The organism is Frigoribacterium sp. PhB116, from assembly GCF_004364285.1.
Lineage (GTDB): Bacteria > Actinomycetota > Actinomycetes > Actinomycetales > Microbacteriaceae > Frigoribacterium.
In genome coordinates this window covers 170,909-227,404 of the sequence record NZ_SOBE01000004.1, presented here as the reverse complement: position 1 = coordinate 227,404, position 56,496 = coordinate 170,909, and the positions used below count along the sequence as shown (strand labels likewise).

General features: G+C 74.2%; 45 protein-coding genes (1 of these 45 running past the window's edge). 12 read left to right on the top strand and 33 right to left on the bottom strand.

Annotation, left to right across the window (positions count from 1 at the left end; genetic code table 11):
- Nucleotides 1–297 precede the first annotated feature (297 nt).
- The 4 genes from aztD to aztB all read right to left on the bottom strand — a co-directional run bounded on the left by aztD (nucleotide 298) and on the right by aztB (nucleotide 5,090).
- Complete coding sequence (gene aztD / locus EDF20_RS13655) at nucleotides 298–1,566, bottom strand: zinc metallochaperone AztD (RefSeq protein WP_133739038.1); 1,269 nt, start codon at nucleotides 1,564–1,566, stop codon at nucleotides 298–300.
- Between the two features lie 43 nt (nucleotides 1,567–1,609).
- Nucleotides 1,610–2,584: a zinc ABC transporter substrate-binding protein AztC gene (gene aztC / locus EDF20_RS13650; protein ID WP_243833497.1), complete on the bottom strand. Its 975-nt coding sequence runs from the start codon at nucleotides 2,582–2,584 to the stop codon at nucleotides 1,610–1,612.
- A gap of 107 nt (nucleotides 2,585–2,691) precedes the next feature.
- Nucleotides 2,692–4,092, bottom strand: a complete 1,401-nt coding sequence (locus tag EDF20_RS13645) for an ABC transporter (RefSeq protein ID WP_133739037.1) — start codon at nucleotides 4,090–4,092, stop codon at nucleotides 2,692–2,694.
- Nucleotides 4,089–5,090, bottom strand: coding sequence for a zinc ABC transporter permease AztB (gene aztB, locus EDF20_RS13640; protein WP_133739036.1), 1,002 nt, complete (start codon nucleotides 5,088–5,090; stop codon nucleotides 4,089–4,091). The genes EDF20_RS13645 and aztB overlap by 4 nt, the downstream gene beginning before the upstream one ends.
- A gap of 44 nt (nucleotides 5,091–5,134) precedes the next feature.
- Here aztB and aztA point away from each other — a divergent pair, with 44 nt between their 5' ends.
- On the top strand, nucleotides 5,135–5,857 hold the full coding sequence (gene aztA, locus EDF20_RS13635) for a zinc ABC transporter ATP-binding protein AztA (RefSeq protein ID WP_133739035.1): 723 nt from the start codon (nucleotides 5,135–5,137) through the stop codon (nucleotides 5,855–5,857).
- Between the two features lie 319 nt (nucleotides 5,858–6,176).
- Nucleotides 6,177–6,764 carry a class I SAM-dependent methyltransferase gene (locus EDF20_RS13630; RefSeq protein WP_243833496.1) on the top strand — a complete coding sequence of 196 codons (588 nt, stop codon included), beginning with the start codon at nucleotides 6,177–6,179 and terminating at the stop codon, nucleotides 6,762–6,764.
- Between the two features lie 209 nt (nucleotides 6,765–6,973).
- Here the strand turns inward: EDF20_RS13630 and deoC are convergent, their stop codons facing one another.
- The 7 genes from deoC to EDF20_RS13595 form a co-directional block, all read right to left on the bottom strand.
- A complete protein-coding gene (gene deoC / locus EDF20_RS13625; RefSeq protein WP_123546959.1) occupies nucleotides 6,974–7,672 on the bottom strand; it encodes a deoxyribose-phosphate aldolase in 699 nt (232 codons plus the stop codon).
- Entirely contained in the window at nucleotides 7,669–9,306 is a 1,638-nt protein-coding gene (locus tag EDF20_RS13620; protein ID WP_208292659.1) for a GMC family oxidoreductase, read from the bottom strand. The genes deoC and EDF20_RS13620 overlap by 4 nt, the downstream gene beginning before the upstream one ends.
- Nucleotides 9,303–10,715 (bottom strand): alpha/beta hydrolase, encoded by a 1,413-nt coding sequence (locus tag EDF20_RS13615; RefSeq protein ID WP_133739034.1) that lies wholly within the window; start codon nucleotides 10,713–10,715, stop codon nucleotides 9,303–9,305. Before EDF20_RS13615 ends, EDF20_RS13620 begins: the two co-directional genes overlap by 4 nt.
- Nucleotides 10,716–11,050: 335 nt before the next feature.
- Nucleotides 11,051–12,274, bottom strand: a complete 1,224-nt coding sequence (locus EDF20_RS13610) for a DUF2254 domain-containing protein (RefSeq protein ID WP_166644834.1) — start codon at nucleotides 12,272–12,274, stop codon at nucleotides 11,051–11,053.
- A 178-nt stretch (nucleotides 12,275–12,452) separates the two neighbouring features.
- Nucleotides 12,453–15,074, bottom strand: a complete 2,622-nt coding sequence (locus EDF20_RS13605; protein WP_133739032.1) for an MMPL family transporter — start codon at nucleotides 15,072–15,074, stop codon at nucleotides 12,453–12,455.
- Between the two features lie 130 nt (nucleotides 15,075–15,204).
- Nucleotides 15,205–15,855: a TetR/AcrR family transcriptional regulator gene (locus EDF20_RS13600; RefSeq protein ID WP_133739031.1), complete on the bottom strand. Its 651-nt coding sequence runs from the start codon at nucleotides 15,853–15,855 to the stop codon at nucleotides 15,205–15,207.
- Nucleotides 15,856–15,932: 77 nt separating this feature from the next.
- On the bottom strand, nucleotides 15,933–18,506 hold the full coding sequence (locus EDF20_RS13595) for an excinuclease ABC subunit UvrA (protein ID WP_133739030.1): 2,574 nt from the start codon (nucleotides 18,504–18,506) through the stop codon (nucleotides 15,933–15,935).
- Between the two features lie 209 nt (nucleotides 18,507–18,715).
- Here EDF20_RS13595 and EDF20_RS13590 point away from each other — a divergent pair, with 209 nt between their 5' ends.
- Together EDF20_RS13590 and EDF20_RS13585 are read left to right on the top strand one after the other, a co-directional pair.
- The gene (locus EDF20_RS13590) at nucleotides 18,716–20,029 is read left to right on the top strand and encodes a GDSL-type esterase/lipase family protein (protein WP_133739029.1); all 1,314 of its coding nucleotides are present in this window, start codon (nucleotides 18,716–18,718) and stop codon (nucleotides 20,027–20,029) included.
- Nucleotides 20,030–20,059: 30 nt separating this feature from the next.
- A complete protein-coding gene (locus EDF20_RS13585) occupies nucleotides 20,060–20,812 on the top strand; it encodes a L,D-transpeptidase (RefSeq protein ID WP_243833495.1) in 753 nt (250 codons plus the stop codon).
- A gap of 24 nt (nucleotides 20,813–20,836) precedes the next feature.
- Here EDF20_RS13585 and EDF20_RS13580 read toward each other — a convergent pair whose 3' ends face one another.
- The 6 genes from EDF20_RS13580 to EDF20_RS13555 form a co-directional block, all read right to left on the bottom strand.
- Nucleotides 20,837–22,111: a HipA domain-containing protein gene (locus EDF20_RS13580; RefSeq protein ID WP_133739028.1), complete on the bottom strand. Its 1,275-nt coding sequence runs from the start codon at nucleotides 22,109–22,111 to the stop codon at nucleotides 20,837–20,839.
- Nucleotides 22,105–22,320 (bottom strand): helix-turn-helix domain-containing protein, encoded by a 216-nt coding sequence (locus EDF20_RS13575; RefSeq protein ID WP_123547354.1) that lies wholly within the window; start codon nucleotides 22,318–22,320, stop codon nucleotides 22,105–22,107. The genes EDF20_RS13580 and EDF20_RS13575 overlap by 7 nt, the downstream gene beginning before the upstream one ends.
- Before the next feature lie 146 nt (nucleotides 22,321–22,466).
- Nucleotides 22,467–22,832: a hypothetical protein gene (locus tag EDF20_RS13570; RefSeq protein ID WP_133739027.1), complete on the bottom strand. Its 366-nt coding sequence runs from the start codon at nucleotides 22,830–22,832 to the stop codon at nucleotides 22,467–22,469.
- Nucleotides 22,829–23,959, bottom strand: a complete 1,131-nt coding sequence (locus EDF20_RS13565; RefSeq protein ID WP_166644832.1) for a serine hydrolase domain-containing protein — start codon at nucleotides 23,957–23,959, stop codon at nucleotides 22,829–22,831. Before EDF20_RS13565 ends, EDF20_RS13570 begins: the two co-directional genes overlap by 4 nt.
- Nucleotides 23,956–24,537 (bottom strand): winged helix-turn-helix domain-containing protein, encoded by a 582-nt coding sequence (locus EDF20_RS13560; protein ID WP_208292658.1) that lies wholly within the window; start codon nucleotides 24,535–24,537, stop codon nucleotides 23,956–23,958. The genes EDF20_RS13565 and EDF20_RS13560 overlap by 4 nt, the downstream gene beginning before the upstream one ends.
- Before the next feature lie 79 nt (nucleotides 24,538–24,616).
- Complete coding sequence (locus tag EDF20_RS13555; RefSeq protein WP_166644831.1) at nucleotides 24,617–25,795, bottom strand: ROK family protein; 1,179 nt, start codon at nucleotides 25,793–25,795, stop codon at nucleotides 24,617–24,619.
- Nucleotides 25,796–25,921: 126 nt separating this feature from the next.
- Between EDF20_RS13555 and EDF20_RS13550 the strand changes: the two genes are divergently transcribed.
- Both EDF20_RS13550 and EDF20_RS13545 read left to right on the top strand, forming a co-directional pair.
- Nucleotides 25,922–28,117, top strand: coding sequence for an alpha-galactosidase (locus tag EDF20_RS13550; protein ID WP_133739024.1), 2,196 nt, complete (start codon nucleotides 25,922–25,924; stop codon nucleotides 28,115–28,117).
- Nucleotides 28,118–28,224: 107 nt separating this feature from the next.
- On the top strand, nucleotides 28,225–28,509 hold the full coding sequence (locus EDF20_RS13545; RefSeq protein ID WP_123546973.1) for a hypothetical protein: 285 nt from the start codon (nucleotides 28,225–28,227) through the stop codon (nucleotides 28,507–28,509).
- Between the two features lie 23 nt (nucleotides 28,510–28,532).
- Here EDF20_RS13545 and EDF20_RS13540 read toward each other — a convergent pair whose 3' ends face one another.
- The 6 genes from EDF20_RS13540 to EDF20_RS13515 all read right to left on the bottom strand — a co-directional run bounded on the left by EDF20_RS13540 (nucleotide 28,533) and on the right by EDF20_RS13515 (nucleotide 36,485).
- Nucleotides 28,533–29,126: a TetR/AcrR family transcriptional regulator gene (locus EDF20_RS13540; protein WP_133739023.1), complete on the bottom strand. Its 594-nt coding sequence runs from the start codon at nucleotides 29,124–29,126 to the stop codon at nucleotides 28,533–28,535.
- Between the two features lie 23 nt (nucleotides 29,127–29,149).
- Complete coding sequence (locus tag EDF20_RS13535) at nucleotides 29,150–30,187, bottom strand: SDR family NAD(P)-dependent oxidoreductase (protein ID WP_133739022.1); 1,038 nt, start codon at nucleotides 30,185–30,187, stop codon at nucleotides 29,150–29,152.
- A 104-nt stretch (nucleotides 30,188–30,291) separates the two neighbouring features.
- Nucleotides 30,292–30,987, bottom strand: coding sequence for a DUF2071 domain-containing protein (locus EDF20_RS13530; protein ID WP_133739021.1), 696 nt, complete (start codon nucleotides 30,985–30,987; stop codon nucleotides 30,292–30,294).
- Nucleotides 30,988–31,134: 147 nt separating this feature from the next.
- A complete protein-coding gene (locus EDF20_RS13525) occupies nucleotides 31,135–34,080 on the bottom strand; it encodes an Ig-like domain repeat protein (protein WP_133739020.1) in 2,946 nt (981 codons plus the stop codon).
- 206 nt (nucleotides 34,081–34,286) lie between these two features.
- Nucleotides 34,287–35,105, bottom strand: a complete 819-nt coding sequence (locus EDF20_RS13520) for an SDR family oxidoreductase (RefSeq protein ID WP_133739019.1) — start codon at nucleotides 35,103–35,105, stop codon at nucleotides 34,287–34,289.
- 642 nt (nucleotides 35,106–35,747) lie between these two features.
- Nucleotides 35,748–36,485: an SDR family NAD(P)-dependent oxidoreductase gene (locus EDF20_RS13515; RefSeq protein ID WP_133739018.1), complete on the bottom strand. Its 738-nt coding sequence runs from the start codon at nucleotides 36,483–36,485 to the stop codon at nucleotides 35,748–35,750.
- Between the two features lie 77 nt (nucleotides 36,486–36,562).
- Here EDF20_RS13515 and EDF20_RS13510 point away from each other — a divergent pair, with 77 nt between their 5' ends.
- The 4 genes from EDF20_RS13510 (at nucleotide 36,563) to EDF20_RS13495 (ending at nucleotide 41,248) form a co-directional block, all read left to right on the top strand.
- Nucleotides 36,563–37,192 carry a hypothetical protein gene (locus EDF20_RS13510; RefSeq protein ID WP_123547356.1) on the top strand — a complete coding sequence of 210 codons (630 nt, stop codon included), beginning with the start codon at nucleotides 36,563–36,565 and terminating at the stop codon, nucleotides 37,190–37,192.
- Nucleotides 37,193–37,315: 123 nt separating this feature from the next.
- A complete protein-coding gene (locus tag EDF20_RS13505) occupies nucleotides 37,316–38,119 on the top strand; it encodes a YcnI family protein (protein WP_123546981.1) in 804 nt (267 codons plus the stop codon).
- Entirely contained in the window at nucleotides 38,116–39,735 is a 1,620-nt protein-coding gene (locus tag EDF20_RS13500) for a PepSY-associated TM helix domain-containing protein (RefSeq protein ID WP_133739017.1), read from the top strand. The genes EDF20_RS13505 and EDF20_RS13500 overlap by 4 nt, the downstream gene beginning before the upstream one ends.
- Nucleotides 39,736–39,778: 43 nt before the next feature.
- Complete coding sequence (locus EDF20_RS13495) at nucleotides 39,779–41,248, top strand: hypothetical protein (RefSeq protein WP_133739016.1); 1,470 nt, start codon at nucleotides 39,779–39,781, stop codon at nucleotides 41,246–41,248.
- Nucleotides 41,249–41,374: 126 nt separating this feature from the next.
- Here the strand turns inward: EDF20_RS13495 and EDF20_RS13490 are convergent, their stop codons facing one another.
- From EDF20_RS13490 to EDF20_RS13475, 4 genes are all read right to left on the bottom strand, one after another.
- Nucleotides 41,375–43,696 (bottom strand): glycoside hydrolase family 3 N-terminal domain-containing protein, encoded by a 2,322-nt coding sequence (locus tag EDF20_RS13490; protein WP_133739059.1) that lies wholly within the window; start codon nucleotides 43,694–43,696, stop codon nucleotides 41,375–41,377.
- Between the two features lie 158 nt (nucleotides 43,697–43,854).
- Nucleotides 43,855–44,796 carry a carbohydrate ABC transporter permease gene (locus EDF20_RS13485; RefSeq protein WP_133739015.1) on the bottom strand — a complete coding sequence of 314 codons (942 nt, stop codon included), beginning with the start codon at nucleotides 44,794–44,796 and terminating at the stop codon, nucleotides 43,855–43,857.
- Nucleotides 44,793–45,713, bottom strand: coding sequence for a sugar ABC transporter permease (locus EDF20_RS13480; protein ID WP_243833501.1), 921 nt, complete (start codon nucleotides 45,711–45,713; stop codon nucleotides 44,793–44,795). Before EDF20_RS13480 ends, EDF20_RS13485 begins: the two co-directional genes overlap by 4 nt.
- A gap of 109 nt (nucleotides 45,714–45,822) precedes the next feature.
- Complete coding sequence (locus EDF20_RS13475; RefSeq protein ID WP_133739058.1) at nucleotides 45,823–47,109, bottom strand: extracellular solute-binding protein; 1,287 nt, start codon at nucleotides 47,107–47,109, stop codon at nucleotides 45,823–45,825.
- Between the two features lie 161 nt (nucleotides 47,110–47,270).
- Here EDF20_RS13475 and EDF20_RS13470 point away from each other — a divergent pair, with 161 nt between their 5' ends.
- A complete protein-coding gene (locus EDF20_RS13470) occupies nucleotides 47,271–48,296 on the top strand; it encodes a LacI family DNA-binding transcriptional regulator (RefSeq protein WP_133739013.1) in 1,026 nt (341 codons plus the stop codon).
- Between the two features lie 60 nt (nucleotides 48,297–48,356).
- Here EDF20_RS13470 and EDF20_RS13465 read toward each other — a convergent pair whose 3' ends face one another.
- Nucleotides 48,357–48,626 carry a GlsB/YeaQ/YmgE family stress response membrane protein gene (locus tag EDF20_RS13465; RefSeq protein ID WP_123546987.1) on the bottom strand — a complete coding sequence of 90 codons (270 nt, stop codon included), beginning with the start codon at nucleotides 48,624–48,626 and terminating at the stop codon, nucleotides 48,357–48,359.
- Between the two features lie 432 nt (nucleotides 48,627–49,058).
- Here EDF20_RS13465 and EDF20_RS13460 point away from each other — a divergent pair, with 432 nt between their 5' ends.
- Complete coding sequence (locus EDF20_RS13460; protein ID WP_133739012.1) at nucleotides 49,059–49,445, top strand: hypothetical protein; 387 nt, start codon at nucleotides 49,059–49,061, stop codon at nucleotides 49,443–49,445.
- Here the strand turns inward: EDF20_RS13460 and EDF20_RS13455 are convergent.
- The 5 genes from EDF20_RS13455 to EDF20_RS13435 all read right to left on the bottom strand — a co-directional run.
- A complete protein-coding gene (locus EDF20_RS13455; protein ID WP_123546989.1) occupies nucleotides 49,442–50,611 on the bottom strand; it encodes an AI-2E family transporter in 1,170 nt (389 codons plus the stop codon). The two genes, EDF20_RS13460 and EDF20_RS13455, sit on opposite strands and share 4 nt — an antisense overlap.
- 92 nt (nucleotides 50,612–50,703) lie before the next feature.
- A complete protein-coding gene (locus EDF20_RS13450) occupies nucleotides 50,704–51,975 on the bottom strand; it encodes a saccharopine dehydrogenase C-terminal domain-containing protein (protein ID WP_133739011.1) in 1,272 nt (423 codons plus the stop codon).
- Nucleotides 51,972–53,618 (bottom strand): APC family permease, encoded by a 1,647-nt coding sequence (locus EDF20_RS13445; protein ID WP_133739010.1) that lies wholly within the window; start codon nucleotides 53,616–53,618, stop codon nucleotides 51,972–51,974. The genes EDF20_RS13450 and EDF20_RS13445 overlap by 4 nt, the downstream gene beginning before the upstream one ends.
- 158 nt (nucleotides 53,619–53,776) lie before the next feature.
- On the bottom strand, nucleotides 53,777–54,430 hold the full coding sequence (locus EDF20_RS13440) for a hypothetical protein (protein ID WP_133739009.1): 654 nt from the start codon (nucleotides 54,428–54,430) through the stop codon (nucleotides 53,777–53,779).
- 138 nt (nucleotides 54,431–54,568) lie between these two features.
- Nucleotides 54,569–56,496, bottom strand: partial view of an IPT/TIG domain-containing protein gene (locus EDF20_RS13435; protein ID WP_166644830.1) — the final stretch only. 4,972 nt of this gene lie beyond the right edge of the window; the window shows 1,928 of its 6,900 coding nt (coding positions 4,973–6,900); the start codon falls outside the window, past its right edge; its stop codon occupies nucleotides 54,569–54,571.

Genomic DNA, 56,496 nt, shown 5'->3' with positions numbered 1-56,496 from the left:
GACGCCGCCGCCCTGCTGAACCAGACCTTCAACACCGACGCCGTCCAGGACGAGATGCTCGTCGGCGTCGCGAAGATCACCGTCGCCACCGAGTAGGGTCCGCCCTCACCCGAGTGACGACGACACCGGCCCCGACCCTGCACGTGGGCCGGTGTTCCCGGTGGGGCCCCGCTCCACGCTCCGGCGTGGGGCGGGGTTCTCCCTCCGCTCGGTCATGAACCGTCAGAAAAGGTCCTCTCCCTCTCGGGAAAGGACCTTTTCTGACGTCTCGCCGCCCGTCGACGGAGAGAGCCCGGGCTAGCCGGTGACGACCGCGATCTCGTTGGCCGCGACGCCGAGGTCGCCCGTAGCCGTGACCTCGCCGCTGGCCACGTCGACCGCGTGGATCGAGCCCGATGCCGGGTCGGTCACGTACGCGGTGTCGCCGACGACCGAGAGGCTCGGGTGCGAGTCCTGCCACTCGGCGGGCCCCTCCCACGCCTCGATCACGGGGTACGAGGCCCCGAACGTCCCGGTGGCGACGTCGAGCACGTGCAGCGCCCCGTCGGTGCCGAGCACGAGCGCGTCGTCGTCGGCGGTGCGGCCGACGCCCTTCCAGGTGTAGGCCACGCCGTCGGGCAGGTCGAGCACCTGCGAGGTGGCTGCGGCGGTGTCCACCGCGGTGAGCTGTGTCAGCTCGTAGCCCTCGGAGTCGGGGTCGCTGTTGTAGTCGCCGAGCATGACGGGCGACGAGTCGGTGACGTAGGCGTTCCCGGTGCGGCCGTAGTCGTCCGCGGCGGCGATCTTCGTGAACGCGCCGTCGTCGTACAGCAGCACGCCGTCGCTGCAGCCGAACACCGCGACCTCCTCGGCCGTAGTGCCCTCGCCGTGCACGGAGGGGCACTCCTCGCTGCGCGCGGTCTCCTCGCCGGCGGCGTCGAGCGCGCGCACGCCGACCCGCGACTCGGAGTCGCCGATCGTGGTGAGCAACGTGCCGTCCTCGAGCTCGATCGAGACGCCGTGGTGGGCCTCGGGCGACGAGATCGTCTCGGTCGCGGGCAGCTCCCCGGTCGACGAGACGTCGAGCAGGTCGGCCGTGTCGAAGACGGTGGTGTCGCCGGTCCCGTCCGAGAACAAGATCGTCTTGTCGCCGTGGCGCACGACGTGGCCGGGCGTCGGCGCCTCGAACACGAGGTCGGTGAGCTCGGGCTCCGCGGTGTACGACGTCCCGTCGGCGGTCCAGGCCCCGGTGTCGAGCACCTGGAACCCCTCCTCGGTCGAGACGAGCACGTGCCGTCCGTCGCCGGCCGGGTTGACCCGGTTGAAGCCGGCCAGCTCGATGTCGGCCACGGTCTCGAGGGTGGTCGCGTCGAGCACGAGCACCCCGCCGTCGTAGGTGGCCGCGATGCGGGGCTGCGCCGAGGAGGCGGTGGTCGCGCCCGCCTCGGAGGCCGCGCCGGTCGCGGCGTCGCCGCCCGCGCCTCCTGCGCTCGAGCACGCCGTGAGGGCCAGCGCGGCCGAGGCGGCGAGGGCGAGGCCGGCGAGGGCCCTGGTCTGGTGTCGGGAGGTCGTGTGTCGCTGGGTCATGTGATCCGTTTCCGTGTTCGGTGATGGGGGTGGTGCGGGCCGGTCAGGGCGACAGGCCGGTCGCGATGAGCCGCTCGTTCGAGCGCATCATCTCGAGGTAGGTCTCGGCTCCCCCGCCGGGGGCGCTGAGCGACTCGGTGTGCAGGGCGACGACGTCGACCTCGACGTCGGCCTCGTCGGCGAGGACCTGCACGAGGCGGTCCGGCTGGGAGGCGTCGGCGAAGATCGTGCCGACCCCCGCCTCCTCGATCGCGTCGGTGAGCCCGGCGAGGTCGGACGCGCTCGGCGCCGCCAGCGTCGTGCCGCTCGGCAGCACGGCCCCGACGACGCGGAACCCGTACCGCTCGGCGAGGTAGCCGAAGACGTGGTGGTTCGTGACGAGCGCGCGCCGCTCGGCCGGGATCGCGCCGAAGCTCGCCTCGAGGTCGGCGTCGAGCTGCTCGAGCTGGCCCCGGTAGGAGGCGGCGGCCGACTCGAGCGCACCGGCGTCGAGGCCGTCGACCTGCGTCGCCAGCTCGCGCTCGAGCCCGTCGACGACGTCGAGCATCCGCTGCGGGTCGGTCCAGAAGTGCGGGTCGAGCTCGCCCTCCGCGTCGCCCTCGGCGTAGGCCAGGGGCTCGATCAGGTCACCGGCCTCGACGACGGGCACGCCCGCCGCGGCGGCGGAGTCGACGTGCTGCTGCAGGCCCTCCTCGAGGCCGAGGCCGTTCGAGACGACCAGGTCGGCGTCGCGCAGGTCGGCGGCCTCGCGGGCCGAGATCTCGACGCTGTGCGGGTCGGCCCCCGGGGGCATCAGGGTGACGACGTCGGCCTGGTCGCCGACCAGCTCGCCGACGACGTCGCCGAGGATGTTCGTCGTGACGACGACGCGCGGGGTGCCTGCAGCCGCGCCGCCGGTGCTCGTGCCTGTGCCTGCAGAGCCGCCTTCGGCGAGGGCGGAGCAGCCGCTGGTGACGAGCAGCACGGCGAGGGCGGCGGTCGCCCGGACGAGTCGACCCCGAGGACGAGCACGAGCCACTGAGCCCCGCGAACCGGGTTCCGAACCATGAACCGGGATAGTTCGCGGTTCATGGTTCGGAACGCGGTTCATCGAGCCGAGACCGGAACCGAGGAGGCGCGCGCGGCTCATCGACCCGTCTCCACGAACAGGCGGCCGGGCAGCGGCAGCGTGCGGGCGACCCGCGCCGAGTCGGCGTGGTCGATCTCGTGCACGACTCCCGCCGACGGCGAGTTCAGGTAGCTGCGCGACGCGTCGACCTCGAGGACGACGCCGGCGGGCAGCTCGGGCCCGTCGGCTCCGGCGACGAGGTCGGCCGCGACGAGCGGCTCCGTCTGCGCGAGCACGCCCTCGGGCGAGAGGACGACGACGCGTCCGGAGGTGTCGACCGCCACGACCGTGTCGTCCGAGTCGCCGACGGCCGTCGCCCGCAGCAGCGGCTCCGGGGTCTCGATCAGCGTCCAGGTGCGGGCCCGCGTGTCGAGCAGCCAGGCCCCGCGGGTGCCGGCGACGGAGGCGACGGCCGGCCGGCCGGGGCGCGCCTGGAACGAGGTGGCCACGTCCGACGCGGACGTCCCGGCCGGGTACGGGATGCGCTCGAGCGTCACGTCGCCGGCGCTGTCGGCGGTGGCGAGCACAGCGCCGTCGGCACAGCCGACGACGACGCCGACGCGGGTCGCGGCCGAGCCGCGGAGAGCGGGGCAGGGCTCCTCGAGGCCGTCGACGGGCTCGCCCCCGGCGGTCGTGACGACGACCGTGTCGGCGAGCACGGGCGCGGCCGGCCCGGAGGCGCCGGAGGTGTCGGCCGCGTCGGCCGCGTCGGCGGCGTCGGCCGCGTCGCTGACGACGCTCGCGATCAGCTCGTCGCCGAGCGGCACGAGCACGCCGGCGTGCGGCGTCCCCTCGATCCTCCCGACCGCGTCGAGCTCGCCGTCGGCCAGGGCGTCGCCGTCGAGCACGAGCCCCGTGCCGGTGGCCGACCAGGACGCGGCGGTGAGGGACGCGCTGGAGGCGGCCCGCACCTCCTGCGCAGCGTCCTCGGACGTGCCTGACGCGTCGGCGCCGCCGTCGGCGCCGGTGCCGCTGCCGGTCTCGACGCCGAGGTCGGCCAGGTCGTCGGGCTGGGCGACGACCCGGGGATCCGCGAGGTAGTAGTGCGAGTGGTCGCCGTGGGGCACCGTCCAGGCGCCGCCGTCGACGACGGTGAGCCGCCCGTCCGGGGTCGCCGCGAAGAGGTGCCGGCCGTCGGTCGTGAGCGAGGAAGCGTCGCCGAGCGAGCCCCCGGACACCAGCTCGACGGTCTCGCCCGAGGCAGGGTCGAGGGCGCTCAGCACGTCGCCGTCGAGGGCGACGAGGCGGAGCTGCGGCTCCTGGAGCTCGCGGGCTCCCTCGACGTACCCGTGCGGGACGGCGGTCTCGTCGGCACCGGCCTTGCCGGCGTCGTCGGCGGAGTCGGCGCCGGGGCTGCAGGCCGAGAGGGCGAGCAGCGCGACGAGGGCGGCGGGGAGGAGGACTGTTCTTCTGGTCACGAGTGCGGGGTCGCTTCCTGTCGCGCCGGGGGCGCGAGGTCGAGGGTCGGGCGGTCAGGTGCGGGGCGGGCGTCGACGGAGGCGACGACCGCGGACGCCGCGGGTGCGGGTGCGGATGCGGGTGCAGGTGCGGGCGCGGGCGTCGCCCCGGCGTCCGCGCCAGGCGTCGATGCCGAGGAGGCGCGGTCTCCGACCACGGCACGCGCCGCGGCCGACAGCCCGGCCAGCGCCACGGCGCACGCGGCGATGCTCGCGCCCGCCGCCGTCGAGGCGTGCCACGAGACGAGCAGCCCGACGAACACGGCGAGGGCGCCGACGACGGCGGCGGCGGCCATGGTGGTGGGGATGCGACGGGTCCACTGGCCCGCGGCCACGGCCGGGGCGATGAGGAGGCCCACGACGAGGAGGCTGCCCACCGCCTGGTAGGAGGCGACGACGACGAGGGTGACGAGCCCGACCAGCACCACGTGGGCGAGCCCCGGGCGGAGGCCGGACGTGCTCGCGACCCGGGGGTCGAAGGCGAGGGCCACGAACGGGCGGTGGAAGGCGGCCGTGACCACGACCCCGACGACGACCGCGACGGCGATGAACACGAGGTCGCCCTGGTCGACGGCGAGCACGTCGCCGAACAGCACGGCCGTGAGGTCGGTGGCGAACGAGCGTGAGCGGGAGACGATCACGACGCCCACGCTGAGCATCGCGACGTAGAGCAGGCCGATGGCGGTGTCGGGAGAGACCCGTGACCGTCGCGTGACGAGACCGACGCCGGCCGTCATCACGGCGGCGCTGACGGCGGCGCCGAGCACGGCGGGCAATCCGAGGAGCGCGGCCAGGGCGACGCCGGGCAGGACTCCGTGCGCCATGGCCTCCCCGAGGAACGCCATGCCGCGGACGACGACCCAGGTGCCGACGACGCCGCAGAGCACAGCGACGAGCACGCCGCCGACGAGGGCCCTGAGCATGAACGCCGTGCTGAACGGGTCGAGGAGGAAGGTCACGAGGCACGACCATACATGAAAACGATTATCAGTATGATCAAGCTATGGACATCGCACCGGGACCCCTCGCACCGGCCTCCGGCCACCCCTCTCGCCTCGCTTCCCGCCCCGACTCTCGCCTCGCGGAGCCGACCTCGGGGACGGTCGCGCGCCTCCTCGGCGTCAGCGCCCACCACGACGGACGCACCGCGCTGCGGGGAGTCGACGTCGACGTGCTCGACGGCCGGCTCACGGTGCTCGTGGGCCCGAACGGTTCGGGGAAGTCGACGCTGCTGGGCGTGCTGGCCGGCACCCACCGCGACGTGGAGGGGCAGGTCGCCCTGCCCGCGTCGGGCACGACGGCGCTCGTCGTCCAGCGGAGCGCGGTCACCGACCGCCTGCCGATCACCGTGCGCGAGACGGTCGCGATGGGGAGGTGGGGGGCGCTCGGTGCGTGGCGGCCGCTCGGGCGTCAGGACCGTTCCGTCGTGGACGACTGCCTCGAGGCGCTCGACGTCGCCGACCTCGCCCGGCGTCCGCTGGCGGCGTTGTCGGGCGGGCAGCGGCAGCGCGTGCTCGTGGCTCAGGGGCTGGCACGCCAGGCCGACCTGCTGCTGCTCGACGAGCCGACGGCCGGGGTCGACACCGCCGCCACGGCGCTGATCCGCGCGGCCGTCGACGTCGAGCTCGCCCGCGGAGCGACCGTCGTCGAGGCGACCCACGACCACTCGCTGCGCGGGCCGGGCATCGACGTCGTGCACCTCGTGGACGGTCGCCGCGTGGCGTGAGCGCCCTCGCGAAGGACGAGCTACACCCCTGGATCGGCGCTGCACCCCCCGTTCCACGGGTGTAGCGCGGGTTCGGGGGTGCAGCTCGCGCGGCGGCCGCGGCGGCGGGCGGCGGCGGCACCCCGCGGACCCGCACGCACCCTCATGCGCGCAGGAGGGTGTGCGCGGGTGCGGCGGGTGTGGGCACCGCGCGATGATGGTGGGCGTGCAGCGACCGCCGAGTGAACCCGGATCCGACGCCGAACCTGGATCGGACGCCGTCGCCGTCCGCTCGGCCTACTCGTCTCGGGCGGCGGAGTACGCGGCAGCACTCGGCTCGATGAGCGCGGTCCACCCCGCCGACCTCAGCATCGTGTCGCAGTGGGCGGACGAGCTCGACGGACCGGTGCTCGACCTCGGCTGCGGGCCGGGCCACTGGACGGCGTTCCTCGCCGAGCGTGGCGGACACAGCGGGGGCGACGGGCACAGCGGGCACGCCCCGCTCAGCGCACTCGACGTCACGGGCGTCGACCCGGTCCCCGCGTTCGTGGAGCACGCCCGGCGCGACCACCCGGGCATCCGCTACGAGATCGGTTCCGCCGAGCACCTGTCGGCGGACGACGCCAGCCTGGGCGGGGTGCTGGCGTGGTACTCGCTCGTGCACCACTCTCCGGACGCGATCGACGGGCCGCTGCGGGAGGTCGCGCGCGTCCTGCGTCCGGGCGGGCGCTTCCTCGTGGGGTTCTTCGAGTGGCCGGCGCTCGAGCGCTTCGAGCACACCGTCGTGACGGCCTGGCGCTGGCCGGTCGACGAGCTGGCGGCACGGCTGGAGGCTGCCGGGCTCACCGTGCTGGGGACGACGACTCGCACCGACCCCGGATCACGCCCGCATGCGGCGCTGATCGCCGAGCACCGCACCATCCGCTGAACCGGCAGCGCCTGCACAGCCGGCATCGCCCGGGCTCGGACACCACCGAGTGGACGCGACACCGGTGAACGAGGTGGTGTTCCGGTCACTCGGCGGCGTCAGGGGCAGGCGGCACTCGGCAGGCGGCAGGGGCCTAGAACGTGTGCTCCCGAAAGGACGGACGCCCCGCCGCCGGGTCGGCAGCGGGGCGTCCGAGAGACGATCGGCGCCTAGTACGAACCGGCCCCCGAGGAGGCGGCGGCCGAGTCGGCGAGGAGCGCCCGCGACCCCGAGACGCCCAGGCGCGTGGCGCCGGCGGCGACGTACTTCTGCGCGTCGGCGAGGGTGCGCACGCCGCCCGAGGCCTTGACCCCGAGGCGTCCGCCGACGGTCTCGGCCATCAGCCGGACCGCGTGCTCGGACGCACCGCCAGCCGGGTGGAACCCGGTCGAGGTCTTGACGAAGTCGGCACCGGCCGACTCGGCGGCCTTGCAGGCACCGACGATCGCGTCGTCGCTCAGCGCCGCGGACTCGATGATGACCTTGAGGACGGTCGGGGCCGGCACGGCCTGGCGCACCGCGGCGATGTCCTCCTCGAGGGAGGCGTAGTCGCCGGCGACCGCGGCACCCACGTCGATGACCATGTCGACCTCGTCGGCCCCGGCACGGACTGCCTCGGCCGCCTCGGCGGCCTTGACCGCGGAGGTGTGCTTGCCGCTGGGGAACCCGGCGACGACGGCGACCTTGAGGTCGGCGCCCTCGGGCAGCACGAGGGGCAACATCGACGGCGAGACGCAGACCGAGTACGTGCCGAGCTCGACGGCCTCGGCGATCAGGGCGTCGACGTCGGCGCGGGTCGCCTCGGGCTTGAGCAGGGTGTGGTCGATGAGGCGCGCCGCGTCGGCGCTGGTGAGGGTCGTCTCGGTCATGAGACCAGGGTACGGCGGTCGGCCGCACCGTTCTGCGCCGAGTCGCCGTCGGCCCCGCCGTCGCGCACCCCGACGACCGAGGCCGTCGGCTGCTGGGCGAGGAACCGGTCGGCCGTGCGGAGCGACATCGCCATCTGCAGCAGGGCGGGGTTCGCCACGACGGCGCTGGGGAACGTCGAGTTGTCGCAGACCCACAGGTTGGCCACGTCGAAGCTGCGGCCGTCGGGGTCGACCACGGCGTCGGCCGCGTCGTCGCCCATGCGGCAGGTGCCGAGGGTGTGCGCCGTCCGGGCCAGGACCCGGATGTCGGTCCCGCCCGCGGCCTCGACGATCGAGGTCATCGTGCGGATGGCGTGCTCGTCGATGGCCTGCTCGTTCGGGCCCGCCGTGAACGAGATGCGCGCCTTGGGCACGCCGACCTCGTCGAGTTCGTCGGAGAGCACGAGGCGGTTGTCGTCGCTCGGCAGGCACTCGGCGTTGATGCCGATGCCCGCCAGGTGGCGGTAGCCCCCGATGACGTCGGCCAGCTCGTCGCCCCAGAGCCCGCCGCCGCGCACCAGCGTCGTGGCGAGCGTGAGCGGCGGGACGCCGAGGCTCTGGATCAGGTAGCCCCCGACGAAGTCGGCGTCGGCAGGCGCCCTCAGGTCTTCGGTGATGATCGACGACGGGTAGCCGCGGTGCCCGCGCATCTCGCCCTCGAAGGTGCCCCAGACCTGGGTCGCGCCGTGCGCCATGAAGTTGCGACCGACCTGGCCGCTGCTGTTCGCGAGGCCGGTGTGCAGCAGCAGCCGCGGGGTCTCGACGCCGCCGGCGCAGAGGAACAGGGCGGCGGTTCGCTGCCGGTGCTCGACGCCGTCGTGCACGTAGACGACCGCCGTGACCTCGCCGCTGTCGTCGGTGTCGATGCCCGTCACCGTGGAGTCGGGCCGGATCTCGGCGCCGTGGGCGACCGCGCTCGGCAGGTACGTGACGTCCATGCTGACCTTGGCGCCGTTGCGGCAGCCTTGGTGGCAGCTGCCGCAGCTGACGCAGGCGTGGCGGAGGCCGGCGTGCTGCTGGTGGTGGTCGTGGGTGATGAGCGCCTCGGGGGCGTCGGCCGTGCGGATGCCGACGGCGTCGCAGCCGCGCACCATCATGTCGGCCGCGGCGTTGCGCCCCGCAGGCGGGTACGCGTAGTGCCGCGAGGGATCCCACGGGTAGTCGCTCGGCCCCGAGACGCCGACGAAGGCCTCGACCTGCTCGATGTAGCGAGTGACCTCAGCGGAGTCGACGGGCCAGTCGACGCCCTGGCCGGTGACGGACTTCAGGTGCAGGTCGCGCTCGTCGGGCCGGGGCACGAAGGCGCCCCAGTGCAGGGTGGAGCCGCCCACGCCGCGACCCGAGTTGTTCGGGCCGAACGCGTTCGGGTCGTCGCCGTCGCTGAGGCGCTCGTCCATCCAGTTGATGGCCGTGCCCGCTTCCTCGTCGTTCGTGTACAGCTCTGGGTCGAAGTTCGGCCCCGCCTCGATCGCGACGACGCGCAGGCCGGCCGCCGCCAGCTTCGCCAGCAGGGGCGCGCCTCCCGCGCCGGTGCCCACGACGACGGCGTCGACGACCTCGTCGTGCCCGTAGGTGGTCATGTCGTCGAGCTTCATCGTGCTGCCTCCGTCGGTGCTGCCTGCGTTCGTGCTGCCTCCATGGTCGGTTCCCACGCTTCTCGGGCATCGGCGGCCAGCAGCTGGAAGCCCTGGAACCGCGGACCGTCGCCGCCGTTCGCGTAGCCGTCGTAGCCGATGCGCGACATCGTCGCCGGGTGCGACAGCCACGTGCGGACGAGGTCGACCCGGCAGTCCTCGAACCAGAGCGTCATCTGCTCGGCCGTGAAGTCGTCGGACCGGGGCTCGTGCTCGCCGGCGATGATCGCGGTGACGAGGGCGTCCTGCTCGGCCCGTGACAGGTCGCCGAAACCGGCCAGCTCGTCGAGCCCGTGGCGATAGGCCTCGGGATCGGGCGGCAGGGCGGCGTTGCGCCAGCCGTCGCCCCGGCCGGAGCCGACCCGGGCGTCGACCCGGGCGGCCAGGTCGATCGCCTGCCGCGGTTCTGGAGCCCGCTGCGGCACGATGCGGTCGCTCAGCACGCGCAGGATCTGCAGCTGCGCCTCGTCGACGACGACCGGACGGTAACGCGGGTCGTCCGCCAGGACGCGGCGCGCGTGCAGCGCGCGCGTCTGCGTGCTGACCCGCGAGGAGGCGAGGGTGCGGACCACGTCGACGGGCACGACCGGGCCGGTGCCGGCCTCGTCGCGCCAGAAGTCGCGGATCGCGGCGGCGACCTCGTCGGGGCGCTCGAGGGGCAGCAGGTGCCCCGCGCCCTCGAGCACGTGCACCTGGGCCCGCGGGTAGACGCGGCCGTTGAGCTCGCGCTGGGCCGCCTCGCCGAGGTCGCCGTCGCTGCCGCCCGCCAGGATGACGGCGGGCACGTCGAGCACGCCGACCGTCTCGGACCAGTCTTCTCGGCTGCCGCGGTCGAACCAGGCCGTCCAGGCCTCGGCGGAGGCGCGCTGCACGTCGGCGACGGCGGTCGCGTCGGACGGCGGGTCGAGCGGCGCGCCCAGGTTCGCGTCGACGAAGGCACGAGCCGAGGCGGCGTCGATCGCCCCGCCGTCGGCCATCGCGCGCTTCTCGGCGCGGTCGTCGTCGCTCATCGGCTCGGGCGTCGGCGGCGAGGCCGCGAGCAGCACGACGCCGCTGAGGCCGAAGAGCCCGTGCTCGCCGGCCAGGGCCCGGGAGGCCACGACGGAGGCGATCTTGCCGCCCATGCTGTGGCCGACCAGCAGCCAACGGCCGGGCGCGTGGCGCCGGACCTTGCGCACGACGAGCGCCGCCATGTCGTCGACCGAGACGCCGGAGGCGGCGCTCGCGTCGCCGAAGCCGGGCAGGTCGAGCGCGACCACGTCGGCCGTGTCGGCGAGCCGTGCGGCGACGCCGTCGAACTCACGGGCGCTCATGCCCAGGGCGTGCAGGAAGAAGATCGTCGGACGGGCAGCGTCGACGGGTGTGTTCACGGGTGCTCCTCGAGGGGCCTCGGCGCGGTGCCCCCGGGCAGCGGGGGCACGTCGGACACTACGAGGCACCGCCGACACTACGAACGCACGGCTGACCGCCCTCCCAGCCTGCCGCCTCCCGCCGGGGTACGCCTGCCTCCTCGAACTGGGTGTCGGCGGGTTCCCGTGGCCGTCGGCGGGTCAGCGCCGACCCGCCGAGGACGACGGGAACCCGCCGACAGGGATCTTGACCCGCCCGACTCGACGGGTACCCGCCGACGTGCAGAGGCCGGGTCGCGCAGGGCCACGCCCGGGTCGCTGCGGCTCAGGCTCGGGTCACGACCGGTCGTGCAGGCTCAGGCGGCAACTGCGGCCGGCAACGCCGCCAGACGTCGCTCGAGCTCGTCGACCGTGCCGAGCCGCCGCTCCGGCGACACGTCCCGCAGGCGCCCGACGAGCCGGCGCGCCGCCGCGACCACGGCGGGCTGGTCGGCGCCGTACGTCTCGACGCCCGCCACGACCGAGTCGACGAGCGACTCGACCGACGGCAGCCCGGCGACGACGCGGAGCGTCCCGTCGGCGTCGCGGTGCCCGGTCACGCGGTCGCGTCCGCGCCACACGGGCACGAGCACCGCGGTCGACATGTCGAGCGCGCTCACCGCCGTGTAGGGGTCGTTGGTGCCGGAGGCCAGGCCGCGCACGGCGATCTCCACGAGCTGCTGCAGCGCGTAGCCGACGTCCTGGTGCGGGGTCCGCGACGAGCCGAGCGTCACGCAGGCGCGGATCGCCGTCGCCGCGGCGGACGACGCGGTCGTCGTCGTGCCGACGAGCTCGTCGCCGACGATGACCCAGCTGCCGGGCATCGAGCGCACGACCACGACCGTGTCGGCGTCGGCCGCGACGCGGACGAGCCGCGGCCAGTCGACGGCCTGGACGTAGCCGTCCCGGTCGGTGCGCACCGCGGCCGTCGTGCGGGGCGCCTCCTGCGGCTCGGTCTCGACGCGGTCGCCGGGTGAGGCCGGGTAGGCGAGGTCGGCCGCCGTGCGCAGGTCGCCCAGCACCTGCTGCTGCAGCGACGTGATCTGCACCGACGTCGCGATGTGGTGGATGAAGAAGACGAGCACGCCGACGTCGACCACGCCGAGCAGCACGGCTCCGTGCACGGCGAGCAGGGGCACGAACGCGTCGGCGCCGTCGACCTCGGTGTGCACCGAGCGCATCACGACGATCGCGTAGAGGAACGTCGAGGTGAAGGCCGCCAGCACGAGCTGGTTGGCGCGGTCGGCCATGAAGTTGCGGACAAGCCTCGGGCCGTAGGTCGACGACGTCGTGGCGAGCACCGAGATGGTGATCGAGAACGAGGTGCCGGCCACCGTGAGCATCGACGAGCCGATGATCGAGAGCAGCGACCGTCCGCCGCTGGCGCTCAGCGCGTCGAGGAAGGGCAGGCCGACGGTGCCGCCGCCGATCAGGCCGCGGTCGACGGCGACGAGCAGCTCGGCCGCGACGATCGCGACGACGCCGAGCAGCGCCGGGAAGAACCAGAACGACTCCCGCGCGCGGAGCAGGACGGCCCTCACGGGCGGGTCACGAGGGCGGAGGAGGCGCGGACGCGGCAGAGGGGCATGCCCCACACTGTGCCCGGTCGCGACCGCGACGGCCCGGCCCAGGTCGCGCACGCAGACGAGGAGGCGCGGCGCGGCAGGGTGCCGCACTGCGCCTCCTCGACGCTGGTCGGGCCGTGGCCCGGGGGACGGGTCAGGCCCGGTGGGCGCCGTCCCCGTGGTGCCGGGTCGACGTCTCGGCGTCGACGGGCGCCTCGGCCGCGACGTGCGACACGGTGTCAGACGAACCCGAGCCGGAGCCGGAGCCCGCACCCGCACCGCCGTCAGCGCCCGAAGCCGGGTGCGACCGCTCGAGCGACGCGCCCTCCACGTCGACGTCGGGCAGGATGCGGTCGAGCCACTTCGGGATCCACCACGCGGCGTCGCCGAGCAGGTGCATCACCGCGGGGATCAGCAGCAGGCGGACGACGAACGCGTCGACGAGCACACCGAGCGCGAGCCCCAGCCCGATCGACTGGATCATCACGGAGTTCGAGAAGACGAAGCCCGAGAAGACCGCCGCCATGATCAGCGCCGCGGCGATGACCACGGTCCGCCCGGCGTGGACGCCGCGCTGGACGGCGAGCCGCGCCGGCGACCCGTGGGCGTACGACTCGCGCATGCCGCTGACGAGGAACAGCTGGTAGTCCATCGCGAGCCCGAACAGCACCCCGACCATGAGGATCGGCAGGAAGCTCAGGATCGGGCCGGGGTCGTGCACCCCGAACACCGGGCCCAGCCAGCCCCACTGGAACACCGCGGTCACGCCGCCGAACGCGGCGAACAGCGACAGGACGAACCCGAGCGTCGCGGTCACAGGCACGAGGATCGACCGGAACACGAAGATCAGGATGATCAGCGACAGCCCGACGACGACGAGCAGGTACAGCGGCAGGGCCGCGGCCAGCTTCTCGCTGACGTCGATGTTGCCGGACGCGTTGCCGGCCACGCCGAGCGACGAGACGCCCTCGACGTCGAGCGAGCGCAGGTCGCGGACCAGCTGCTCGGTCGACTCGGCCGTCGGCCCGCCCTCGGGCACGACCTGGAACGCGAGCAGGGTGTCGTCGTCCGAGGCGCCGATCGGGGCGATCGCGGCGACGTCGTCCTGGGCGGCCAGCTCGGTGCCGACGCGCACCTGCTCGGCGACGAGGTCGTCGTCCGAGACGGCCTGGTCGAGGTCGGCGACGACGAGCAGCGGCCCGTTGACGCCGGCGCCGAACTTGTCCTCGACGATCTTGTACGCCTGGTAGGCGCTCGAGTCGACGGGCTCCGACGACCCGGCCGGGAGGCCGAGGCGCATCGACAGCGCGGGGATGGCGATGATCAGCAGGACGGCGACGCCCGCGATCAGCGTCAGCACGGCACGGCCGGTGCCCATCGGCTTCGACGGCACCTTCACGGCGCCGGTGCGGCCGACTGCGGCACGCGCCTTCTTCGTGAGGATGCGCGGGCCGACGAGGCGCAGCAGCGCCGGCGTCAGCGTGATCGCGATGAGGATGGCCACGAACACGCAGACCGCGCCGACGGTGCCCATCAAGCCGAGGAACGGGATGCCCGTCAGGTTCAGCGCGAGCAGGGCGATGAGCACGGTCGAGCCGGCGAACACGACGGCGTTGCCGGACGTGCCGTTGGCCAGCCCGATCGACTCGTCGAGCGGCACGCCCGCCTTCAGCTGCGTGCGGTGCCGGTTGAGGATGAACAGCGAGTAGTCGATGCCCACCGCGAGGCCGAGCATCACGCCCAGCACGGGCGTGACCGAGAGCATCTCGACGGCGCCCGAGAGCGACAGCGAGGCGAGCACGCCGACGCCGACGCCGACCAGGGCGTTGAGCAGGGGCAGGCCGGCGCCGATCAGGGTGCCGAGCATGACGAACAGGACGATGGCGGCGATGATGACGCCGCCGACCTCGCCCGGGCCGAGGATCTCGGGGATCGTCGCGGCGATGTCGTTCGAGACCTCGACGTCGACGCCGGCGATGTCGGCGTCCTCCAGGTGCGAGACGACCGCCTCCTTCGCCTCCGAGGGCACCAGGTTGAGCGCCTTGTCGAACTGGACGGTGGCGACGGCCGTGGTGCCGTCCTCCGACACCTGGCGGATGCCGGACGAGAGGTCGAGCAGCGAGGCGCCGTCCTCGAGCGTCTTCTCCTGCGTCTCGAGCTCGGAGAGGCTCGAGTCGAGGGTCGCCTGCTGCGTGTCGATCTGCTGCTGACCCGCGGTGATCTGCGCCTGCTGAGCGTCGAGCTGCGCCTGCGCCGCGGCGAGCTGGCCGGCGGCCTCCGCCTGGGCGCGCGCGGCGTCGAGCTGCTGCTGGCCCGCGGTGAGCTGCGCCTGGGCGGCGTCGATCTGCGCCTGGCCGGACTCGATCTGGCTGCGGCCGTCCGTGATCTGCTGGCGACCGGAGTCGATCTTCGCCTGCTGGTCGGCGAGCTGTGCCTGCGTGGCGAACGGGTCGACCGTGCCCTTGACGTCGTCGAGGTCGGTCATGCCGCCGAGCAGCGAGACGATGTCGGCCTGCTGGTCGGCGCTGAAGGCGCTGTCGTCGCTGGTCGTGAAGACGACCGAGCCCGTGCCGCCGCTCGCCTGCGGGAATTTGTCGGCGAGCTGGTCCGACACCTCCTGCGTCTTCGTGCCGGGGATGCTCACGGCGGTGGTCAGCGTGCCGCCGAAGAGGGCGAACGAGCCGCCGGCGAGGCCGAGCACGACGATCCAGGCGGCGATCACCACCCAGGCGCGTCGGGCCGACAGCCGGCCGAGTCGGTAGAGCAGGGATGCCATGGGCGGTCGTCCTCCTGGTGGTGCGGTGGGCCGGTGGTCGGTCCGTGGGGTGGTGGAGCCTCGCGTCGCGTCGTCGGGAAGGAGGTGGGGTCGGGCAGGTCGGGGCGGTGGGGTCGGGGTCGGCCTGGGGTCAGGCAGGGGGCGCGTAGCCGGTGCGCACGCTCGTCACGAGACGATCGAGCAGCTCGGCCCAGACGGCCCGGCCTTCGTCGTCCAGGGCGCCGTCCGTCCGGCGCACCCAGTGCTCGGCGATGACCGCGATGCCGTGCAGCAGCGAGCTCACGAGGAGCTCGACGTCAAGCTGGTCGACCGCGATGCTCCGTCGGGCGGCATCGGCGGCGAGGTGTTCGGTCGCGCGGGAGAAGACGTCCTGCACTCCCTTGTTCGCGCCGTTCGCCTCCGCGTCGCCGTCGAGCACGCGCCACAGGTAGGCGACGACGGCCGGCAGGTCGATGCTGCGGAGAGCGAGCACCACCTCGTCGAACAAGGAGGAGCGGGTGCCGGCGACCTCGGAGGTCGCCACGGCCGTCGTGGCCGCCCGGAACTCGTCGATCGCGTCGGTCAGAGCCGCCGTGCAGAGCGTCATCACGACCTCGTCGAGGCTCGCGAAGTGGTTGAAGATCGTGCGGCGCGACACGTCCGCGCGGGCGGCGAGCTCGTCGACGCCGAAGCGCGGGGCGCCCTGCTCGGCGATCAGCGCGTCGCCCGCGTCGAGGATCGCCTGACGGTGGCGCGCCTTGAGGGCGGCACGTCGGTCGAGGGCGGGGGCGGTCGAGGGCACCTGCCTACACTAAGTGCAGCGACGCACTCGGTGCACGGCGCCCAGGTGGGGAATCGCTGGGAACTTCGGCCGACGCCTCAGCGGCCGAGGGCCCGGGCCAGGTACGGCGCCGTGCGGCTCGCGCCCGACTCGGCGACCTCGCGCGGCGTGCCCGTCGCGACGACCTGCCCGCCCGCGTCTCCCCCGCCGGGGCCGAGGTCGATCACGTGGTCGGCGGCCGCGACGACGTCCATCGCGTGCTCGACCACGACGACCGTGCTGCCCGCGTCGACCAGCCGCTGCAGCTGCGCGACGAGCAGCTCGACGTCCGCGGGGTGCAGGCCGGTCGTCGGCTCGTCGAGCAGGTACAGGGTGTGGCCGCCGCGCATCCGCTGCAGCTCGGTCGCGAGCTTGATCCGCTGCGCCTCGCCGCCCGACAGCTCGGGGGCCGGCTGCCCCAGCCGCAGGTAGCCGAGGCCGACCTGCCGCAGCGTCGAGAGCGCGCGGGAGGCGGCCGGCACGTCGCCGAGGAACCCCTCGGCCTCGTCGACGGTCATCCCGAGCACGTCGGCGATCGTCGCGCCGTGCCAGGTCACCTCGAGCGTCTCGGCCGTGTACCGCGCCCCGTGGCACTCCGGGCAGGGCGCCCAGCTGCCCGGCAGGAAGAGCAGCTCGACCGTGACCGAGCCCTCGCCCTGGCAGACCTCGCAGCGGCCGCCGACCACGTTGAACGAGAAGCGCCCGGCGCCCCAGCCGCGTGCCCTCGCTTCGTCGGTGGCCGCGAAGGAGGCGCGCACCGCGTCGAACAGGCCGGTGTACGTCGCGAGGTTCGACCGCGGGGTGCGTCCGATCGGCGCCTGGTCGACCTGCACCACGCGGTCGACCAGCGGGTGCTCGGTCGCCCGCTCGGCGAGGACGCCGCCGACGAGGCTCGACTTGCCCGAGCCGGACACGCCCGTGACGGCGGCGAGCACCCCGAGCGGCACGTCCACGTCGAGGGCACGGAGGTTGTGCCGGGCGACGTCGCGCAGCTCGAGCCACGCTGACGGGACGCGCGGGGAACGGGAGGCGGGTGCGTCCTCGGCGGTGTCGCGCGCCTCCTCGGTGGTCTCGCGCGCCTCCTCGTCGTCGCGCCCCGGGGCCGACGGCACGGGCGCCGCGCGACGGGGCGCGAGGAACCGACGGGTGACCGACGCCTCGACGTCGGCGAGGCCGTCGACGGGGCCGCTGTAGAGCACCTCTCCTCCCCCGGTGCCGGCGCCCGGCCCGACGTCGACGACCCAGTCGGCGCGACGGACGATCTCCATGTCGTGCTCGACCACGAACACGCTGTTGCCCCCGGCGCGGAGGGCCTCGAGCACCTCGACCAGCGACTCGGCGTCGGCCGGGTGCAGGCCCGCGCTCGGCTCGTCGAGCACGTACACGACGCCGAAGAGCCCGGAGCGCAGCTGCGTCGCGATCCGCAGCCGCTGCATCTCGCCCGGCGAGAGCGTCGGCGTCGCGCGGTCGAGGCTGAGGTAGCCGAGCCCGAGGCCGGTGAGCACCTCGACCCGCGACAGCAGGTCGCGTGCGATGGTGACGGCCACCTCGGTGCCCTCGCCCGAGGAGGCGCGCGAGGTCGCCGCGGTCGCATGCGCCAGCGAGGCGGTCGGCCGCAGCACCTCGGCCACCTCGGACAGGGGCAGCCCGTTCAGCTCGGCGATCGTCCGCCCCGCGAAGGTCACGGCGAGCGCCGCGCGCGTCAGTCCGGTGCCGCCGCAGAGCGAGCACGGGCCCGACTCGACGAACTGCAGCACCTTGGCGCGCTGCGTCTCGCTCTGGGAGTCGGCGAGGGTGTGCAGCACGAAGGCCCGGGCGCTCCAGAACCGGCCCTTGTACGGCTTCGCGACACGGTCGCGCTGCGGGACGACCTCGACGACGGGCTGCTCCTCGGTGAAGAGGAGCCAGTCGCGGTCGGCCTTCGGCAGCTCGCGCCACGGCCGGTCGATGTCGTGGCCGAGCACGGCGGTGACGTCGCGGAGGTTCTTGCCCTGCCAGGCGCCGGGCCAGGCGGCGATGGCCCCCTCGCGGATGCTGAGCGAGTCGTCGTGGACCGCCGACGCCTCGGTGACCTCGTGGGCGGTGCCGAGTCCGTGGCAGCGCGGGCAGGCGCCCGCGACGGTGTTCGGCGAGAAGGAGTCGGACTCGAGCCGCTCGGCACCCGCCGGGTAGCTGCCCGCGCGCGACCAGAGCATGCGGGTCGAGTTCGAGAGGGTGGTGAGGGTGCCGACGGTCGACCGCGAGCTGGGCGCGCCGCGGCGCTGCTGCAGGGCGACGGCGGGCGGCAGGCCGGTGATCGACGCGACGCGCGGGGTGCTGCCCTGGGCGATGAGGCGGCGGGCGTAGGGCGCGACCGACTCCAGGAACCGGCGCTGCGCCTCCGCGAAGATCGTGCCGAACGCGAGCGACGACTTGCCCGAGCCGGAGACCCCGGTGAACGCGACGATGCGGTCGCGGGGCACGTCGACGTCCACGTCGCGCAGGTTGTTCTCGCGGGCGCCTCGGACGCGGACGAAGCCGTCCGTGACCGCAGCATCCGGTGCGGCCACGGGAACGTCGGCAGTCGCGTCGGCGGGCACGGCGACGGTCGCGTCGGCGGGTGTCGAGGAGGCGCGCGAGCGTGAGGAGGGCATCCGGGCGATGGTAGGCGGTGCTGCGGCAGCGGGTCCGGGTCGGCGGGTGCGCGGGGGACGAGGCCGACAGCTGGCTGCGAGGCGGGCGGACAGCCTTGTCCGCCCGCCGCGCCGTGGCTAGCGTGGGGGCATGGCGCCGGGGGGTGCCGGACGCGAGGCAGCCCTGCTGCTCACCGACTCGCGGGCACGACGGATCAGGGAGACGGACCATGTCGACGACGACGAAGACAGGCGACACAGGCACGGACGACGCGGGCCCGAGCGGCGCGACCGGGGACCGACGGGACGACGTCGCGGGGGCCGCCGGGCGCCTCCTCCGCTCGCCCGTCTCGGCCGCGCGGTACGCGTGGCTCCGCGCCAGGGCGAGCTCGACCCCGCGTCCGCGCGACGTCCCCTTCGGCGCCGGGGCAGGCGTCGACCCCGACCGCGTGCTCGTCGTCGGGGCAGGTCCTGCCGTGGGCTGGGGGGTCAGCTCCCACGACCTGGCGCTGCCGGGCCGTGTCTCGCGGAGGCTCGCCCGCCGCACGGGTCGCGGCTCCCACGTGGCGGCGTTGGCGGAGGCGACGCACCGGCTCCCGGCCGTCCGAGCCGCCCTCGACGACGTCTTCCTCGAGAACTGGGACGTCGTCGTGGTCACCCTCGGAGCGGCCGACGCCCTCACGCTGCGCTCGCCGCGCCCCTGGGCCCGCGAGCTCGACGCCGTCGTCGTCTCGCTCCTGGCACGACTCCGGCCCTGCGCGCGGGTGGTCGTCGTCTCGGCTCCCCCGGGCGACGCGCTCTCGACCTTCGGGCTGCGCGCGTCCGCCGCTGCCGAGCGCCACGCGCGGCTGCTGAGCGACGCCGCCGACGAGGTCTGCTCTGCCCACGCCCGCGTGACGCACCTCGCGCTGCCCGCGCTCCCGCGCCTCACGCAGGACGGCCGAGCCGAGGAGGCGCCCCCCGCCGTCGACGACGCCACCGGCCGTCTCTACGAGCAGTGGGCCGACGCACTCAGCGAGCACGTGGCACCGCTGCTGCACGCCCAGCGCGCCCGCACCGACTCCCCGCAGAAGGCCCGCAGCCGCCCGCAGCCCGAGCGCGTCCGGCTGGACGCGATCACCGCCTCCGGGCTGGGGCAGGCGGAGCCGACGGCGGCTCTGCACGACATCGCCGACCGCGCGAGGGAGGCCTTCTCGACCGACGGAGCCGCGTTCGACCTCGTCCTCGACGACCACCAGTGGGCCGTCGTCAGCACGCTCGGGTCCGCGCGGGCGATGCCGCTGAGCGAGTCGTTCTGCGTCACGACGATCCGCTCGGAGGAGCCCTTCGTCGTCGCCGACGCGTGGGCGGAGGGGCTCGAGCTGCCCCGCAACGACATCCGCTTCTACGCGGGCTGGCCCGTGCACACGGCCGACGGCACGCGGATCGGGGCCTTGTGCGTCTTCGATCCGCAGCCTCGGGACGTCTCCGGGCTGCAGGTCGAGCGGCTGCGGGAGTTCGCGCTCGACGTCGAGCGGGAGCTGTTCCGCCTCGCGGCCGCCTGAGACTTCGTCACGTCCACGTACACTGAGGCCGTGCTCCGTCGCCTCGCTCCCCTCGCCGCCGTCGTGCTCTCCGCTGCCCTCCTCACGGGGTGCTCCACCGCCGACGACGAGCCCGACCGTCCGTCGCCGAGCTCGACCCCGTCCGCCACCGCCCCCGCGCCGACCCCGACGCTGAGCGCCGCCCCCGCCGTCCCCTCGACGTCGACCGTCGCGAGCGTCACGGGCCGTTCGGTCGAGGTGCACGACGCCCCCGACGGCACCGTCACGACGACCCTGGACAACCCGCAGGCGTCCGGCGCGCCGCTCGTGCTGCTCGTGCTCGGCCAGGAGGGCGACTGGGTGAACGTCTCCGTCGCGCAGCGGCCGAACGGGAGCAGCGGCTGGGTGCCGGCCTCCGCCGTGACCTTGACCACCACCTCCTACGCCCTGGTCGCCTCGACGACGAGCAACACCCTCGTGCTCTACGACGCCGGCGTCGAGAAGAAGTCGTTCCCGGTCGCGACCGGCACCGGCGGCACGCCGACGCCGACCGGCTCGTTCTACCTGACCGAGCTGCTCGCCCCGACGAACCAGGGCTACGGCCCCTTCGCCTACGGCCTCTCCGCGTTCTCCGACGCCCTCAACTCGTTCGGCGGAGGCCCCGGCCAGATCGGCCTGCACGGCACGGACGACGAGGCCAGCATCGGCCAGGCCGCCAGCCACGGCTGCATCCGCCTCTCGAACGCCGACATCAGCGAGCTCGCCGCGATGCTCCCGCTCGGGACGCCGATCACGATCACGTAGCGGGCACGGCCGCGCGCCTGCAGGTCAGCCGTGGACGAGCGGCAGGGCGCGGACGCCGGCCATCACGTCGTCGACGATGCCCGACGAGAGACGCACGTCCTCGCGCAGCCCGTCGACGGCCTGCTCGAAGGCCGCGACGAGCCCGCGCCGGACGCCCTCGACGACCTCCGTGGCTTCCTCGCGCCCGAGCCCGAAGGACCGGCCCGCGTCGACGAGATCTCCTGCCCCGATGCGCGCCAACGAGTACTCGCCGCCCACGTGCATGGCGCTGTCGATGCGGGAGACGCGGTCCCAGTAGGGCGCGTAGGTGACGAGGTCGTAGAGCGGGGCCAGGGACACGTGGTCACCGTCGAGCAGCACCGAGTAGTTCTTCGCGTGGGCGTCGGTGCACCCGGCGACGACGTTGAACACGACGGCCCGATAGAACGTCGCGGCGAGCTCGCGCCGGTCTGCCTCTCGGGGCAGGGACCGGGCGAGTCCCGCGACGGCAGCCAGCCCGGGCCCTCCGTCGCGGTGCTGGTACTTCTTGTCCGGGGAGACCGCGAGCGCCTGGCAGGGATCCTCCTGGTGCAGCCGACGCCACGTGCCCTCGACGAGCTCGCGGTCGTAGCGCCGCGTGACGTACACGTCGAGACCGTCGATCTCGACGAGCTCCGACTCCGCCACGTCGTTGCCCAGGTGGTGCGCCGCGCGCATGGTGAGCTGCTCGACCACGTCGATGCGACGCGCCGCACCGGCGACCGGCTTGAGGATGTGCGTCGTCGGGGTCGCCTCCCGCGGCGTCCCCCAGCCGTCGTCGAGACGGTGCAGGGCGATCTTGGGCTGTGCACCGGCGAGGCTGAACCGGCCGACGGCGTCGGACCACGGCACCCCTTCCGCGTACTCCGACACGGCATGGCGGAGCATCGTGCCGACCGCGGCGTCGGAGACGGGCGTGACGAGGTCACGCGACCCCGTCGCGTCCTCGGGCGACGACCCGGGCCCCGTGATCTGGACCGACCCTGCGACGTCCGCCCCGACGCGCTCGAGCAAGGCGACCGGATTCGCCCGGGAGACCCCGAACCGCCTGGCGGTGGCCTCGAGCGCCTCCGCGTTGTCGGTGAGCAGCCCCCGGAGGAACGGCAGCACGACACGCTTCCTGTGCGTCGCCGCCGCGAGGGGCATCGACAACGAGAGCGGCGTCGGCGACGGCGACCGGCGCCAGGGCTCGTCGTAGCGGAACGTCACGTCGCCTCCGGCGGACTGGGTCACCACGCCGCAGAGCTGTCCATCGAGGTGGACTGCCAGCTCAGTCACCATCGGACGTCGCCGGTGTCGCGAGCTCGCAGGGCGACCTCGAAGCCGAGCGCCTGCCAGAGGTCGAAGACCTTCGACGCCTCGACGCTCGCCTTGCCTGCCTCCACGTCCGCGACGAAGGAGCGTGAGACACGTGCCCTCTCGGCCAGCTGAGCCTGCGTCCATCCCCGCTCGTCGCGGAGCTCGCGGACCACGGCAGCTGCCTCTCGCATCGTGTACACGGCGTTCCTCCCGCTGATGGCCGGCGCAGTCATGTCGCCGTACGACCACAGTACGGGATGTCGCCGTACGGCGACAGACTACCATGTCGCCGTACGGCGACAGAGTGCAATGTCGTCGTACGGCGACACGCACCGCCTCAGAGGGCGACCAGCACCACCACGACCGCAGCCGCGACGACGACCTCCAGCACGACGTCCACCAGGACCCGCCGGCCCGACCGGTCGGGCCGCAGCCACGGCAGGCCCGGCCAGCGCAGCACGGCGCCCACCATGCCGGCCGCGACGAGCAGCACCGGCAGCAGCCAGAGCGCCACCGGGACCGAGCTCCAGGGCAGCAGCTGGTGCAGCACCACCAGGACCACGACCGAGTTCAGCCCCGCGATCAGCAGGTCGACGCGGCTGCGGGTGCGCCGCGCCTCCTTCTGCGTCCAGACCGAGAGCGCGAACGTGCCCGTCGTGAACAGGGCGATCACGCCGACGACGACGGCCGGGATCCAGCTCACTTCTCCTCCTCCAGCAGCGCGAAGGCGAGGTCGTCGAGGCTGACGGCCGAGCTGCTCAGCACGACCACCGCACGGTCGGAGTCACGGTCGAAGCCGACGAAGCTCGCGTAGCCGCCCGTCATCCCGTTGTGCCAGGTCGAGGTCCCCCCGGGCGCCGAGCCCTCGTCGCCGCCGCCGCCGTCGTGCGGCGTCGTCATCCACGCCCAGCCGATCTCGGCGCCGCCGCCGCCCGCCTCGACGAGCGGCTCGGTCGCGATCACCCCCGGAGCCCGGTCGTCGCGCTGCGCCACCGTGTAGGCGACCATGTCGTCGAGGGTCGAGCGGACGCTGCCGGCGGGGCCGAAGGCCCGCATGGTCCAGGCGTCCGCGTGCCGCCCGCTCGACGTGAAGCCGGTGGGCGCGTCCGCGCGGAGCCCGTCCGGGTCGCCCGGCGCGTACGTGTCGGCCAGGCCGAGAGGCTCGGCGACGCGCTCGGCGACGAGCTGCTCCCAGGGCGTGTCGGCCGCCGCGGCCAGCGCCTGCCCGAGCAGCGCCATCCCGAAGTTGGAGTAGCCGTACGGCTTCTCGTCGTCGACCTCGGCCCGCGAGGCCTGCCCGACGAGTGCGGCGACGTCGTCGGTGTACGGGTCGGCACCCGACAAGTTCGCGAGCAGCACCCTCCCCGTGAAGGACAGGTCGGCGGGGAGCCGCGGCAGGCCGCTGTGCTGCGTCGCCAGCTCCTCGAGGGTGATCGAGGAGGCGTCGCCCGTCACCCCGAGGAGCTCGCCGAGCGTGCTCTCGCGCTGCACCTCGCCGCGCTGCTGGGCGACCGCGTACAAGGAGGCGGTGACCGTCTTCGTCACCGACCCGATCTCGAACTCGTCGGCCCCCGGCCCCGTGGCCGTGCCGAACTCGGCACGGGTGACCTCGTCGCCGTCGACGACCGCGACGGCGAGCCGGTCGAAGGCGCCGGCGGGCAGCTCGTCACGGACTCGCTGGATCAGCGCCTCGTCGCCGGTCGTCTCGGCCGAGAGCGACGGCGGGCGCGGGATCGCGGCGGCGCCCAGGCCGAGCGTGACGACGCCCGCGACCACGGCGGCGACGATGCGGCGTCCGCCACGGCCGGCGCGACGCTCGGCCCCGCTCACGAGGTCCTCCCCGCGGCGCCGAGCACGACGAGCAGCGGCACGACCCGCTCGGCCGGCACGGCGTACCGCCCCCGCCCCACGGCCACGAGCCACCCCGTCGCGACCAGCTGACCCAGGTGGTGGTACAACTGCCCGGTCGATCCGAGGCCTCCCTCGGCCGAGATCTGCGCGACCGTGTCCGCGCCTCCCACGACCGCCTGCAGCAGGCCGAGCCGCGTGGCGTTGCCGAGCGCGGCGAGCGACGGAGCGGCCTGCGCCCAGTCGGCGGCGAGCAGCCCGTCGGTGGTCAGCGTGATCTGCCAGTCGACGGGGCCCGCGGGCACCGCGACGGAGCCCGCGAAGACGATGCCTCCCGGCGGGTCGAGGCGCTTCTTCACGCCGTCGAGCGCCCAGAACACGTCGGCCGAGGAGCCCGCGACAGCCGGAGCCGAGGAGGCGTCCGCCGGCTCGTCGGCACCGGCACCGGCACCGGCACCGGCACCGGCCGCTTGCTCGAGCACGTCGAGGCGTGCGAGGGCTCCGGCGAGGGTCGCGCGCAGCTCGTCGAGCTCCGTGCGGAGAAGATCGGTAGGCGTCATCACTCCACCTTATCCACAATTATGGAGAAAGTCAGCAGATATGGAGAACCGGGCGTCTTGCAGCGGAAGGACCTTGCGGTCAGCGGCCGACGACGAACGTCTCGACCGCCGCGACGGCCGCGCCCCGCGCCCACCGCGCGAACCCGGTCGCCTGCAGGTCGACCGCCACGGGCTCGGCATCAGCGGCTCGACGAGCCCGCATCGCTGCGTCGACGACGTCACGGCCCGCCAGGGCCAGCCCGATCCCGTCGCCCGTGACGACGATCGCGCGCGGCCAGGCCAGGTCGGCGACGAGCGCGAGCAGCGCGCCCAGCGCCACCGCCGCCTCCTCGACGACGGCGGTCGCCCCGGCGTGCCCGGACGCGTGCGCGGCCAGCAGGTCGTCGAGCGAGACGTCGCCGCCCCGCCCGAGGGCCTCGGCGGCCCGGTCGAGCACGGCCGCCAGGGCCAGCACCGAGGAGGCGCACCCCCGGTGGCCCTCGTCGCAGACGCCGTCGCCGACGCCGAGCGGCACGTGGGCGATCGGGCTCCGCGCGCTCGTCGGCAGGTCGAGGATCTCTCCCCCGACGACCAGGGCGTAGCCCAGGCCCGCACCGATCGTCACCAGGGCGAAGCGGTCGAGGTCCCGCGCGGACCCGAGCCAGCGCTCCGCGCGGACGAGCGACACCACGTCGTTGTCGACGACGACGGGATGGTCCAGCCGCTGGCGGAGGGCGGTGCCGAGATCGACGTCGACCCACCCGAGCAGCGGGGCGACCGAGACCCGGCCCGCGGCGTCGAGCTGGCCGCCCACGCTCACCCCGACGCCGTGGACGGCCCGGTCCGGACACAGGACGAGCAGCTCACGCACGAGGTCGGCGACGGCGTCCGCCACGACGACGGGATCCGTCGACGCGAGCTCCGTCGACGCCTCGTGCAGCACCTCGGCGCGCAGGCCGGCGACCACGCCCCAGACGCGGGCGGCGGTGATCTTGACCCCGACGACCACGTCGCGGTCGAGGACCAGGTCGAGCGGGGTCACGGGGCGCCCGAGCCCGGGGCCCAGCACCGCGCCCAGCTCGGTCGCCACCCCGATGTCGAGCAGTGGCCGGACGGCCCGGGTGACCGACCCCGGGGTGAGGCCGAGCGCGAGCCCCAGCTCGCCGCGGGTCAGCGGGCCGTGCAGCAAGAGCTCGACGACCACCTGGTGACCGGTGCCGCGGCGCGGCAGCAACGGTGCGGGCCTCGTGACGCTGAACGGCTCGGCTGGGTCGTCCACGGCGCCTCCTCCGACGCTCAGAGTGTAACGAGGGACCCCGTCCTTGACCCACTACATCGTTGCGCACTACAAATAAACGTCGAGGTCGACCCCCTCGGCAGCACGCGACCCCGCCAGAGGAGCACGATGACGACGCCGTCCGACCCCACGACCGACCAGACGACCGACCCTGCGACGGCGGGGCACACGGCTGACGCGACTCCTTCGGTCGTCCACCTCACCTCGGGCGGCGTGAGCGTCGTCCTCGACCTCGGCGCGGGCCGCCTGCCCGTCGTCGCCTGGTGGGGCGCCGCCCTCGGCGACCTGTCCGCGGCCGAGCTCGACGCCGTCGTCCGCGGCGGCCTCGCCGGCGTCGTGCCGAACGAGCTCGACGAGCCCGAGGTCGTCGAGCTGCTGCCGCTCGCCTCGGGAGGCTGGCGGGGCCAGCCCGGGCTCGAGGGGCACAGCGCCGGGACGTCCTGGACACCGCTGTTCCGGGCGCAGGCCACGACGCTCGCGGACCGCGTGCTCACCGTGCACGGCGTCGACGAGCAGTCGGGCCTCGCGGTCGACGTCGTCGTCGAGCTGCTCGGGTCCGGGCTGCTGCGCAGCCGTGCCGCGGTCATCCGCACCTCCGGCGACGAGTTCGTCGTCGACTCGCTGCAGATCGCCCTGCCCGTGCCCCGGCGCGCCCAGGAGGTGCTCGACCTCGCCGGCCGGTGGGGCCGCGAGCGCGCCCCGCAGCGGCTGCCGTTCGTCGTGGGCGCGCACCTGCGCGACTCGCGGCGCGGACGGACCGGGGCCGACGCCTCCTTGGTGCTGGCCGCCGGCACGCCCGGCTTCGGCTTCTCGTCCGGGGAGGTGTGGACCCTGCACGTCGCGTGGAGCGGCGACCACCGCGAGTACGCCGAGCGCATGGCGAGCGGCACGAGCGTGATCGGCGGCGGCGAGCTGCTGCTGCCCGGCGAGGTGCGGCTCGCAGCCGGCGAGACGTACCAGGGGCCGTGGGTCTACGCCTCCTGGGGGCGAGGCCTCGACGCCGCCGCGGCGCGGTTCCACGAGCACCTCCGGTCGCGCCCCGGGCACCCCTCGTCGCCCCGGCCCGTCGTCCTCAACACCTGGGAGGCCGTCTACTTCGACCACGACCTCGACCGGCTCGTCGAGCTCGCCCGCGCGGCCGCCGAGGTCGGCGCCGAGCGGTTCGTGCTCGACGACGGCTGGTTCCGCGGGCGGCGCGACGACACGGCCGGCCTCGGCGACTGGTTCGTCGACGAGACGGTCTGGCCCGACGGCCTCGAGCCGCTGATCGGCGCCGTCCGCGAGCTCGGCCTCGACTTCGGCATCTGGGTCGAGCCCGAGATGGTCAACCCCGACAGCGACCTGGCCCGCGCGCACCCCGAGTGGATGCTCGCGCCGGCCGGCCGGCTCCCCATGACCGGGCGCAGCCAGCAGGTGCTCGACCTCGGGCACCCCGAGGCGTACGCGTACCTGCTCGAGCGGCTCACCGACCTGCTCGGCTCGCACGACGTCGCGTACGTCAAGTGGGACCACAACCGCGACCTGCTCGAGGCCGGCCACTCCCCCACCGGCACGCCGGGCGTGCACGAGCAGACCCTCGCCCTCTACCGCCTGCTCGACGAGCTGCGCGGGCGGTTCCCGGCCGTCGAGATCGAGTCGTGCTCGTCCGGAGGGGCCCGAGCCGACCTCGGCGTGCTCGAGCGCACCGACCGGGTCTGGGCCAGCGACAACATCGACCCGCTCGAGCGCCAGCAGATCCAGCGCTGGACCTCGCAGCTGCTGCCCGGCGAGATCGTCGGCTCGCACGTCGGCTCGCCGCACTCGCACTCGACGGGCCGCACGCACACCCTCGCGTTCCGCGCCGGCACCGCGCTGTTCGGCCACTTCGGCGTCGAGTGGGACGTCTCCCGCGCCTCCGCCGACGAGCGAGCCGAGCTCTCCCGCTGGGTCGACCTCTACAAGGAGGTGCGACCGCTCGTGCACACCGGTCGCGTCGTGCGCGCCGACCCCGTCGACGAGTCGTCGCTGCTGCACGGCGTCGTGTCGCAGGACGGGTCGGACGCCCTCTTCGCCTTCGTCCAGCTGACGACGCCGCTGACCTCGGCGACGGGGTCCGTGCCGCTGCCCGGGCTCGACCCGGCACGGCGGTACCGCGTCCAGCTGCAGGCGCCCGGCGACGTGCCGCGCACGCGGTCCGACTCGCCGCCGCCGTGGGTCGTGGACGGGGGCGTCGTGCTGTCGGGCGGCGTGCTCGCCGAGCAGGGGCTGCAGCTGCCTGCCCTGCACCCCGAGCAGCTGCTGCTGCTGCGCGCGACCGCCCTGTAGGAGGCACGGGCCGGCCCTGCAGGAGGCGGCGGCCGGCCCCCGGGACGTGCGCACCGCCTCCTGCGACCTGGGTGTCGCCCCTCGGGACACGGCGTACGCTCGCGCCCATGACCAACGACGATCACAGCAAGCGGCCCTCCGAGGCGACCACGGACACCGACGACCCCACGTTCGACAGCCCGCGCAGCGACGAGACGATCGACGAGATGCAGTCGACGTCCGTGTCGGACTCCCCCGCCGTCGACGACGACATCGACGAGGACGCGATCACGACCCTGCCCGGCACCGGCGGCCCGGACGACGTCGGCACGGTCGAGGTCGACCCCGCCGACCTGAACCTCTCGGGCGACTCGATCCCCGGGCACCCCAAGCCGGGCCCGCCCAAGCACTAGTCCGCTGTCGGCCGGGCGCGCCCTCAGGCGCCGACGCCGTCCCGGAGGAGTCGGACGACGCCGTCGATCGACTCCTCCGTCAACTGCCGCCTCGTCACGATGTGGTAGCTGAGCAGGCCCACCAACGCCTCGACCGCCGTCGCGGTCGGGGCGTCGCCACGCACCTGGCCGGACTCGACGGCACAGTCGAACCGCGCCTCCAGGGCCACCCTCGTCACCGTCGTGAGCTGCTCGTCGTAGCGTGCCGCCACCTCGTCGTCCTCGGCCGTGGCCGCCGACGTCGCCCGCAGCAGGGCGGCGGTCGACGGCGTCGCGAGCGCCCGGCCGAAGTCACGCAGCCACCCCGCGACGTCGGCCCAGACGTCGTCGCTGTCGGTCTCCGTGCTCGGCACCGCGAGACCGGGCATCAGGTGCCCCTCGAGCACCCCCTCGGCCACGAGCGCCGCCTTGGACGACCACCAACGGTAGATGGTCTGCTTGCCGACGCCGGCCGCGACCGCGACCCGGTCGAGCGAGAGCTTGTCGTAGCCGCGCTCGGCGAGCTCGTCGCGGGTCGCCAGCAGGATCGCGAGGCGTGCCTCTTCGCTGCGGGCGCGACCGGGCCGTGTCGTGGTCATGGCTCCAGCTTGGTGGATCGCCGCTACTGCACCGACCAGCCGCCGTCGCTCGCGAGGATCGCGCCGTTGATGTTGACCGCGTCGTCGCTCAGCAGGAACGTGATCGACGCCGCCAGCTCCTCGGCGGTCGCGATGCTCGGGATCGCCGCCTGGAACGGCCGCAGCCTGGCGGACCCGACCTCGGACACGGTCGCGGGGAACGGGATGCCCGTCGCGACGCCGCCGGGCGCCACCGCGTTGACCCGGATGCCCTGGCCCGCGTACATGAACGCGGCCGACTTGGTCAGGCCGACCACGCCGTGCTTCGACACCGTGTAGGCGTTGCCCGAGGCGTTGCCGCGCAGCCCCGCCTCGGAGGCGACGTTGACGACCGAGCCGCGGCCCGCCTCCTGCATGAGCGGCAGCACCGCCCGCGAGAGCTTGAACGCGCCGGTGAGGTTGACGGCGATGACCTTGTCCCACATGGCGTCGCTCGTCTCGTGCAGCGGCGAGAAGTCGTCGTTGATGCCCGCGATGTTGGCGAGGGCGTCGATGCGGCCGTCGGCGGCGGCGACGATGCGGTCGACGTCCTCCTGCGACGTGATGTCGCCGGCGACGGTCACGAGGGCGACGTCGATGTCGGGCAGGTCGGCGACGAGCACCTCGAGCTTGTCGGCGAACAGGTCGACGGCGACGACGCGGCCGCCCTCGCGGGCCACGCGGGAGGCGGTCGCCCGGCCGATCCCGGAGGCCGCGCCGGTCACGACGACGGTCTTGCCCGTGAACCGGCCCGGCGTGGCCTTCTCGCGCCAGGGGCCGGTGTCGTCGCCGCCCGCCGCCTCCTCGGGGACCACGCCGCCGTTGGCCCGGAGGACGAGGTCGTCGACGAGGGCCTGCGGCAGCTGGCCCTGGCTCAGCGCGACGAGCTGCTGCAGCGGCAGGCCGCGCACGGGAGCGAGCGACGACTCGTCGAACGCGCCTCCCTGCCCGAGCACCTCACGGACGAGGGCGCCGCCCTCGGGGTGGTCGAGCCAGTCGCCGATGGAGGTGGAGCCGGTCAGCGGGCGGTCGTTCGTGGTCATGGTGTCTCGCTTCCTCGCGTGCAACGAGACCGATCGTCTCGATTCGGCGAGCGTAGGGGCGGAGGCTGAGCGTCAGCCGCGCGAGGGGTCAGCCGCGCGAGGGGTCAGCCGCGCGAGTACCGGACGACGACGCCGGGCGACCACGTCGTCAGGTCGGGCTCGCGGTCGACGAGGCCGGGCAGGCCGGCTGCCGCGAGCAGCTCGTCGTCGAGGCGGGTCACCGTCGCGGTCCGCAGGGGCCAGGGCTCGTGGGCCCTCCGCCACCAGCGGGCCCGGCCGAAGGAGGGGGCGTGCACGCCCCAGCGCTCCGTCAGGAACTCGAGGGCCGGGTCGGGCGCGACCACCTCGTGGCCGGGGACGACGCGGACGAGGCTGCCCGCGCCTCCTCGATGCCGCTGTGTGCGGTGGGCGACGTCGTCCGGCCGCACGCGGGACCCGGCCCTGGCCCAGACGTAGGGCAGGCCGATGGTGCGCGCGGCGAGCACGGCCGGGAGGTGCTGGGTGTCGATCGACCGGTAGGCGACGCCCTGCCTGCCGGTGTCGTCGACCGTCGCCAGCTGCACCACGATCTCGGTCATCGTGCCGAGGCGGCCGAGCCTCGGCAGGGGCGGCACGGTGCTGTCGACGAAGCGGTAGGCGACGAGGCTGGCCCAGGCCGCGCCGTCGTGCTCGTCGGGGCGGGTGCCGAGCGGCACGAGCGGGGCGACGCGGTCGGGCTCGACCCGCCAGTGCAGGCCGACCACCTCCCGCCAGTCGTGCTGCGTGACGGGTCGGTGCGGGAGCGGCGGGGCGGCGGACACGGCTCCGTTCTACGCCCCGCCGCGTGCCGCGTGCCGCGTGCCGCGTGCCGCAGACGGGCGGGTCCGTCGCGGCCGGGCGACCGCGACAGCCCGAGACCGGCGAACTCGCCCGTCTCGGGCTCGACCTGCCCCCGCGGCCGCGGAGGCTCAACCCTGCGACGACCCCTGGCGACGGAGGCGGCGAGCCAGCACCAGCACGAGGCCGGCCAGCAGCAGCGCCGCGCCGAGCGAGAGCGCCAGCGTCGTCACGACCGAGCTGCCGGTGAAGGCGAGTGCCGAGGCCGCCGCTGCGGCCGAGCTGCCGGCAGCGTCCGACGAGGAGGCGGCGGGCGCGGACGGTGCCCCTGCCTGTCCCGCAGCGGGCGCGGCGGGCACCGGAGCGGCCGCGACGACGACCGCGTTCGTGACGCTCGAGGCGGCGAAGTCGGCGTCGCCGCTGTAGTCGGCCGTGATCGAGCGGGTGCCGGCGGCGAGACCGGTCACCTCGCAGCCGTCGGCGGGCAGGACCACGGTGCAGAGCACGGTGTCGCCCTCGCGGAACACGACCGTGCCGGTGGCGCCCCGGGGCAGGCCGGACACCACGAGGCGCACCGGGCTGCCGGCGACGGCGCCTGCCCCGGACGTGCCGACCGTCGGCGACGTCGGCTCGGGGGCGACGACCAGGTCGAACGGCTCGCCCTCGGCAGGGTCGTAGTTCGCGTCGCCGCTGTACACCGCGCGGACCACGTGGGTGCCGCCGCGGAGCCCGGCGGGCACGGTGCAGGAGGTGTCGGGCAGCGTCGCGGTGCAGAGGACGGTGCCGTCGGACATCGTGTAGGCGATGGTCCCGGTCGCCCCGGCGGGGACGCCCTCGGAGTCGAGGACCGCCGGCTGCCCGTGCACGACCTCGACGGTCGTGTCGGCCTCGTCAGGGCCGTCGCCGTCGCCGGTGCCGTCGCCCGTGCCGTCGCCGGTGCCGCTGCCCGTCGAGGGCGCGCCGATCACGGCCGTCCCCTTGGCCACGCGGAGGCCGCGGGGCGCCGAGGTCGAGCCCTCGTGGTCGCCGTCGCCCGAGTAGCGGGCCGACACCTGGTGCTCGCCCGCGGCCAGGTCGGCCGGGGCGGCGCACGACGTCGCCGGGAGGGTCGCCGTGCAGAGCACGGTGCCGTCCGCCGTGACGAAGTCGACCGTACCGGTCGCGTCGGCAGGCAGGTCCGTGGCCGTCAGCGTCGTCGGGACGCCGTGACGCGCCTCCTGCGCGGGCTCCGCGAGGGCCGTCGCGGTGGTGCTCCGGGCGACGACCAGGTCGAAGGTGGTCGACGCCGCGGCGTGGTCGGAGTTCCCGGCGTACGAGACGACGACGCCGCGCGTCCCCACCTCGGCCGGCGTGGTCGAGCACGCGGCGGCGCCGGTGCCGTCGAGCTTCGCCGAGCACAGCTCGACACCGGTCTCGGCGTCGCGGAACACGGCGAGGCCGGAAGGCGTCGTCGCGCCGGCCGAGGTCGACGAGAACGTCGCGCGGAGCGTCGTCTCGACACCGCGCTGGGCCGCGACGTCGGAGGACGTGCCGACGACGGCCTGCACCGGCACGGTCACGACGGAGGTGACCGTGCGGGCCTCGGCGTCGCGCGAGGCGACGACGGTCGAGACGCTGTGGTCACGTGCCGTCCCCGACGTGGTGACCGGCACGCGCACGGTCGGGAGGGTCGTGCCGGGCGCCAGCTCCGTCGTGGGCACGAACTCGCAGACGACCTCCTGGCCCGCGACGTCGCAGGTCCAGCCGTCGCCGGGGTCGAACGAGGAGGCGGGGGTCACGCCGACGGGGAACGTGGTCGTCGTGCGGATCGGCTGCGACTCGCTGCCGCCCTGCGCCGAGACCGTCGGGGTCACGGCGTGCACGCCCTGCGTCCCGCGGGCGATCGTGACGTCGGCGGCAGTCGCCGACAGGACGGGCACGGGACCGGCCAGGGTCTGCGCCTTCAGGTAGTTGACCTCGTGGACGTCGGAGGCGCCGCCGGTGCCGGCGACCCAGCCGTAGGTGAGCTTGTAGGGGAACCCGGTGGCCTGGTCGATCCAGGAGGAGGGGATGCCCGCGACGTTCGACGCGCCGAGCTTCGGCAGGTCGCCGGTGAGGACCTGGCGGGCGCCTCCGATCGGGGTGAAGACGACGGAGTACTGGCCGGGCGCGACTGTCACGTCCGTGGCGCGGCTGCCCGTGAGGGGCTGGGCGGTCGGGTTGATCAGGATCTCGACGGGCACCTTGGCCTGGTTCCGGTCGGTCACGCCGGCCTTGCTGAGCGAGCCGCTCTGCAGCTTCGCGGACGAGACGACGCAGTAGCCGGTCGTCCCGTTGCCGGGGCCGCGCACGGTCACGCTGTCCGGGGTCCGGACCCGCTGCGGCGAGGGCGTCGAGCAGCCGGTGCCCTGGAAGTCGGGGGCGACGAAGTTGCCGTAGCGGTCGAGGCCGATGCCGAGGTAGGCGTTGGCGAGGCCCGAGCCCGAGCGCGTCCCGCTGTAGCCGAGCGATCCGCCGAGCTGGCCGATCTGCTGGGGAACGGCCGGGGCGTAGGGGTCGGTCGCCGCGAGGTAGAACACGATGCCGTCGGCGGTGGTGCCCGTGCCGTCGGCTGTGCCGTTGTACTGGTAGCTGTCGAAGATCGCGTCGATGCCCTTGGTGATCGGGACCGACTGACGGGCGCCGACGCCGCCCGTGCGGTTCAGCTCGGCGCTCGTGAGACGGAGCGCGCCCTGGCCGACGGCGTCGAGGGGCGTGACGCAGCCGGGCAGCGAGTCGTCCGTCGAGGTCGATCGGGTCGACTTGCCGGTGAGGCACGCGGAGTTCGTGCCCGACGGCGAGGTGGGCAGCACGTAGCCGGAACCGGCGGTCGTGCCCGTGAAGCCCTCGTCGACGAAGGTCGTCTGCGCCGGGGCGGCCGGAGCGTCCGCCGCCAGCGCGGTGCCCGTGCCGGTCAGGCCCAGGGCGGCGACGGCCACGACCGCGACCGCGGCGGTGGCGAGACGGGCGACGCAGGTGCGGCGAGCGGATCGGGTGGAGGGTGAGGCGGAGGAGCGGAGCGGGCGCGACGGCAGTGCGACGCGGGGCGTTCGGGGCACAGGGGACCTTTGGTGAGGAGAGGACCGTGGCGGCCCAGCGCCGCCACGGTGACCACGAGTGTCGAGCCGACGATACTGGCGAGGATCACTCAGGACGGTCGTTCTGACCACAACTGGGGGCGTCCTGCCTCGTCGCCCAGGAGGAGGATGCGCCGACTCCTCGGGTGCGCCCCGTGCCCCGTGCCCGCGCTCCGTTCCCCTGGGCGTCAGTACGCCGCGGACTGCCCGCCGTCGATCGGCACGACGGCCGCGTTGACGTAGGAGGCGTCGTCCGAGAGGAGGAACGCGACGACCGACGCGATCTCGGGGGCCTCGCCGTAGCGCTTCGTGGGGTTGCCCTGGATGAACTGCTCTGCGGCGCCGCGGGGGTCGTCGGCGCTGATCTGCTTCATGGAGGCCTCGACCATCGGCGTCCAGATGGCACCGGGGGCGATCGCGTTGATGCGGATGCCGAACCGGCCGTACTCGACGGCCGAGTTGCGGGTCAGGCCGACGACGCCGTGCTTGGCCGCCGCGTAGCCGGACTGGTTGCCGACGCCGCGGATCCCGCCGACGCTCGCCGTGTTGACGACCATGCCCGAGCCCTGTCGGCGCATCACCGCGAGCACCTTCTCGAGACCGAGGAACACGCCGCGCAGGTTGATCGCCACGACCTTGTCGAACTCGTCGGCCGTGAAGTCCTCGGTGAGGTTCTGGCGGCCCTCGATGCCGGCGTTGTTGAAGAAGCCGTCGATGCGCGAGAAGCGCTCGAGGGTGGCCGCGACGTAGGAGTCGACCTCCGCCTCCTTCGAGACGTCGGCGACGACGGTCAGCACCTCGGCGTCGGGCGTCGACGAGCGGATCGCCTCGACGCTGTCGGCGAGGCCCTTCTCGCTGACGTCGACGAGGGCGAGGGAGGCGCCCTCCGCGGCCAGGCGGACGGCGGCGCCACGGCCGAGGCCGGATCCCCCGCCGGTGACGAGGACGACCTTGTCGGCGAAGCGGTCGACGGCGGGCGTGGGGGCAGGTGCGGGCGTGGTGGTCATGGTGCTCTCCTGACTTCGACGATGAAGGGCTCGGAGCTCGGGTGCGCGGCGAGTCCTGGTCCCGGGAAGACGCGGCACGCCCTCCCGGGACGCCTTCTACGCTACATCTGTCGTCCTGGACGACGACTGCTCGGCAGACAGCGCACCGCGCGCCCGCCGCCGACGGGCCCGCTGCGACCAGAGCACGACGACCAGGGCCAGGTCCCCGGCGGCGCGAGCCCCCGGCGGGCACCGGTCATCTCGGCTGGGAGGAGTTGGTGGGGTCGCCCTTCGACGGAGTGTTCATCGGCGGCTCGTGCCGCAGCTGCTCGTCCTGCTCGGGGTCGTGCTTCGTGTCGCCGCGCTCGATCACGAGACCGCTCCCGTCAGCGCCGGGGCTCGGCCGGCGGGCGTCCCGGCGGGCGAGACCGCTCCGCCCCTGGCGTGAGCGTGTCTGCCGCGAGGGCGGCCGTGGTGCACGTGCTCGTTCAGGGCAGTGGCCTTGTCCGCGACGGAGACCAGCAATACGTAGGCGACGATGCGGGCGAAGCCGCGTGTGGGGATCGGCATGTCCCCGTCGTACGCGTCGTCGGAGCCCCGATCCGGGGCTTGCCAAGACGGACGATCGCGAGGTAGTGAGGGTCTGTCACGACGCCGGGGTGATCAGCGCTCGGGGAGCTCGACCCCGGTCGCCTCGGCGAGCGCCACGAGCAGCTCGTCCTGGAAGGCCTCGTCGAGCGCCGCCGCCTCGGGCTGCTGCTGCCGGTCGTGGTGCCAGTACGCGCCGCTGACGTCGGAGTCCGCGCCCTCACCGACGACCAGCCGGTCTTGCGTGCGGTGGCCCAGCTCGAAGTCGTCGGGGGCCGAGGGGCCGCCCATCTTCGTCGCGACCCAGCCGGGGTCGACGGAGGCGGTGAAGAGGGAGGGCGACCGACGCGCCACCGCGGCCGAGAGGGCCGTGACGAACAGCTTGCTGTCGGAGTAGCTGCCCGTCGCGCGCCCGCCGGCCCAGTCGATCCCGTCGAGGGAGGCGGTGCCGCTGCGGTGCATCCCGCTGCTGAGGTAGACGTGCCGCGTCGGGTGCTCGAGCAGGGCGGTGAGCAAGTACGGGGCGACGACGTTGACCGGGATCAGCGGCGCGCCCGAGTAGACGCCGGCGTTGTGCACGACGCCGTCGAGGGCCGGGCCGTCGTTCAGCTCGGCGACGGCGCGGAGGACGTCGTCGCGCACGCCGAAGTCGGCGACGAGGAGGCGCGCACCCCGCTCGAGGAGGCCGGCCACCGCCCCCTTCCGCTGCTCGCCCCGCACGTGCACGACGACGTCGTGCCCCTGCTCGAGGAGGGCCGCGGCCGAGCCGTGCCCGAGGCCGTCGGAGGAACCGGTGACGAGGAGGTGTGCCATGCGGCCCATCCTGCACCCTGCCCCCCGACACCGTCCCGCGCTCGGCTACCGTGGAGCCCGACCCCCAGGAGGCCCCCGTGGACGCACGCCGGCAGCGCATGCTGCGCGCCGCCCTGTCCGCGGGCGTCAGCACCCTCGTCACGGCCGCCGCGCACGCCCTCGGCGGCGGCACGTTCCCGCCCGCGCTGCTGCTCGGGACCGCCGTCGTCGTCAGCGTGCTCGTCTGCTTCGCGCTCGGCGGCCGGCGCGTGACGCTGCCCCGGCTCGTCGTCGCCGTCGCGGCTACCCAGGGCCTGTTGCACGCCGTGTTCACGCTCGCGGGCGGAATGGCCCCGATGGCCCCGGTGGCCGACGACGGGGCCGCAGGAGGCGCGGGCGGCGCCCATGCCGGCCACCACCTCCCCGGAGCGACCGCCGTCCTGCCCGAGCTCGCCGCCGGAGCCCACGACGGCAGCATGGTCGGCGCGCACGTCGTGGCCGGTCTCGTGACGATCGCGTCGCTCCGCGTGGGGACGTCGGCCGTGCGGCAGCTCGTCCGCGCGCTGGGGCTGGTGCTCGTGCGGCTCGTCGTCCGCGTGACGGCGCTCGTCGTGCCGCACCGGCCGCGCGGCGCCGTGCGCGTCGAGCGCGCCCCGCGACCGCTCGTCACGCTGCTGCTCGCGACCACGCGAGCCCTTCGCGGGCCGCCCGCGCCGGCGACGACCTAGAGCCGCGCACGCCTCCTGACGGCGGGCGCGGCGTCGTGCGTGCCCGACCGCTCCCGCCGGTCCGGCCCGGACGGCCTCCCCTGTCGCCGCGGGGTCCGCCCCGCCTGCTCGAAGGACATCTCCATGCGCCCACGCGCCCGCACCACCTCCCTCGCCCGCACCCGCCTCGTCGGCGCCGTCGTGGCGTCCGCCGCGGGGCTCGCCCTCGCGCTGGCCGGGCCCGTCGCCGCCCAGGCCCACGTCGAGCTCGAGGCCTCGTCGACCGCCCCCGCGGCGCTCAGCGTCCTCACCTTCGCGGTCGGCCACGGCTGCGAGGGATCCCCCACCACCTCCCTGGCCGTCACGTTCCCCGCCGAGGTCCAGGCCGTGACGCCGACGATCAAGCCCGGCTGGTCGATCACCGAGGCGCCGACCGCCGCAGCAGTCGGTGCCGAGACCGTCGACACCGCCGAGACCGCCGAGACCGGCACCGACACCAGCACCGACAGCGGAGCGGCCGCCGGCACGACGGTCACCTGGACGGCCGCCCCGGGCTCCGCCCTCCCCGACGGCTTCCGCGACACGGTCGCCGTCTCGGCCCTGCTCCCGGTCGGGGGCGCGGCAGGCGACCTCGTCGCGTTCCCCACCGTGCAGACCTGCGAGGTCGGCTCGTACGACTGGGTCGAGCTCGCCGAGCCGGGCTCCGACGCGGAGCCCGCGTCGCCGGCGCCCGTCCTGACCCTGACCGACGCGGACGGCGGCGGAGCGGGTGCCAGCAGCACCGACGACCCGACCGGCTCGCAGGAGGCGGCCGCCGCCTCCTCGGCACCTGTTCCCGTCGACGAGACGGCCAGGGCCCTCGCCGTGGGAGCCCTCGTCGTGGGAGTCGTCGGGCTCGTCCTGCTCACGACGACGCTGCGCCGTCGCGCTGCGGAGGCCCGCCGATGAGCGCGAGCGCCCCTCCCGTCCCCGCTCCCGCTGATCCGTCACGAGACGGAACAGCAGATGCACCACGCACGCCCCCGGCCGATCCGGCACGTGACGGAACAGCCCAGACGCAGAGCAGCACCCCCGCTCGCGAGCTCGGTGCACCCGGCGCCCTCCCGGCGCCCCGCGCCGAACGGGTCGCACCCGGCGGGATCGGCAGCTGGCTCGGCCCGCTGCTGCTGCGCCTGCACTTCTGGGCGGCGATCGTGGTGGGGCCGTTCATCCTCGTCGCGGCCCTGACCGGTGCGGCCTACGCGCTCGCGCCGACGCTCGAGCAGGTCGTCTACGCCGACGAGCTGACGGCTCCGGGCACCGGGCCGGCACTCCCGCTCGCCGACCAGGTCGAGGCAGCCGAGCGGGTGGTCGGGGACGGCGGCGAGCTCGTCGCCGTGCGTCCCGCACCCGAGCCGGGCGACACCACGCGGGTGCTCTTCACGGGCGACGACCTGATCGAGAGCCAGACCCGGGCGATCTTCGTCGACCCGGCGACGGCGGAGATCCGCGGCGACCTGCCCGTCTACGGCACGAGCGGGTCGCTGCCGCTGCGCACGACGATCTCCGACCTGCACCGCAGCCTCGGGCTCGGCGACGTCGGCCGTCTCTACAGCGAGCTCGCCGCCAGCTGGCTCGGCGTCGTCGTGCTGGCGGGCCTCGGCCTGTGGATCGCCCGCCGCCTGCGCGCACGTGGGCCGGGACAGGCCCGTGCACGGGCGCGGCGCGACCTCGTGCGGCCCGCCGTGCGCGCGACGGGCCTGCGTCGGCTGTTCTCCTGGCACGCATCCGTCGGCATCGTGCTGACGGTCGGCGCGCTGTTCCTCTCGGCGACGGGCATCACCTGGTCCCAGCACGCCGGCGACAACGTCACCGCACTGCGCGCCGCACTCAGCTGGACCGCCCCCACGCTCGACACCGCCCTGCCGGCGGAGTCCACCGGCACCGCAGGAGGCGCTGCCCCCGACGCCGCGGACGTCGCGGCCGACCCCCACGCCGGTCACCACGGAGCGGCCGCCCCCGGCGTCTCCGACGTCGACCCGGCCCTGTTCGACGACGTGCTCGCCGTCGCGCGCACGGTGAACGTCGACACCGGCCTCGTCGAGATCAAGCCGCCCGCCGACGCGGACAGCGCCTGGACCGTGACCGAGATCGAGCGGAGCTGGCCGACCCAGGTCGACTCCACGGCGGTCGACGGAGCGACGCTCGCCGTCGTCGACCGGACCGACTTCGCCGACCACCCGCTGATGGCGAAGCTGGCACGCTGGGGCGTCGACACTCACATGGGCACCATGTTCGGCCTGCCGAACCAGCTCCTCCTGGTGGTCACGGCCTTCGGGGTCGCCGCGATGGTCGTGCTCGGCTACCTGATGTGGTGGCGGCGAGGCCCCGCAGGAGGCGCGGGCCGCCTCCGTGCCGGACGCCCGGCCTTCGCAGGTGCCCTCGTCCGCGCGCCGTGGCAGGGCCTCGTCGCGGTCGTCGCCGTCGGCCTCGTGGTGGGGCTGTTCCTGCCGATGGTCGGCCTCGGGCTCGTGGTCTTCGTCGTGGTCGACGCTCTCGCGACGGCGGCCCGGACCCGCGCGTAGCGGTGCCGGGACACGCCGGCGGGTCAGTCGGTACCGTGGGTCCGTGCACCCCCTCGAACAGGACGTCGTCGAGCTGGCCCGACGCGCGGCCGGCCGCGTCCCGTGGGACGGCCTCGACGTCGTCTTCGGCGAGGTCGCCGGCATCACGACCTGCCGGATCTTCGCGTCGCACCCGCAGCACGGGCGCCGGCTCGTCCCGGTGCCGGACGAACTGCGGTCGACCTTCGTCGACCTCCGCCGCGAGACCGCCGACGCCGACCGGGGCGCCTGGTTCGTCGCGTCGCTGCACGTGAGCCGGAGGCTCTCCGGCGAGACGGTGCACGAGACGTTCTCCTACGACCACGACGGCCGGCCGGAGTTCCTCCGCGACACCGCCCGCGCGGGCGCGTGGCCGGTGCCGCCGCTCCCCTACGACAGCGACTTCGTGCTGGACCTCGCCGACTTCCCCCGGTCCCGCAGGCACACGCCGGCGTGGCTGACGAAGGCCGTCCGGCGGCCCGTGAGCTCGGACGACGAGCTGCTCGAGCCCGGGACGCGCGGCGAGGCGCGCCTCCTCGTCCGCCAGCTCGCCATGGACGTCGTCGACGCGCACCGGGGCCTGCCCTGGTCGCGGACCGACCACGAGTTCGTCGTGCTCGACCGGAGTTCCTGGAGCACCGGCACGACGCTGCTGCGTGACGGCACCGTGCACCGCGGCGACCCGCTCGTGGGGGCGAGGGTCCACGACCTGCTCCGCGAGCTGCGGGAGACCACGACCGACCCGGCCCGGGGCGCCTGGCTGAGCGCGTTCCTCACCGTCTTCCCGGACGCCTCCTTCGACCTGCGGCTCAACCCCGACACGCGGCCGCACACTCACCTGCAGGCGACCGACCGCTGGCGCGCGCCCGAGCGTGCCGCGGACGCGCGGCCCGGCGACGCGGAGTGGGTCGCCGACCTCGAGACGCACCCCCGCTCGCCGGAGCACCTGCCCGCCTGGTACGCCGCGATCGTCGAGTCGGAGCAGCGACGGGCCGAGCTCCGGACCGCGACGCCCTTCGCCCGGACGCGGGTCGGCGCCGCCGTCGCCCGGAGCTCGCCCGGCTTGCCCACGTCGCTGCAGGACCTGGCCGGGACTCCGCCCTGGAGGACCCTCTTCTCGTCCGTGGAGCCGGCCCTGCTCCACCAGCTCACGACGGGGTGGTGGGAGCTGCTCGACGACCCGGAGCAGGAGGATCTGTGGCCGCACACCCTCGACGCCGTGGCGCCCCTCGTGCTGGGCGACGTGCTCGACGCCCTCGGCCGGGACGGCCACACCGTCGGGCTGCTGGTGGACGCGGTCGAGGTGCTGGTGCAGCGCGGGCTCGTCGGCGCAGGGGGCGACGAGCCACTCGACCGGGGCGAGCCTCTGGGGTCGGCGATGTCGGACTCCGCCGAGACGGTGTTCATCGATGTCGGCGACGTCCTCGCGGAGGCGATCGACGCGCAGCTCGACGCGCGCTTCCCCGGCGTCCGGCACCAGCCGCGGGCGGGCTGAGCGTCCGACGCGAGCTACGCCACCGATCCGGCGCTACACCCCCGGATCACGGGGTGCAGCGCCGGTCGAGGGGTGCAGCTCGGCACGCACGCACGAGCGCACGAGCGAACGCCCGCACGAGCGGGCTCAGCGCAGCTCGACCTCGACCGCGACCACGCGGGCGTCGTCGAGACCGACGAGGTGCACCGGCCCGGTGATCGCGAGCGCCGCCTGCGTCTCGCGCTCGGCGCACGAGGCACCGACCCAGAGCTCCACGGCGCCGGGCTCGACCACGCGCCGCATCCGGCGGTCGCTGAACGCGAGACGCTGCGTGGGCACGTGGAACGTCACCCGCGCCTCCTGCCCCGGCTCGAGCTCGACCCGGGCGTAGCCGAGCAGCTGCGCGACCGGCCGGGTCACCGAGGCGACGACGTCGTGCGCGTAGAGCTGCACCACGTCGGCGCCGGCCCGGCCGCCCGTGTTCCGCACCGTCACGGTCGCGGTGAACGCGCCTCCTGCGGGCACCTCGCCCGCGCCCGAGCCTGCACCCTCGACGGCGAGCCCCGACCGCTCGAACGTCGTGTACGAGAGACCGTGGCCGAACGGCAGCACGGGGGTGCTGTCGGCGCTCGTCACCTCGCTCGGGCCGCCGAGCGGCGGGTGCAGGTACGAGAACGGCTGCGCGCCGGCCGACCGCGGCAGCGAGACGGGCAGCCGGCCCGAGGGCACGACGCTGCCCGAGAGCACGCCGGCGATCGCGGGGCCGCCCTCCTCCCCCGGGAAGAACGCCTGCACGACCGCCGCCGGGGCGGACGGCCCGGAGACCGCCCAGCCGATCGCGTAGGGACGACCCGACAGCACGACCAGCACGACCGGGGTGCCGGAGGCGACGACCGCCTCCACGAGGTCGCGCTGCGGTCCCGGCAGCTCGAGGCTCTCGACGTCGTTGCCCTCGCCGACGGTGCCGCGGCCGAAGAGCCCGGCGCGGTCGCCGACCACGACGACGGCGACGTCGGAGGCCGCTGCCTCGCGGACGGCCTCGTCGATGCCCGAGCGGGCGTCCGCGTCGAGAGCGCCCTCGACCTCGCAGCCGGGCACGACGACGAGCTCGGCGGAGGGCAGCTCCTCGCGGAGGGCCTCCGCCACGGTCGGCACCGCGATGCCCGTGGGCACCCCGGGGTGGTGCGCCAGCACGTGGTTGACGAAGGAGTAGCAGCCCATCAGCGCCTCGGCGCTGTCGGCGTTCGGGCCGATCAAGGCGACACGGGCCGGGCCGGCGCTCGGGTCGACGCCGCCCCCGGCGCCACCGCCACCGCCACCGCCGAGCGGCAGCACCCCGTCGTTCGTGAGCAGCACGACCGACTCGTCGGCCAGGCGGCGCGCGACCGCGCGGTGCGCCGGGCTGTCGAGGTCGATCTCGGTCGGCGGCCCGGCTGCCTCCGCGGCGTCGAGCGCGGCCTCATCGAGCAGGCCGAGCTCCTCCTTCTCCGCGAGCACGCGGGCGACCGCGAGGTCGACCAGCGTCTCGTCGACCAGCCCGGCCCGCACGCGCTCGGCGAGCGGGGCGAGGTAGGCGTCGCCGGTGGGCAGCTCGACGTCGATGCCCGCCTCGAGGGCGAGCGCGGCGGCCTCGCCGCGGTCGGCGGCGACGGCGTGCATGACCTCGAGGAACGCCACCGCGAAGTAGTCGGACACGACGACGCCGTCGAAGCCCCACTCGCCGCGCAGCAGGTCGGTCAGGTACTCGGGCGTCGACCCGACGGGCACGCCGTCGACCTCGGCGTACGAGTTCATCACCGAGCGCACCCCGCCGTCGCGCACGGCCATCTCGAACGGCGGCAGCAGCACGTCGGCGAGGTAGCGCGGCCCGACGTTCGCGGGGGCGTGGTTGCGGCCCGCGTCCGAGAGCGAGTAGCCGACGAAGTGCTTGAGCGTGGCGTGCACCCCGGCCGACTGGAGGCCGCGCACGTACGCGGTGCCGACGGTGCCCACGACGTACGGGTCCTCGGCGATGCACTCGTCGACGCGCCCCCACCGCGGGTCGCGGACCACGTCGAGCACCGGCGCGAGGCCCTGGTGCACGCCGAGCTCGCGCATGGAGCCGCCGATCAGCGCCGCCATCCGCTCCACGAGGTCGGGGTCGAAGGAGGCGCCCCACGCGAGCGGCGTCGGGAACGTCGCGGCCTGCCAGGCGGCGAGGCCCGTCAGGCACTCCTCGTGCACGATCGCCGGGATGCCGAGACGCGTCTCGGTGCGCAGCCGGCGCTGCTCCTCCCACAGCCAGGAGGCGCGCTGCACCGGGTCGACCGGTCGCGTCCCGTAGACCCGGGTCAGGTGCCCGAGGCCGTGCTCGGTCGCCGCTCCGTAGTCGTCGCTGGGGGTCATCGCACCCTGCATCGGCGCCACGGCGCCGCCGCCCTGGTCGACCCACCAGCCGACCAGCTGGGCCAGCTTCTCGTCGAGCGACATGTCGTCGAGGAGGCGGCGGACGCGGTCGCTGAGGACGAGACCGGTCGCGCTCGTCGCGGCCCGCGCCTCCTCGGCTCGACCCCCGACGCGGCCCCCGGCACGCCCGTCGGGCCGGCCGTCGTCCCCGTGGCGATCCGTCTCGTGCTGGATCTCGATGGTCATCCCTTCACCGCCCCCGTCAGGCCGCCGACGATGCGGCGCTCGAACAGGCTGAAGAAGATCAGCGCGGGCAGCATCGACAGCGCCGTGAAGGCGAGCACCCGTGCCGTGTCGACCGAGTACTGCGACGAGAACGCCTGCACGCCGAGCGGCAGGGTGAACGTCGACGGGTCGTTGAGGATGAACAGCGGCAGCAGGTACGAGTTCCACGCGCCGATGAAGGCGAGGATGCCGACCGTGATCACCCCCGGCAGCGACAGGCGCACCACCATGCGGAAGAAGAAGCCGAGTCGGCTGCAGCCGTCGATGAACGCGGCCTCCTCGATCTCGTCGGGGATCGCGCGGAGGAACGGCACGAGGATGATGATCGTCGTCGGCAGCGCGAAGGCGATCTGCGGCAGGATCACCCCGGCCAGCGAGTTCGTCAGCCCCAGGTCGCGGATCACGAGGTAGAGCGGCGTGATGGCCACGGTCATCGGGAACATCAGCCCGGCGGCGAAGAGCGCGTAGAGCACTCCCCGCCCGGCGAACCGGTAGCGCGCCAGCACGTAGCTCGCGGCGAGGCCGAGGGCGACCGTGCCGATCGTGGTGGCGCCGGCCGAGATCAGCGAGTTGCCGACCTGCCGCCAGAAGGTGCCGCCCGTCAGCACGTCGAGGTAGTTGCCGACCTGCCAGGGGCTCGGGAACCCGGAGGGGTCGGTCGTGATCTGCGCGTTGGTGCGGAAGCCGCCGATCACGATGAACGCCACGGGGGCGAGCATCGCCACGATGACGACCGCCGCGACCACGTACGCGACGCCGCGTCCGGGGTCGGCGATGCCGCGCCTCCTGCGGGTCGGCCGGTCGGCCGTGGACCGGGGCGTGCGCGCCGGTGCGCCCGCGCCTCCGCCGTCCGGGCCCGCCGCGCCGCGGGGGCGGGCGGGCAGGGTGCTCGCGGTCATGACTCGTCTCCTGACGTGGTGAGGGCGCCGGCCGTGTCGCGCCGCAGCACGAAGCGCTGGTAGAAGAGGGCGACGACGAGCGAGATGAGGAACAGCACGACGGCGACGGCGTTGCCGTAGCCGTAGCTGCCCGAGGTGCGGCCGTTGGCGACCATGTACGTCGCCATCGTCGACGTGCCGGCGGTGGCCGCGATGTACTGGCCCCAGATGATGTAGACGAGGTCGAACAGCTGCAGCGAGCCGATGATCGACAGGAACGCCCAGATGCGCAGGGTCGGGCCGAGCAGCGGCAGCGTGATGCGGCGCTGGATCTGCCACCAGCTCGCGCCGTCGATCGCCGCCGCCTCGCTGAGCTCCTCGGGCACGCCCTGCAGGCCGGCGAGGAACAGGATCACGGCGAAGCCGACGTACTTCCAGGTGATGATGACGAGCAGGGTCCAGATGGCGATGCTCGGGTCGGCGAGCCAGTCCTGCGTGAAGGCGCCGAGGCCGACCTTCGTCAGCACGTCGTTGACGGCGCCGCTGCCCTGGAGCATGAGGCTCCAGCCGGTGCCGACGACGACCTCGCTGATCACGTAGGGCACGAAGATCAGCACCCGGATCAGCGACTGCCCGCGCAGCTTGCGGTTGAGCAGCAGGGCCAGGCCGATCGCGACGGGCCCCTGCAGCACCAGCGAGAGCACCACGATCGTGGCGTTGTGGCGCAGGGCGTCGAGGAACGTCGTGTCCTGGAAGATCGTCAGGTAGTTGCGGAACCCGACGAAGTCGGTCGGCGGGCCGAAGCCCTGCCAGCTGAAGAAGCCGTAGTAGGCGGCCATCACGATCGGGAAGACCACGAAGGCCAGGAAGACCACGAGGGCCGGTCCGACCAGCAGCGCGATCTCGAGGCCGCGGGCACCACGCCCCTGCCGGGACACGGCCCGGGAGGCCGCCGGGGGCGAGGCGACTGCCTCGCCCCCGGCGGTGGCGTGAGCCCCGGCTGGTGCGGCGGGCCGCACGGGGGGTTCGCGGAGGCTCACGAGGGGCCTACGCCTTCTTGGCGGCCGCGTCGACGGCGTCGACGAACTCCTGCGGCGTGCCGTCGCCCGAGAGCAGGTCGACCACGGCGACGTTCATCGCGTTGCCGACGTTGAGGCCGTAGACGGTGTCGAGCCACTGCGAGACGAACGGGGCGTCGTTGTAGGCGGCCAGCACCTCCTGCAGGTACGGCTCCGTGACGGCCTCCTGGGCGACCGTGTTCACCGGAGGTGCGTTGAAGGCCTTGTAGTAGGCCTCCTGCACGTCGGGGGTGGCCAGGTAGTTCAGGAAGTCGACGCACGAGTCGGGTGCGCCGGCCGAGCACGAGTAGCCGTCGACGCCGCCCATGATCGCGCCGGGCTCGCCGTCGCCGCCGTCGATCGCGGGGAACGGGAACCAGCCGAGGTCGGGCAGCGGCTTCGCGTCGGGCGTGAGCGAGGCGATGACGCCCGGGTCCCACGCGCCCATCAGCTCCATGCCGGCCTGCTTGTTGGCGATGAGGCCGGCCGAGCTGCCGGCGCCCTGCTGGGCGGCCGTGGTGAGGAAGCCCTCGTTGAAGGGCTCGGTGTCGCGGAAGTCGGCGAGGTCCTGCGCCGCGTCGACCCAGCACGGGTCGCTGAAGTCGCGGTCGGTCGCGGCCTGCTCCAGCGTGTCGCTGCTGCAGGCGCGCAGGGCGAAGAAGAAGTACCAGTGCGCGGCGGGCCAGGCGTCCTTGCCGCCGAGGGCGACGGGCTGCGTGCCCGAGTCCTTCAGCGCCGTGACGGCCTCGTCGAGCTCGTCCATCGTCGTGGGGGGCGTGCTGATGCCGGCCGCGGAGAAGACGTCCTGGCTGTACCAGAAGCCGCCGGGCAGCACCGCGATCGGCATCGAGTAGACCTTGCCGTCGATCGAGCCGGCGCCGAACGTGCCCTCGCTGATGTCGGCGCGGGCGTCGTCGGAGATGCCGTCGGTGATGTCCTTCACCTGGCCGGCCTGGACCATCGCCTGGAGCTTGCCGCCGCCGCGCTGCAGGAACACGTCGGGGGCGTCGCCCGAGTTGAGGGCGGTCTGCAGCTTGCTGTCGAAGTCCTCGTTCTGCACCGTCTGGACGTCGATCGCGACGTCCGGGTTCGCCTTCGTGAAGTCGGCCGCCGCCTTCGTCCAGAAGTCCTGGCCGGGACCGGTGGTGGAGTTCTGCCAGAGGGTGAGGGTGCCGTCGTCGGCACCTCCTCCGCTGCCGCCTGCGCTGCAGCCGGTCAGCAGCCCGGCTCCCACCAGCAGGGCTGCGGACCCTGCCAGGAGTCGTCGGGTCGTCATCGTCTTGCTCGCCATCGTTGCCACCTGTTCCTCGTCGTTGAGCGGCCGTGGTCGGCCCGTGACGCAGCGCTCCGATGTGCTGCGTCGGACCAGTGTCAGAAATGGCAGAGGGGGTGTCAAACGTTTTCGAAAACCATTTCGACGGGGCTAGGCTCGCGCTCGTGAACGCCCGTCCGACCATCCACGACGTCGCCGCGGCGGCGGGCGTCTCGCTCGCGACCGTCTCGAAGGCGGTCAACGGCCGGTACGGGGTCTCCCCCGAGACGACGGCGAAGGTGATGGCCGTCGTCGACGCGCTCGGCTACGAGTCGAGCCTGGTCGCCAGCAGCATGCGGGCCCGCCGCACCGGGGTGATCGGCGTGCTCGTGGCCGACTTCGAGCCGTTCAGCTCGGAGGTGCTCAAGGGCGTCGGCACCGCCGTGCGCCAGCTCGGCGCCGAGTACGACCTGCTGGCCTACAGCGGCGCGCACCAGGGCGGCGCCGACGGCTGGGAGCGTCGCTCGCTCAGCCGCCTCAGCGGCACGCTCATCGACGGCGCGATCCTCGTCACCCCGTCGGTCCTGACGACGACCACGAGCGTGCCGGTCGTCGCGGTCGACCCGCACAAGGGGCGTGCCGACCTGCCGAGCGTCGAGGCCGACAGCCGAGGAGGCGCGGTGCAGGCGGTCGAGCACCTCGTCTCCCTGGGGCACCGGCGCATCGGGTTCCTCGCCGGGCGGCCCGACCTGCGCTCCGCGTCGCTGCGCGAGGCCGGCTACGCCGACGCGCTCCGCTCGGCGGGCATCGTGCGCGACCCCGCGCTGACCCGTGACGGCGACTTCGAGATGGGCGCCGCACGCCGTGCCGCCCGCGAGCTGCTCGACGTCAGGGCGGCCGACCGCCCGACCGCCGTGTTCGCGGCCAACGACCTGTCGGCGATCGCCGTGCTGCGCACGGCCCACGAGCTCGGCCTGCGCGTGCCCGACGACCTCAGCCTCGTCGGGTTCGACGACATCCCCGAGGCCTCGCGGGAGCAGCCGGCGCTGACGACCGTGCGGCAGCCGATGCACCGCCTCGGGACGGTGGCCACGACCATGCTGTTCACGCTGCTCGAGGGCGGGGTCATCGACCGGCCCGAGGTGCAGCTGCCGACGAAGCTCGTCGTCCGCGGCACGACGGGGCCGGTGCCGGTGCCGGCGAGCCGCTAGCGGGGACGGCGAAGGCCCCCGCCGCAGAGCGACGGGGGCCTTCGGTTGCTGCGGGTCGAGTCAGCGCTTGGCGCCGCGACGACCGGTGATGAGGCCCCAGATGAGCAGGACGACGATGGCGCCGACGATGGCGATGAGCCAGCTCTGGATGGAGAAGAAGCCGTCGTAGCCGACGCCGAACACGGCGCCGCCGATCCAGCCGCCGATGAGGGCGCCGATCACGCCGAGGACGAGGGTGGCGAGCCATCCGCCGCCCTGACGGCCGGGGAGGATGAGCTTGGCGATGGCGCCGGCGATGAGGCCGAGGAGGATGAAGGCGAGGAAGCCCATGATGAGCCCTTTCGTAAGAAGGTGAGGGGCCGCTTCGGGGCAGGCGACCCGAGGTCGACCACCAGCTTGCTCCCAGCCAGGCGCTTTGTCCGGAATTGGTCAGGAACACCCCCTTGTGCACTGATCGGACGAAGAGTAGGTGAACGGCAGGTGTCCTGCGCCGGCGCCCCGGGCGAGCCCCCTGGCAGGCCCGTGCGTCGCCCTTGACGCAGGAGCCCGTGCCGAGAGTCGGGGCTCTCGGCGTCCGCCGGGAGTTCGGGCTCCCGGAGGCGCGCGGCCGCGAGCCGCGCAGGGTGCCTAGGGAACACCCGGGCATGTCTTCGGAGCCGAGGCACCCCCCGATGGGGTGACTCTCCCGCTCGTCGCAGGAGGCGCCTCCTGCGAGCGCGCACACGCTCGCCAGAGCATGCTGGAGGCCTACCGAGGGGGACCATGAAGTACATCGTCTACGGCGAGAACCGCGTGATGACGGGCGACGCGATCGCCGAGGCCGTCATCGCCTACGCCGCGGCCCTCGGTCAGAACGGCACGACCGACATCGTCGACGTGCCCACGAGCGACGAGCACGGGTCGGCGGCGACCGCCGAGCTGCTGCTCGGCCCCGCCAGCCAGCTGATGATCGAGACTGCCCCCGACGACGAGCTCGAGCCCGAGGACGAGGCGCTCGTCGCCGAGCTCGTGCGCCGTGCCGCCGCGGTGGGCGGGGCGCGCTTCGTCGACGCCGCCTCCGGCAGCTCGGTCGACGAGGAGGAGCACGCCGCGCAGACCGGCGACGACGCGCCGCTCCGCACCCGCCCGCCCGAGCCGGACGCTCCCTAGGACTTCTGCTGTCGCGGCACGACGACGCGCTCGAACACGACGACCCCCGCCGTGGCGATCGGGATCGCGACGAGCGCGCCGAGCACGCCGCCGAGCGCTCCCCCGCCGAACGCCGCGACGATCACCAGCGCCCCCGGTACGGCCACGGCCTTCGACATGACCCGCGGCGTGAGCACGTACGCCTCGATCTGCGCGTAGACGAGCAGCACGACGCCCACGACGATCGCGGTCACCGGCGAGACGCTGAGGGTCGCCGCGATGATGATCGCGTAAGCGACCACGGTGCCGACGACGGGGATGAGCGCTCCGAGGAACGCCAGGGCGGCGAAGAGCACGGGCACCGGACCACCGGCGATCGTCAGCACCACGAAGACGAAGACGGCGTTGATCGCGGCGAGCGCCACCTGCCCCGCGACGTAGCGGCCGACGGACAGGAAGATCTCGTCCGAGATGTCCATCACGCGCTCGCGGTGGCTGCGCGGCACGGCCCGGCTCAGTGAGCGGAGCATCTGCGGCAGCGTCACGGCGAAGTAGATCGTGAGGATCGCGACGATGATCACCGCGGTGATGCCGTTGGTGATGCCCTGTCCGACGGCGAGCACGCCGCCCCCGAGGGCGAGCAGGCGGTCGGGGTCGAGCAGGTACGAGCTGACGGCGGCGACCGCGTCGTCGACGTCGACCTCGAGGCCGAGGGTCTCGACGGCCTGCTGCACCCACGGCTGGCGCGAGATGTCCTGCAGGGCGGCGGGCGCCGTGCGGATCACGTGGCCGACCTGCTCGACGAGCGCGGGCACGACCGCGGCGAGGATGCCGACGACCGCGCCGAGCACGAGCACGATCGAGACGACGACGCCGACCCAGCGCGGGGCGCCGGCCCGGGAGAGGCGCCGCACGACGGGCTCGAAGGCGAGGGCGAGGAAGAACGCGAGGCCGATGTAGACGAGGATCGTCGAGAGCGCCATCAGGGCGACGATGATGCCGACGCCGAGCCCGCCGCCGAGGGTCGCGATCAGGCCGAAGCGGAACGCGCCGGGGCGCCGCAGCGGGCTGGTCGGCTCGTCACGCGAGGCGGTCGATCGCGCGGACGACGAGGCGTAGGACGGGCCGGACGCACCGGACGGCGCCGTCGAGCGGCGAACGGAGCGGGCACGGTGCGAGAGGGCCATCCGACCATCCTGGCGGTCGCCGCCGCCGGAGGGCCGACGGAAGGCCGCAGGAGGGCCGACGCGGCTGCGCCGAGGTCGCGCCGCGTCGCCGCTCAGATCGGCTTCTCGACCATCCCCCACGGCGAGTCGTGCCCCTCGGGCGACGCGAGCAAGTCGAGGAACGGCCCGGCCGGGAAGGCCTCCGGCCCGAGGATCCCGACGCCCGACCAGACGCCCGTGGCGAGCAGCTCGAGGGCGATGACCGGACCGAGCGCCGTCTGCCACACGACGGCCTGCGAGCCGTACTCGCGCATCGAGGTCTCGTTGTCGGCCACGTGGTAGAGGTACGTCGACCGCGGCCTGCCGTCCTTGCCCGTGCCCCGCACCCAGACGCCCGCACACGTCTTGCCCGACATCACGTCGCCGAGCGTCGCCGGGTCGGGCAGCACGGCCGCGACCACGTCGCGCGGCGAGACCTGAACCCCCTTGACGTCGACCGGGGCCGTCCTGTCGAGCCCGAGCTTGTTCAGCGTCCTCAGCACGTCGATGAACTCCTGCCCGAGCCCGTACTTGAAGGTGACGCGCTTCGCGCTCGTCCAGCGGGGCATCAGCAGCACCTCCTCGTGCTCGACGTTGACGCACTCGACCGGGCCGATCCCCTCGGGGAAGTCGAAGACCTCGGGCTCGCTGAACGGGGCCGTGGTGTACCAGCCTCGCCCCTCCTCCCAGACGACCGGGGGGTTCAGGCACTCCTCGATGGTGGTCCAGATCGAGAAGGAGGGAGCGAAGTCGTAGCCCCTGACCACCAGGTCGGCGCCGTCGCGCACGCCGAGCTCGTCGATCTCGCTGAACAGCTCGTCCTCCGCCCATCGCGCGAACACGTCTGACATGCCGGGCTCGACGCCCATGCCGACCAGGGCGAGTCGTCCTGCGTCCCGCCACCGCGCCTCCTGCGCGAACTGCTCGTCGCCGAGCTTGACGCCGGTCAGCGCGTGCGGCTCGTCGGGGTGCGGCCTCGACAGGCTCATCGCCATGTCGAGGTAGACCGCGCCGCCCGCGAAGGCGCCCTCGAAGATCGGCATCACGAAGCGCGGGTCGACGGCGTTCAGCACGTGCGTGATCGCGTGCTCGCGGATCAGGGCCGTGACCGAGTCGGCGCTCGACGCGTCGACCGAGGCGCCGAGGAGGCGCGGGTCGGCCAGCGAGTCCACCAGCGCCTGCGGGCGGGCCGGGTCGTGGTCCGCGACGACCAGCAGCTCGAAGAAGGCGCGCCGCACGGCGATGCGGACGGCGGCCGAGCCGACGCCTCCGGCGCCGACGATCAGGATGCGGGCCGATGCCGCGGCGACGTCGCCGGGTGCGGGGGTGGTGGGTGCCGTCGTCATGCCAGTCCTCCGTCGATGGATCGCGTGTAGATCTCGGGCTCGTCGGGCACGAGCACCTCCGTGTCGCGGTTCAGGCTCTCGCCGCGGAAGAACGGGCGGGACTCGGCGAACGCGGACCAGACGACCATCAGCACGGCGCCGAGCAGCAGCGAGCCGATGCCGATCACGAAGGTGCCGCCGATGCCGAGCAGCACCGTGTAGCCGTAGTCGGGCGCGAGCATGTCGACCACCGACTGCACGAAGGCGTACGTGAGCATCAGCGCGCCGAGCAGCGGCAGCAGCCCCTTGAACAGGAACGCCTGCCACGACGACGTCAGCTCGCGCCGGAAGTACCAGACGCACGCGTAGCCGGTCAGCCCGTAGTAGAAGGCGATGGCGAGGCCCAGCGAGAGGATCGAGTCCTGCAGCACGTTCGCGCTCACGAGCGTCATGACGACGTAGAAGACGATCGCGACGACGCCCATCACGAAGGTCGAGAACGACGGGGTGCGGAACCTCGGGTGCACCCGGCCGAACCGGGCGGGCAGGGCGCCGTAGACGGCCATCGCGAGGGTGCCGCGGGCCGTCGGCAGGATGGTCGTCTGCGTCGACGAGACGGCCGAGACGAGCACCGAGATGACGAGCACGACCGAGAGCGGACCGAGCACCGGGTCCTTGAGCGCGAAGAAGACGTCGTCGGCGTTCGCCTCGTTCGCGAGGCCGATGCCCGTGCTGCCGAGGCCCGCGAACGACATCGCGACGACGGTGACGCCGACGTAGGTGACGAGCAGGATCGCCGTCGACAGCACGGCGGCGCGGCCGGGGGTGCGCTGCGGGTCCTTGGTCTCCTCGGTGAGGGCGAGGCAGGCGTCCCAGCCCCAGTAGATGAAGAGGGCGAGCAGCACGGCCTCGACGAAGCCCGACCAGTCGGTGAACGCGGTCGGGTCGAACCATCTCCACTCGACCGGGGTCGCGTTCGGGGCGTCGCCCGAGGCGATCTTGTACAGGGCGACCGCGACGAACAGGGCGAGGGCGATGTACTGGACGCCCAGCAGCACGTTCTGCACGCGCTCGCCGAGCTCGAGGCCGCGGTAGCTGATCCAGGTCATCAGGGCGATGAACACGACGCCGGTCGCGGTGACCAGCGGCACGTTCTCGGCGAGCGAGCCGTCGCCGACCATCAGCCAGGTGTACTGCCCGGCGATCTGCGAGAGGTTCGCCAGCACGACGATGCCGGCGATGGCGACGCCCCAGCCGCCCATCCAGCCGACGCGGGGGCCGAAGGCCTTCGTCACCCACGTGAAGGTCGTGCCGCAGTCGGGCACGGCCCGGTTCAGCTCGCGGTAGGCGAAGGCGATGAACAGCATCGGGATGAACGCCACGATGAACGCGATCGGCGCCTGCGCCCCGACGGCGGCGACCACGAAGCCGAGCGTCGCGACCAGGGAGTAGACGGGCGCCGTGCTCGCGAGGCCGATGACGGTCGAGCCCCAGAGGCCGAGGGTGCCGGCCGCGAGGCCCTTGCCGGCGGACGGGGTGCCTGGGGCAGAGGTGGCGGGGGCCGGGGTGTCGGGGGCCGGGGTGTCGGGGGCCGGTGCACCGGGGGCTGCCGGGCGCGAGGAGGAGGTCGGCACGCGGCCGGGAGAAGCGTCGGGACCGCTCATGGCCAGAACGTAGTCCCGCGGCCCGGGCGTGTCAACGAGCCTGTGTCACTACCGCCCGGGCTGCCGCCCGTGCCCATGAACCGGATTCCGAACCATGAACCGCGCTTTGTCGCGGTTCATGGTTCGGATCGCGGTTCTTCGCGTGCGCCGAGGGGAGATCAGCGAGCTGTGCGCAGCCCGGCGACGAGCCACGCGACCGCCACGAGGAGCAGGGTGACGATCGTGAGCACCTGCCCGCCATACGCGAACGCCGTGATGGAGGAGGCGCCGAGCGCGAACCCGACCGGGGTGGAGAACACGACGGTGCGGACGAGGGCCACCACCGTCCACGGCAGGAGGACCCAGCCCGCGACGCCCCGGACGCTGCCGGAGCGCGCTGCCAGCACGGCTCCCACGAGGGCCGCGACGACGGACACGACCGTGAGGAGGAGGACGACGAGCGGCCCCGGACCCGCAGCGAGGACGGCCGGGATGAGCGCGAGGACGGCGACGAGCACCTGGGTGACGGCAGCGATGCGCAGCGCGACGCGTCCGGCGGGCGAGGTCGCGCAGATGCCCCCTCGGCCGCTGACCAGCCAGAGCCCCGCGGACGTGGCGAGGGTCGCGATCAGGGCGAAGACCGGCAGGACCGCGTACAGCGAGGTCGTCGAGAGAGCGGCAAGGCCCATCAGGAAGCGCGCGGCCGTGACCAGGGCGCCCAGCCCGACGAGTGCGCCCGCGACGACGAGCGCCCTCCGGTCTATGCCCGTGGACGCCGAGGCTGCGGCCGGAGGGTGGACGTGGGCCGAGGGAGGAGTCACGGGATCGCTCATGCCCCGACGCTACCGACAGACCGTCCCGTGCGGCACGGCTACTGCGCGACCCCGACGAGGAGGTGCCCGTCCGGTCTGGCCGGACGGGCACCTCCTGCGGTCGCTGAGCGGGCTCAGCGGCTCAGCTGCTGAGCGGACTCAGCTGCGGCGCGACCTCCTCCGCAGGGTGAGGAACCCGCCGGCGACCATCAGCAGCAGCGCGGCCAGCAGGACCGGCGCGGTGTCGCTGCCCGTGAAGGCCAGCGGGCCACTGCCCGCGGTGCCGCTGTAGTAGCCGCCCGAGCCCGAGCCGCCGTTGCCGCCGGCGCCGGGCGTGCCCGCGCCGGGCGTGCCCGTGCCGGGCGTCCCGGCACCGGGTCCGCCGGCAGCCGGCAGGTCGACGGCGAACTGGACCGGAGCCGAGGCTGCCGAGGCGACCCCGTCGGGCCCGGTCTGCGTGGCCGTCAGCGTGTACTCGCCCTCGGGCAGCCCGCCCAGCGGCGAGCAGGCCCAGGTGCCGTCGGCCGCGACGACCGTGGTGCAGAGCACCCGGGCGAGGATCCGCACGGTGACCGTGTAGCCCGGCGTCCCCGTGCCCGTGACGACCGGGTTCGGCGTCGTGACGACCTGGCCCTGCACGGGCGAGGTGACGACGGGCGGCGCGCCCGCCTCGGCGTAGACGAAGGGCAGCGGGGCGCTCGTGCCTGCGGCGTTCGTCACGGTGACGGTCGTGCTGCCCGCCGTGCCGGCCGGGGTCGTGAACGTCAGCGTCGTGCCGTCGGCCGAGATGCTGTCCGGCGTGATCGGGGCGGAGCCGCCGACCGAGACGGTCGAGCCCGGCGTGAACCCGGTGCCCGTCACGGTGACGACGGTGCCGCCGCCGAGGGGACCCGTGGGAGGCGTCAGCGACGTCAGCTGGGGAGCCAGCGCGGCCGCGGCCTGGTACGAGTACGTCAGCGGGGCGCTCGTGCCCGTGGCGTTCGTGACGGTCACCTGCACCAGCCCGGCGACGTGCGCCGGAGTGGTGAACGTCAGCGACGTGCCGTCGGCGCTGATCGTGGCGGGCGTGATCGCTGCCCCGCCGTCGACCGAGACCGTGGACCCGGCCGCGAAGCCGGTGCCCGTGATCGTCACCGTCTGGCCGCCGCCGACCGGACCGGAGCTCGGCGTGAGCGAGGCCAGCACCGGCGCCCCGGCGGGAGCCGCGACGTAGGTGAAGGTCAGCGGCGCGCTGGTGCCGCCGGCGGTGGTCACCGTGACCGGCACCGGTCCGGCCGTGTCGGCCGGGGTGGTGAAGGTCAGCTGCGTGCCGTCGAGCGAGACGAACGAGGGCGTCAGGGCGGCGCCTCCGTCGATCGAGACCGTCGTCGCGCCGACCACGAAGCCCGAGCCGGTGATCGTCACGACGGTGCCTCCGCCGACCGGGCCCGACGCGGGCGCCAGGCTCAGCAGCAGGGGCGCGGTGGACGCCGGGGCCAGGTAGGTGAAGGGCAGCGGGGCGGAGGTGCCCGCCTCGTTCGTCACCGTGACCTGCACGGGGCCCGCGGCGTGCGCCGGGGTCGTGAAGGTCAGCGACGTGCCGGCACCGTTGATCACGGGGGTGATCGGCGCGGAGCCGTCCACGGAGACCGTCGACCCGGGGGTGAAGCCGGTGCCGGTGACGGTCACCGTGGTGCCGCCTCCTGCAGGACCGCTGGTCGGCGACAGCGTCGCGAGCACGGGCGCGCCGACCGGGGCCGCCTGGTAGGTGAACGGCAGGGTGCCGCTCGTGCCTGCCGGGGTCGTCACCGAGACGTCGGCCTGTCCCACGGCGCCGGCCGGCGTCGTGAAGACCAGCGAGGTGCCGTCGGTCGAGACCGAGAGGGGCACGATGCCCGTCGTGGTGCCGACCGTGACCGTCGAGTCGCCCGTGAAGCCGGTGCCGACGATCGTGACGTCGGTGCCGCCTCCCGCAGGGCCCTCGGCGGGCGTCAGGCTCGTCAGCGTCGGTGCGACGACGGGCGCCGCCTGGTACGTGAACGTCAGGGGCGCGCTGGTGCCCGTCGCGTTCGTGACCGTCACGGGCACGTCTCCGGCGGTGCCGCCGG

Bases quoted from the DNA above. Each gene is read 5' to 3' on its own strand.
- aztD (WP_133739038.1), bottom strand. From the start codon at position 1,566: ATGACCCAGCGACACACGACCTCCCGACACCAGACCAGGGCCCTCGCC.
- aztA (WP_133739035.1), top strand. From the start codon at position 5,135: ATGGACATCGCACCGGGACCCCTCGCACCGGCCTCCGGCCACCCCTCT.
- EDF20_RS13630 (WP_243833496.1), top strand. From the start codon at position 6,177: ATGAGCGCGGTCCACCCCGCCGACCTCAGCATCGTGTCGCAGTGGGCG.
- deoC (WP_123546959.1), bottom strand. From the start codon at position 7,672: ATGACCGAGACGACCCTCACCAGCGCCGACGCGGCGCGCCTCATCGAC.
- EDF20_RS13620 (WP_208292659.1), bottom strand. From the start codon at position 9,306: ATGAAGCTCGACGACATGACCACCTACGGGCACGACGAGGTCGTCGAC.
- EDF20_RS13605 (WP_133739032.1), bottom strand. From the start codon at position 15,074: ATGGCATCCCTGCTCTACCGACTCGGCCGGCTGTCGGCCCGACGCGCC.
- EDF20_RS13595 (WP_133739030.1), bottom strand. From the start codon at position 18,506: ATGCCCTCCTCACGCTCGCGCGCCTCCTCGACACCCGCCGACGCGACC.
- EDF20_RS13590 (WP_133739029.1), top strand. From the start codon at position 18,716: ATGTCGACGACGACGAAGACAGGCGACACAGGCACGGACGACGCGGGC.
- EDF20_RS13580 (WP_133739028.1), bottom strand. From the start codon at position 22,111: ATGGTGACTGAGCTGGCAGTCCACCTCGATGGACAGCTCTGCGGCGTG.
- EDF20_RS13575 (WP_123547354.1), bottom strand. From the start codon at position 22,320: ATGCGAGAGGCAGCTGCCGTGGTCCGCGAGCTCCGCGACGAGCGGGGA.
- EDF20_RS13560 (WP_208292658.1), bottom strand. From the start codon at position 24,537: ATGACGCCTACCGATCTTCTCCGCACGGAGCTCGACGAGCTGCGCGCG.
- EDF20_RS13550 (WP_133739024.1), top strand. From the start codon at position 25,922: ATGACGACGCCGTCCGACCCCACGACCGACCAGACGACCGACCCTGCG.
- EDF20_RS13545 (WP_123546973.1), top strand. From the start codon at position 28,225: ATGACCAACGACGATCACAGCAAGCGGCCCTCCGAGGCGACCACGGAC.
- EDF20_RS13540 (WP_133739023.1), bottom strand. From the start codon at position 29,126: ATGACCACGACACGGCCCGGTCGCGCCCGCAGCGAAGAGGCACGCCTC.
- EDF20_RS13535 (WP_133739022.1), bottom strand. From the start codon at position 30,187: ATGACCACGAACGACCGCCCGCTGACCGGCTCCACCTCCATCGGCGAC.
- EDF20_RS13520 (WP_133739019.1), bottom strand. From the start codon at position 35,105: ATGACCACCACGCCCGCACCTGCCCCCACGCCCGCCGTCGACCGCTTC.
- EDF20_RS13515 (WP_133739018.1), bottom strand. From the start codon at position 36,485: ATGGCACACCTCCTCGTCACCGGTTCCTCCGACGGCCTCGGGCACGGC.
- EDF20_RS13505 (WP_123546981.1), top strand. From the start codon at position 37,316: ATGCGCCCACGCGCCCGCACCACCTCCCTCGCCCGCACCCGCCTCGTC.
- EDF20_RS13500 (WP_133739017.1), top strand. From the start codon at position 38,116: ATGAGCGCGAGCGCCCCTCCCGTCCCCGCTCCCGCTGATCCGTCACGA.
- EDF20_RS13490 (WP_133739059.1), bottom strand. From the start codon at position 43,696: ATGTCGCTCGACGAGAAGCTGGCCCAGCTGGTCGGCTGGTGGGTCGAC.
- EDF20_RS13485 (WP_133739015.1), bottom strand. From the start codon at position 44,796: ATGACCGCGAGCACCCTGCCCGCCCGCCCCCGCGGCGCGGCGGGCCCG.
- EDF20_RS13475 (WP_133739058.1), bottom strand. From the start codon at position 47,109: ATGACGACCCGACGACTCCTGGCAGGGTCCGCAGCCCTGCTGGTGGGA.
- EDF20_RS13465 (WP_123546987.1), bottom strand. From the start codon at position 48,626: ATGGGCTTCCTCGCCTTCATCCTCCTCGGCCTCATCGCCGGCGCCATC.
- EDF20_RS13460 (WP_133739012.1), top strand. From the start codon at position 49,059: ATGAAGTACATCGTCTACGGCGAGAACCGCGTGATGACGGGCGACGCG.
- EDF20_RS13455 (WP_123546989.1), bottom strand. From the start codon at position 50,611: ATGGCCCTCTCGCACCGTGCCCGCTCCGTTCGCCGCTCGACGGCGCCG.
- EDF20_RS13450 (WP_133739011.1), bottom strand. From the start codon at position 51,975: ATGACGACGGCACCCACCACCCCCGCACCCGGCGACGTCGCCGCGGCA.
- EDF20_RS13445 (WP_133739010.1), bottom strand. From the start codon at position 53,618: ATGAGCGGTCCCGACGCTTCTCCCGGCCGCGTGCCGACCTCCTCCTCG.
- EDF20_RS13440 (WP_133739009.1), bottom strand. From the start codon at position 54,430: ATGAGCGATCCCGTGACTCCTCCCTCGGCCCACGTCCACCCTCCGGCC.